The 55698-nt window shown below is 60.1% G+C and carries 51 protein-coding genes and 1 tRNA gene (2 of these 52 running past the window's edge); 25 read left to right on the forward strand and 27 right to left on the reverse strand.

The genetic code is table 11. From position 1 onward, the window contains the following. The 3 genes from LEPTO7104_RS34085 to LEPTO7104_RS34090 form a co-directional block, all read left to right on the forward strand. A protein-coding gene (locus LEPTO7104_RS34085; RefSeq protein ID WP_017299572.1) for an ATP-dependent DNA helicase crosses the window boundary here: on the forward strand, positions 1–1032 show its 3' portion. The gene continues 579 nt to the left of window position 1, outside the view; only the last 1032 of its 1611 coding nucleotides appear in the window; the start codon falls outside the window, past its left edge; its stop codon occupies positions 1030–1032. A gap of 83 nt (positions 1033–1115) precedes the next feature. After that, positions 1116–1331 (forward strand): DUF2839 domain-containing protein, encoded by a 216-nt coding sequence (locus LEPTO7104_RS0115905; protein ID WP_017299573.1) that lies wholly within the window; start codon positions 1116–1118, stop codon positions 1329–1331. Between the two features lie 139 nt (positions 1332–1470). After that, the gene (locus LEPTO7104_RS34090) at positions 1471–3726 is read left to right on the forward strand and encodes a hypothetical protein (protein ID WP_017299574.1); all 2256 of its coding nucleotides are present in this window, start codon (positions 1471–1473) and stop codon (positions 3724–3726) included. A gap of 100 nt (positions 3727–3826) precedes the next feature. On the opposite strand, the gene LEPTO7104_RS0115915 is transcribed toward LEPTO7104_RS34090, so the two are convergent. Next, complete coding sequence (locus tag LEPTO7104_RS0115915) at positions 3827–5128, reverse strand: TAXI family TRAP transporter solute-binding subunit (RefSeq protein ID WP_017299575.1); 1302 nt, start codon at positions 5126–5128, stop codon at positions 3827–3829. Positions 5129–5255: 127 nt separating this feature from the next. Between LEPTO7104_RS0115915 and mrdA the strand changes: the two genes are divergently transcribed. After that, on the forward strand, positions 5256–7052 hold the full coding sequence (mrdA, locus tag LEPTO7104_RS0115920) for a penicillin-binding protein 2 (RefSeq protein WP_017299576.1): 1797 nt from the start codon (positions 5256–5258) through the stop codon (positions 7050–7052). An 11-nt stretch (positions 7053–7063) separates the two neighbouring features. Here mrdA and LEPTO7104_RS0115925 read toward each other — a convergent pair whose 3' ends face one another. Next, positions 7064–7417, reverse strand: coding sequence for an ArsR/SmtB family transcription factor (locus LEPTO7104_RS0115925; RefSeq protein ID WP_017299577.1), 354 nt, complete (start codon positions 7415–7417; stop codon positions 7064–7066). 244 nt (positions 7418–7661) lie between these two features. Between LEPTO7104_RS0115925 and dxr the strand changes: the two genes are divergently transcribed. Together dxr and LEPTO7104_RS0115935 are read left to right on the forward strand one after the other, a co-directional pair. Then, positions 7662–8855: a 1-deoxy-D-xylulose-5-phosphate reductoisomerase gene (dxr, locus tag LEPTO7104_RS0115930; RefSeq protein ID WP_017299578.1), complete on the forward strand. Its 1194-nt coding sequence runs from the start codon at positions 7662–7664 to the stop codon at positions 8853–8855. A gap of 9 nt (positions 8856–8864) precedes the next feature. Then, positions 8865–9068 (forward strand): hypothetical protein, encoded by a 204-nt coding sequence (locus LEPTO7104_RS0115935; RefSeq protein ID WP_017299579.1) that lies wholly within the window; start codon positions 8865–8867, stop codon positions 9066–9068. 131 nt (positions 9069–9199) lie between these two features. Here the strand turns inward: LEPTO7104_RS0115935 and LEPTO7104_RS0115940 are convergent, their stop codons facing one another. Further along, a complete protein-coding gene (locus LEPTO7104_RS0115940; protein ID WP_017299580.1) occupies positions 9200–12397 on the reverse strand; it encodes an alpha-mannosidase in 3198 nt (1065 codons plus the stop codon). 45 nt (positions 12398–12442) lie between these two features. Here LEPTO7104_RS0115940 and LEPTO7104_RS0115945 point away from each other — a divergent pair, with 45 nt between their 5' ends. The 5 genes from LEPTO7104_RS0115945 to LEPTO7104_RS0115965 all read left to right on the forward strand — a co-directional run bounded on the left by LEPTO7104_RS0115945 (position 12443) and on the right by LEPTO7104_RS0115965 (position 17930). Continuing rightward, on the forward strand, positions 12443–13708 hold the full coding sequence (locus LEPTO7104_RS0115945) for a hypothetical protein (RefSeq protein WP_017299581.1): 1266 nt from the start codon (positions 12443–12445) through the stop codon (positions 13706–13708). 146 nt (positions 13709–13854) lie between these two features. After that, the gene (locus LEPTO7104_RS0115950) at positions 13855–13971 is read left to right on the forward strand and encodes a photosystem II reaction center protein I (protein WP_017299582.1); all 117 of its coding nucleotides are present in this window, start codon (positions 13855–13857) and stop codon (positions 13969–13971) included. Between the two features lie 259 nt (positions 13972–14230). Then, on the forward strand, positions 14231–16459 hold the full coding sequence (locus LEPTO7104_RS34095; protein WP_017299583.1) for a DUF3769 domain-containing protein: 2229 nt from the start codon (positions 14231–14233) through the stop codon (positions 16457–16459). Between the two features lie 134 nt (positions 16460–16593). Beyond that, positions 16594–17364 carry a hypothetical protein gene (locus LEPTO7104_RS37030; RefSeq protein WP_017299584.1) on the forward strand — a complete coding sequence of 257 codons (771 nt, stop codon included), beginning with the start codon at positions 16594–16596 and terminating at the stop codon, positions 17362–17364. A gap of 89 nt (positions 17365–17453) precedes the next feature. Further along, positions 17454–17930 (forward strand): hypothetical protein, encoded by a 477-nt coding sequence (locus tag LEPTO7104_RS0115965; RefSeq protein ID WP_017299585.1) that lies wholly within the window; start codon positions 17454–17456, stop codon positions 17928–17930. A gap of 383 nt (positions 17931–18313) precedes the next feature. Here LEPTO7104_RS0115965 and LEPTO7104_RS37035 read toward each other — a convergent pair whose 3' ends face one another. Next, positions 18314–19081 (reverse strand): lysozyme, encoded by a 768-nt coding sequence (locus LEPTO7104_RS37035; protein ID WP_017299587.1) that lies wholly within the window; start codon positions 19079–19081, stop codon positions 18314–18316. 298 nt (positions 19082–19379) lie between these two features. Beyond that, positions 19380–20705, reverse strand: a complete 1326-nt coding sequence (locus LEPTO7104_RS0115980) for a glutamate-5-semialdehyde dehydrogenase (RefSeq protein WP_017299588.1) — start codon at positions 20703–20705, stop codon at positions 19380–19382. A 167-nt stretch (positions 20706–20872) separates the two neighbouring features. On the opposite strand from LEPTO7104_RS0115980, the gene LEPTO7104_RS0115985 reads away from it, so the two are divergent. Further along, on the forward strand, positions 20873–21532 hold the full coding sequence (locus LEPTO7104_RS0115985) for a cofactor assembly of complex C subunit B (RefSeq protein WP_017299589.1): 660 nt from the start codon (positions 20873–20875) through the stop codon (positions 21530–21532). Here the strand turns inward: LEPTO7104_RS0115985 and LEPTO7104_RS0115990 are convergent. After that, the gene (locus LEPTO7104_RS0115990) at positions 21513–22637 is read right to left on the reverse strand and encodes a THUMP domain-containing class I SAM-dependent RNA methyltransferase (RefSeq protein WP_017299590.1); all 1125 of its coding nucleotides are present in this window, start codon (positions 22635–22637) and stop codon (positions 21513–21515) included. The two genes, LEPTO7104_RS0115985 and LEPTO7104_RS0115990, sit on opposite strands and share 20 nt — an antisense overlap. A 225-nt stretch (positions 22638–22862) precedes the next feature. Here LEPTO7104_RS0115990 and infC point away from each other — a divergent pair, with 225 nt between their 5' ends. Further along, positions 22863–23387, forward strand: coding sequence for a translation initiation factor IF-3 (infC, locus tag LEPTO7104_RS0115995; RefSeq protein ID WP_083887078.1), 525 nt, complete (start codon positions 22863–22865; stop codon positions 23385–23387). A 35-nt stretch (positions 23388–23422) separates the two neighbouring features. Here infC and LEPTO7104_RS0116000 read toward each other — a convergent pair whose 3' ends face one another. From LEPTO7104_RS0116000 to LEPTO7104_RS0116015, 4 genes are all read right to left on the reverse strand, one after another. Next, positions 23423–23812 carry a response regulator gene (locus LEPTO7104_RS0116000; RefSeq protein WP_017299592.1) on the reverse strand — a complete coding sequence of 130 codons (390 nt, stop codon included), beginning with the start codon at positions 23810–23812 and terminating at the stop codon, positions 23423–23425. Further along, on the reverse strand, positions 23809–26622 hold the full coding sequence (locus LEPTO7104_RS37040; protein ID WP_017299593.1) for an ATP-binding protein: 2814 nt from the start codon (positions 26620–26622) through the stop codon (positions 23809–23811). The genes LEPTO7104_RS0116000 and LEPTO7104_RS37040 overlap by 4 nt, the downstream gene beginning before the upstream one ends. Positions 26623–26700: 78 nt before the next feature. Beyond that, positions 26701–29169, reverse strand: a complete 2469-nt coding sequence (locus LEPTO7104_RS0116010) for a response regulator (RefSeq protein ID WP_017299594.1) — start codon at positions 29167–29169, stop codon at positions 26701–26703. A gap of 161 nt (positions 29170–29330) precedes the next feature. Then, positions 29331–30506, reverse strand: coding sequence for a site-specific integrase (locus tag LEPTO7104_RS0116015; protein WP_017299595.1), 1176 nt, complete (start codon positions 30504–30506; stop codon positions 29331–29333). 76 nt (positions 30507–30582) lie between these two features. Here LEPTO7104_RS0116015 and hemH point away from each other — a divergent pair, with 76 nt between their 5' ends. Further along, positions 30583–31746, forward strand: a complete 1164-nt coding sequence (gene hemH / locus LEPTO7104_RS0116020) for a ferrochelatase (RefSeq protein ID WP_017299596.1) — start codon at positions 30583–30585, stop codon at positions 31744–31746. Between the two features lie 132 nt (positions 31747–31878). Here the strand turns inward: hemH and LEPTO7104_RS0116025 are convergent, their stop codons facing one another. The 4 genes from LEPTO7104_RS0116025 to LEPTO7104_RS0116040 form a co-directional block, all read right to left on the reverse strand. Continuing rightward, positions 31879–32436, reverse strand: a complete 558-nt coding sequence (locus LEPTO7104_RS0116025; RefSeq protein ID WP_017299597.1) for a DUF4126 domain-containing protein — start codon at positions 32434–32436, stop codon at positions 31879–31881. Between the two features lie 38 nt (positions 32437–32474). After that, on the reverse strand, positions 32475–33569 hold the full coding sequence (gene hrcA / locus LEPTO7104_RS0116030) for a heat-inducible transcriptional repressor HrcA (RefSeq protein ID WP_017299598.1): 1095 nt from the start codon (positions 33567–33569) through the stop codon (positions 32475–32477). Between the two features lie 79 nt (positions 33570–33648). Then, positions 33649–34134, reverse strand: a complete 486-nt coding sequence (locus LEPTO7104_RS0116035; protein WP_017299599.1) for a 2Fe-2S iron-sulfur cluster-binding protein — start codon at positions 34132–34134, stop codon at positions 33649–33651. 90 nt (positions 34135–34224) lie between these two features. Beyond that, positions 34225–35022: a hypothetical protein gene (locus tag LEPTO7104_RS0116040; protein WP_017299600.1), complete on the reverse strand. Its 798-nt coding sequence runs from the start codon at positions 35020–35022 to the stop codon at positions 34225–34227. A gap of 213 nt (positions 35023–35235) precedes the next feature. Between LEPTO7104_RS0116040 and LEPTO7104_RS0116045 the strand changes: the two genes are divergently transcribed. Continuing rightward, a complete protein-coding gene (locus tag LEPTO7104_RS0116045; protein ID WP_017299601.1) occupies positions 35236–36243 on the forward strand; it encodes a LysR family transcriptional regulator in 1008 nt (335 codons plus the stop codon). Here the strand turns inward: LEPTO7104_RS0116045 and LEPTO7104_RS0116050 are convergent. The 3 genes from LEPTO7104_RS0116050 to LEPTO7104_RS0116065 form a co-directional block, all read right to left on the reverse strand. After that, a complete protein-coding gene (locus LEPTO7104_RS0116050; RefSeq protein WP_017299602.1) occupies positions 36240–36974 on the reverse strand; it encodes a Crp/Fnr family transcriptional regulator in 735 nt (244 codons plus the stop codon). The two genes, LEPTO7104_RS0116045 and LEPTO7104_RS0116050, sit on opposite strands and share 4 nt — an antisense overlap. Before the next feature lie 803 nt (positions 36975–37777). Beyond that, the gene (locus tag LEPTO7104_RS0116060; protein ID WP_017299604.1) at positions 37778–38674 is read right to left on the reverse strand and encodes an alpha/beta fold hydrolase; all 897 of its coding nucleotides are present in this window, start codon (positions 38672–38674) and stop codon (positions 37778–37780) included. 41 nt (positions 38675–38715) lie between these two features. Then, positions 38716–39432 carry an ACT domain-containing protein gene (locus LEPTO7104_RS0116065; RefSeq protein WP_017299605.1) on the reverse strand — a complete coding sequence of 239 codons (717 nt, stop codon included), beginning with the start codon at positions 39430–39432 and terminating at the stop codon, positions 38716–38718. Between the two features lie 384 nt (positions 39433–39816). Between LEPTO7104_RS0116065 and LEPTO7104_RS0116070 the strand changes: the two genes are divergently transcribed. Continuing rightward, complete coding sequence (locus LEPTO7104_RS0116070) at positions 39817–40338, forward strand: GNAT family N-acetyltransferase (protein ID WP_017299606.1); 522 nt, start codon at positions 39817–39819, stop codon at positions 40336–40338. 9 nt (positions 40339–40347) lie between these two features. Here the strand turns inward: LEPTO7104_RS0116070 and LEPTO7104_RS0116075 are convergent, their stop codons facing one another. Further along, positions 40348–40761, reverse strand: coding sequence for a DUF4332 domain-containing protein (locus LEPTO7104_RS0116075; protein WP_017299607.1), 414 nt, complete (start codon positions 40759–40761; stop codon positions 40348–40350). A 99-nt stretch (positions 40762–40860) separates the two neighbouring features. Between LEPTO7104_RS0116075 and LEPTO7104_RS0116080 the strand changes: the two genes are divergently transcribed. Both LEPTO7104_RS0116080 and LEPTO7104_RS0116085 read left to right on the forward strand, forming a co-directional pair. Continuing rightward, a tRNA-Pro gene (locus LEPTO7104_RS0116080) sits at positions 40861–40934 on the forward strand. Between the two features lie 157 nt (positions 40935–41091). Next, on the forward strand, positions 41092–41895 hold the full coding sequence (locus tag LEPTO7104_RS0116085; protein WP_017299608.1) for a Tic22 family protein: 804 nt from the start codon (positions 41092–41094) through the stop codon (positions 41893–41895). Positions 41896–41979: 84 nt separating this feature from the next. Here the strand turns inward: LEPTO7104_RS0116085 and LEPTO7104_RS0116090 are convergent, their stop codons facing one another. The 3 genes from LEPTO7104_RS0116090 to LEPTO7104_RS0116100 form a co-directional block, all read right to left on the reverse strand. Continuing rightward, positions 41980–44184, reverse strand: coding sequence for a phosphoketolase family protein (locus LEPTO7104_RS0116090; protein ID WP_017299609.1), 2205 nt, complete (start codon positions 44182–44184; stop codon positions 41980–41982). Positions 44185–44411: 227 nt separating this feature from the next. Next, a complete protein-coding gene (locus tag LEPTO7104_RS0116095) occupies positions 44412–44864 on the reverse strand; it encodes a hypothetical protein (protein WP_155523660.1) in 453 nt (150 codons plus the stop codon). A gap of 22 nt (positions 44865–44886) precedes the next feature. Further along, positions 44887–45291 (reverse strand): NIL domain-containing protein, encoded by a 405-nt coding sequence (locus tag LEPTO7104_RS0116100; RefSeq protein WP_017299611.1) that lies wholly within the window; start codon positions 45289–45291, stop codon positions 44887–44889. A 120-nt stretch (positions 45292–45411) separates the two neighbouring features. On the opposite strand from LEPTO7104_RS0116100, the gene LEPTO7104_RS0116105 reads away from it, so the two are divergent. Further along, positions 45412–45993, forward strand: a complete 582-nt coding sequence (locus LEPTO7104_RS0116105) for a thioredoxin family protein (RefSeq protein ID WP_017299612.1) — start codon at positions 45412–45414, stop codon at positions 45991–45993. 26 nt (positions 45994–46019) lie between these two features. Here LEPTO7104_RS0116105 and LEPTO7104_RS0116110 read toward each other — a convergent pair whose 3' ends face one another. From LEPTO7104_RS0116110 to LEPTO7104_RS0116135, 6 genes are all read right to left on the reverse strand, one after another. Then, positions 46020–46406, reverse strand: a complete 387-nt coding sequence (locus LEPTO7104_RS0116110; RefSeq protein ID WP_017299613.1) for a nuclear transport factor 2 family protein — start codon at positions 46404–46406, stop codon at positions 46020–46022. An 11-nt stretch (positions 46407–46417) separates the two neighbouring features. Continuing rightward, positions 46418–47530, reverse strand: a complete 1113-nt coding sequence (ald, locus tag LEPTO7104_RS0116115) for an alanine dehydrogenase (RefSeq protein WP_017299614.1) — start codon at positions 47528–47530, stop codon at positions 46418–46420. 76 nt (positions 47531–47606) lie between these two features. Beyond that, the gene (locus tag LEPTO7104_RS0116120; protein ID WP_017299615.1) at positions 47607–48833 is read right to left on the reverse strand and encodes an ATP-binding response regulator; all 1227 of its coding nucleotides are present in this window, start codon (positions 48831–48833) and stop codon (positions 47607–47609) included. Positions 48834–49018: 185 nt separating this feature from the next. After that, positions 49019–50284 (reverse strand): adenylate/guanylate cyclase domain-containing protein, encoded by a 1266-nt coding sequence (locus LEPTO7104_RS0116125; RefSeq protein WP_017299616.1) that lies wholly within the window; start codon positions 50282–50284, stop codon positions 49019–49021. Positions 50285–50477: 193 nt separating this feature from the next. Next, entirely contained in the window at positions 50478–50951 is a 474-nt protein-coding gene (locus LEPTO7104_RS0116130; protein ID WP_017299617.1) for a multicopper oxidase domain-containing protein, read from the reverse strand. A gap of 30 nt (positions 50952–50981) precedes the next feature. After that, the gene (locus LEPTO7104_RS0116135) at positions 50982–51536 is read right to left on the reverse strand and encodes a peptidoglycan-binding domain-containing protein (protein ID WP_026072766.1); all 555 of its coding nucleotides are present in this window, start codon (positions 51534–51536) and stop codon (positions 50982–50984) included. Positions 51537–52095: 559 nt separating this feature from the next. On the opposite strand from LEPTO7104_RS0116135, the gene LEPTO7104_RS0116140 reads away from it, so the two are divergent. The 6 genes from LEPTO7104_RS0116140 to LEPTO7104_RS38330 all read left to right on the forward strand — a co-directional run. Further along, positions 52096–52779: an RNA polymerase sigma factor gene (locus LEPTO7104_RS0116140; protein ID WP_017299619.1), complete on the forward strand. Its 684-nt coding sequence runs from the start codon at positions 52096–52098 to the stop codon at positions 52777–52779. A 70-nt stretch (positions 52780–52849) separates the two neighbouring features. Next, positions 52850–53569, forward strand: a complete 720-nt coding sequence (locus LEPTO7104_RS34115) for a DsbA family protein (protein ID WP_225886996.1) — start codon at positions 52850–52852, stop codon at positions 53567–53569. A 486-nt stretch (positions 53570–54055) separates the two neighbouring features. Continuing rightward, a complete protein-coding gene (locus tag LEPTO7104_RS0116150) occupies positions 54056–54544 on the forward strand; it encodes a hypothetical protein (RefSeq protein ID WP_026072767.1) in 489 nt (162 codons plus the stop codon). A gap of 183 nt (positions 54545–54727) precedes the next feature. Next, a complete protein-coding gene (locus LEPTO7104_RS34120; protein WP_017299622.1) occupies positions 54728–54955 on the forward strand; it encodes a DUF2283 domain-containing protein in 228 nt (75 codons plus the stop codon). Between the two features lie 270 nt (positions 54956–55225). Continuing rightward, entirely contained in the window at positions 55226–55534 is a 309-nt protein-coding gene (locus LEPTO7104_RS0116160) for a CU044_2847 family protein (RefSeq protein ID WP_017299623.1), read from the forward strand. A gap of 13 nt (positions 55535–55547) precedes the next feature. Further along, positions 55548–55698, forward strand: partial view of a S1 family peptidase gene (locus tag LEPTO7104_RS38330; protein WP_071527251.1) — the 5' portion only. Its footprint extends 1553 nt past the window's final position; 151 of the gene's 1704 nt are visible here — the first part of the coding sequence; the start codon lies at positions 55548–55550; the stop codon falls past the right edge of the window.

Raw genomic sequence — 55698 nt, forward strand, 5'->3', positions numbered from 1 at the left:
CCGATCAACCCCTACCACCGCTATCTGCTAGACGAAAACGACTGTCAGCGGCTCCAGCGACTGCACCAGGTGCTCACGGCCAGCCGCGCCCCCCAGTCCGAGGGGCCAATGCCGATCCAGTGGGCGCGATTTTGGCGGCAGTTCAACCCGCCCGACCACCTGCTGTGGTTTTCGGTCGATCGCGATCGCGGCCAGATGGGGCTGCACTGCGCCCCGGTTGATCTGGCCACCGCCCTGACTCCGGTGTGGCCCCGGCAGTCGGTGGTGCTGATTGGGGCAGCCCTCGATCCCGATCCAGGGGCCGACAACTTTCGCCAGCGGCTGGGGCTGAGCGACCTCACCTGCCTCCAGTTCACCCCCAATCGCCACCATGAGGCGATTCAGCTCTACCTGCCCACCCACCTGCCGTTGCCCAATACGCCGCAGTTTCAGGCGGCGCTGCACCAGGAAATTCGCCACTTGCTGAGCCAGGGGGCCAGGCCCAGCCAATTCGAAGATCGGCGCGAGGATCGTTCCCATCCTGGGCCAGATACCTACGCGGAGTCGGACCCCGATGGCTTTGTTCCCCCCGCTGGGCCGACGGTGATTTTGCTCGACGATCTGCCCCTCAAGGGGCAGCTGGGGGCGGCGCTGGCCGGGGAGTTTGGCTCGCGGGTGCAGGTCGAGCAGGCCAACCTCGGCAGCAACGGCATTCTGGTCAGCGGCTGGGAATTTTGGCAGCGGCAGCGAGCCTTCCTGCCGCCTCCAAATCTACTCATTGTCGCTACTCTGCCGCTGCCTTCCCTCGAAAATCCGCTGGTGGCGGGGCGGGTGGCCTTCCACAAGCGGCGGCGGCAGGACTGGTTTCGGCTCTATCTGTTTCCCACGGCGGTGACCGAGCTGCAGCGCGCCGTGGCCCCCTCCCGGCTGCACGCGGGCACCGTAGCCCTGCTCGATACCCGCGTGCACTATCGCAGCTACGGGGCGCAAATTTTGGAGGCCCTCAGCCCGGCGGCCTGCACGCGATCGCTGCCCAGCGACTGGCGACCCTAGCCAGGGCTTCAGCTGAGCCCCCTAATTCGCTATGGTTAAGGGTATACAGTAGTCACCCACTAGAACGTGGCGGCGTAGAAACTATGGGCGAATCAAAACGACGCAAAGAGCAACTGGGCGAAAAGTATGGTCAGGCGGAGCCCATTTTGCCTGGCCTGCCGATTACCAAAGAGCAGTCGCGGCAGTTTGTAAAGTGGACAACCCGAGGTACCTGGGGCGCCATCATCGTAGTGATTGCCTTCTGGATCACCCTGCGATTTGTGGGTCCTGGCCTCGGCTGGTGGAGCCTGGCCGACTAGGGCGGCAAATCTCAGGATTTGCAGACATAAACCTGGCTAAATTTCCTGCTCTCGCTAAGAAATCATAATTACTGCTTTCCGTCCACCGTAGATTCTAGGTAGAGTGGGGGAAGGTGGTTGCGCGGGAGTTTGCGGGAATATGCTGAGCCAACAACGGCACTCTGGTCCCCAGCGGGGAGAACCCCTAGCGGAAGGGGTCGCCAAGGACTTTAGTCTGATTGTCGACGGGTCGGAGCCTGCCCTGGCCCTGCCTGAGGTGCTGCCCCCCGTGGCCCAGGCCGGAGGGCAGTCGTGGCGGCTGCTGCTGATTTCCCTGCTGACCTGCGGGGCGGCGAGCGGGGCGGCCTTTGGGGCCTTTCTGTGGCTGATAAATCTACCGCCTACCGTCAATTGTGAGAATGCGGCCACGGCTACTACTGATCGCGCCCGGCTGTTTTGCGCTCAGACCGCCGCTGAATCGGGGGAATTGACCGATGTGCTAGCCGCCCTCGACTTGGTTAGCGGCTGGACGGCGGAGCACCCGCTCCACTACGAGGTGCAGCCGCTGGTGGAGCAGTGGTCCTGGGTGGTGCTAAAGGCGGCTGAGCGAGAGCTGCGCGGCAATGGCAGCATGGCCGAGGCCGAGGCCATGGTCAGCCATATTCCAGCCGACAGCCCTGTGTTTGCCAAGGCCCAGGAGACCATGCAAACCTGGCAGGCCGAGTGGGATCAGGGCGAGGCGATTATGGCTACGGCCCAGACGGCTCTCCAGAAGCAGGACTGGCCCACGGCCTCGAAGCAAATTCTGGCCCTGGCCGAGCTGAAAAATTCCCACTGGCGGGTGGAGCAGGTGCAGGCGCTGTCCCAGCAGATTCGCCAGGAACGCCGCGCCCAGGAGCTGCTGGCCCAAGCTGTTGCCACCGCCGCCCCCGGCGGCAGCGATCGCCTGGAGTCGGCCCTGCGCACCGCCAGCCACATTGACGAGAGCACCTACGCCCGCCAGCAGGCCCAGCCCTACCTCAACCGCTGGAGCGACCTGCTGCTCAAGCTGGGCCGCGACAAGTGGTATGCCTCCGATTTAAATACCGCGATCGCCCTGGGCCGCAGCGCCGCCCTCAACCCCAGCCGCGCCAAGGTCGCCCAGGAGCTGATTTGGATCAGTCAGGCCCGCCAGATGGCCCAGCAGAGCCTCACCACCTGGCGCACCTCCCCCGACCAGCTGGTGACGCTTTACAAGGCCATGCTGCTGGCCAATCGGCTGTCCGCCGACAGCCCCTACTATCCCCAGGCCCAGTCGAGCGTGGCCACCTGGCGCACCCACCTGGGCGATCTGGCCCAGCTCCAAACCGCCCAGGCGGTTGGCCAAGTGCGCGACATTGATGCCCTCAAGGTCGCCATCGACCAGGCCGCCAAGGTGCCCATGGGCCACCCCCGCCGGGTGCAGGCCCAAACCCTGGTGGCCCACTGGCGGCAAGAGATTGAGCGCCTAGAAGATCGCCCCCAGCTGGTTAAGGCCCACGAACTGGCCAGCGCTAAGACCTTTGAGGGCCTGCGGGAGGCCATTCAAACCGCCAATGCCATTCCCCTGCACCGCGCTCTTCGCAGCGAAGCCCAGGGCTGGGTCTATATTTGGACCAACGAATTGCAGGTGATGGAGGATCGGCCCGCCCTCGAACGGGCGCGATCGCTGGCCACCCAGGGCAATCTCTCCCAGGCCATTGCCGAAGCCAGCAGCATCAGGCCGGGCCGCGCCCTCTACGACGAGGCTAAGACTGCGATCGCGGGCTGGCGGTGGGAGATTGCCGCAGCCGAGCGCGATCGCCTGCGCGATCTCCAGCGGGCCGCCGTCCGTCAGGCTGAGCTGGCAGCACCCGCCGAGGCCGATCCGGCGATCGACTCCCCTGCCGAGGCTCCGCCGATCGATCCCCTGGCCCCGGCGGCAGAGGCACTGCCCGTGGCCCCAGCCCCGGTGCCCGCCGGTCTGCGCCTGCCGCGATCGCCCCTGCCTACCCACATCGATACTGTCCCCGGCGACAGTGCGGTACCCGCAGAGGCGGTGAACCCGGTGGCGCCACAAGGCGGACCGGCCCCAGGCTCCCCGCCTCCCGCCCTGGTGGCGCCCGCCCCCCTGCCCACGGCGCCCAACCCGGCCCCGGCGGCACCGGCCCCCCTGGCCCCCCAGCCTATGCACCTGGCGCCGCCGCCCATCACCGCTCCCCCGCCACCGGCTCCCCAGGGGGCCGTTCCTCGGGTGACAGACCCACAGCCCACAGACCCCCAGGCCTCGCAGTCTGCTGCCCCCAGGGTGTCTGCCCTACCCCAGCTTGACAGCCCTGTATCTCTGCCGCTGCGGTGGTCTGGGGCCAGCCGCCGGGAGCAGATTGCGCAGCTGCCAGAACCAGCCCAGAGCAGGTGACCGCGCCAATATCGCCCCAGACGGTGAACCGCTCTGAGATTCGGCTCACCAGCGCTCTGTAGGCCCGCCTCCCTTTTCTGCGGTGGCCCTACGGCCCCTGTCAGCGGTCCTTCCGGTCTGCATCGGCCCCTGGGCGGCCCCGCAGCAGCATTTCTCGGCGGTAAATGGCGTTGCTGGCAATCTCCCAGGGAAAGGTGAACGACTCGAAGGACTCGCTGGTAATGCGATCGACATCGAGATCGGTAACCACTCGCTTTAGAATGTCGAACAGCCTGGCCCTTAGCGCCTCTAGCTCCTCCAGCGATCGCGCCCGGTCAATTTCGTCCATCAGCGCCAAAATCGTCAGGTTGTAGCTGTCGGCCCGATTTTTTTGCTTGCCCAGCAGCCAGGCCCGCAGCTGCCACAAGCTGGATAGGCCCAGCACCGACACCGACAGCAGCAGGCCAATGGGTTCGGCATACTGGACAAAAAATTCGGGTTCACCCTGGCGATAGAACTTTTCGGCCCCCGGATGGAGGGGCAAGCCCAAATCCTGGGAGGTGTCGAGGCGAATCATGGCCGCCCGGGGGTAAAGCGCCACCAGCTCATTGCGGTTTTGGTGCAGGGTGCTGGTGAGGGCGTAGACCACCTTGGGGGGCAGCTTTTCCTGGGCCACCAGCAGGGCGTTGACCGCCACCACCGGCAGATCGGTGGGCGGAATGGGGGGGCTGCCACTGTAGGTGCCCTTGGGAATGACCTGAGCCTCCAGGTAGGGCAACGACAGCCGCAGGGCATCTACCTGGTCGATGGGAATCAGGCGGGCTTTGCCGGTTTGCAGCAGCTCCGCTACGGCGGGGTTGCCCAGGGTAATCACCCGAAACAGGGCGTCGACATCCCCTCGGGCCAGGGCCGCCTGGGCCTGCTCGGTGGGCATGGGCAGCGGGGTCATAGACTCTGGGGTCAGGCCGTAGTGGTGCACCAGCGGCCAAAACAGTGCGTAGGAGCCGCTGTCTTTGGGCATGAGAGCGACCCGCTTGCCCCGCAGATCGACCACGCTGTCGATGTCGGCGTCGGTGCGGGCCAGCAGGTGAAACATTTCGGGAAACAGCAGCGCCACCGCCCGCACGGGGGGCTGCACGGGGGTATCGCTCTGCACCAGCGCCAGCTGGGCCTGGTTGGTTCTGAGTAACTCCATATTTTCTACCGAGCCATCGGTTGCGCGCACCTCGATCGCAATGCTGGGGTGGTTGCGGGCCACCACCGCCGCGAAGGCCTGGCTAAAGGCGTAGTATTCGCCCGTTTTGCCGCCCGAAGCCAGCACCAGGCGGTAGGTGCGGGTGTGCTCGCGCACTAGAAAAAAAGCCGAGGCCAGTACCCCCACCAGACTCACCACCACCACCGGCAAGACAAGCTTTCCCTGCATAGATCTCCTGGGTCGATATAAAATGGTGACTGGCCAAATTCACTGCGGGGCTATACCCAGTCCAACTCGGGATTTGCAGCTTTCCCATCGACATCACTCTACCTCTGGACTTGGATCGGGTTGATCTATGGCGCTACTCCAAAAATTACCCCAGGTACCCGATACCCTACGCGGGCGGACTGTAGGGCGCAGTTTTCAGGCCGTGTTTTTGCTGGCGCTGATCTCGGTGCTGCTGCTGGGAGCCTTTGGGCTGCGACTGTTTCAGCTTCAGGTGGTGAATGGCGATCGCAACCGCCAGCTGGCCGACACCAACCGCATCCGCCTGGTGCCCAAGCGCCCGGCCCGAGGCACCATTTTCGATCGCAACGGCAAGATTTTAGCGGGCAGCCGCCTCTCCCACACCGTATCGATCTGGCCCATTGCCCTGCCCCGCGATCAGTGGCCGATGGTCATTAATCGCCTGTCTAAGGTGCTCAATGTGCCCCCCGCCGAGATTCAAAAGCGCCTGGAGCAGGTGGGCTATGAGTCGCTGGAGTCCATTACGATCGCGCGCGGGATTAGCCCCGCCCAGGCCACGGCCCTGGCCGAGTACAGCAATGAGCTGCCGGGGGTGCGGCTAGAGGCCGAGGCGGTGCGCAACTATCCCAGCGGCGATCTGGCCGCCCACGTGATTGGCTACACGGGCGAGCTGACCGACGAGCAGCTGGAGGCGCGCCGCGACAAAGGGTACCGTCTGGGCGATGTGGTTGGTCAGATGGGGGCCGAGTCGGCTTTCGAGAGCACCCTCCACGGCACCTGGGGCGGACAGCAGGTTGAGGTAGACAGCGCCGGGCGCATCATCAGCATCCTGGGCGATAAGCCCGCGATCGCCGGTCAGGATGTGCAGCTGACCCTAGATATAGATCTACAGCGAGCGGCCGAGGCGGCTCTTGGCACCCGAGAGGGCGCGATTATCGCGATGGACCCGCGCAATGGCGCGATTTTGGCCATGGCCAGCTGGCCCAGCTACGACCCCAACATTTTTACCACCCGCATTACCGAGGCCCAGTGGCAGCAGCTTCAGGGGGCCGACCACCCCTTCCTAAACCGGGCGCTCCAGGCGTTTCCCCCCGCCAGCACCTTCAAGATTGTCACCACGACGGCGGCCCTGGAGTCGGGCAAGTTTAATCCGGGTTCCGTGCTGTCTACCTATCCCTACATTCAGGTGGGAGGAATCAAGTTTGGCGACTGGAACCACGCCGGATTTGGCCCCCTGAACTTTCCCGGCGCCATGGCCTGGAGCAGCGACACCTTCTTTTACCAGGTGGCGATGCGGGTGGGCGGCCCCACCCTGATCGAAATGACTAGGCGCTTTGGCTTTGGCCGCAAGACGGGCTTTGAGCTGGGGGCTGAGGAAAGCGCTGGCCTGGTACCCGACGATGCCTGGAAGCGGGAAAACCTCGATACCCCCTGGGTGATTGGCGATTCCATCAACATGTCCATCGGCCAGGGGTTTATGCAGGCCACGCCGCTCCAGGTGGCGGGCATGTTTGCGATCGCCGCCAACAATGGCTACAGGGTCACCCCCCACCTGCTCAAGGACAACGAAGAACACCGCAACTGGAAAGAGTCGCTGGGGCTAAAGGACTCGACCGTCGATATCCTGCACCAGGGGCTGCGGCGGGTGATCACGAGCGGTACCGCCCACGGGCTTAACGTGCCTACTCTGCCTCCCTTTGCGGGCAAAACCGGCACCGCCGAAGCGCCGCCTGGGCTTTCTCACGCCTGGTTTGGGGCCTATGCCCCCTTCGACAATCCAGAGATAGTGGTGGTTGCCTTTGCCGAGCACTCGGGCGGCGGCGGTGGCTCGGTGGCCGGCCCCATGGCGCTACAGGTGCTTCAGGCCTACTTTGACCACAAGGCAAAGCAGCCCGCTACCCCCTAGGTGCGGGCACATTAGCCGCGACTGGATAGGCTAAAGTTGCGGAAATGCTGGGCCTGGGCCTCAATGCGGCAGGCGAGGCGATCGCAGACCATACCGCACAGGTCAAATATTAGCTCGTCGGTCACGCTGTAATAGGCTGAGGTGCCCTCGGTGCGGCGACTCAAAATGCCCGCCTGAAGCATCACCTTCAAATGCTTAGACACATTGGCCTGGCTGGTTTGGGTCGCTTCGACCAGCTCTTGCACGCATTTTTCACCCTCCCGCAGCAGGTTGAGAATTCGCAGCCGCATGGGCTCACTCAAAACGCTAAAATACTCGGCCACTTGCTGCACGACTTCAACTGAAACCGGTTCTACAGGATCCATCTGGGTTAGTAGGTAGGCTCGTGTGCGCGAACGATTCTCAGTAATCTTAACAACATTTTTATTTTTACAGCTATCAATAGCAATACAGTCATCAAATCTTGTCAATTGCTTGGGGCTGATCCCCAGGGGGTTTAAGGCGGGGCTAGTTCAGACAAATAGGAGAAACGGTTGGCGCTAAACTTTGGGGCAGGGGCCACACCGTGAGATTCTTAAAGATATCGACCACCCATCCTTGAGGACTGCCGTGAAAGCCATCACCCTGCTTGGTTCAACCGGGTCTATTGGCACCCAAACCCTGGATATTTTGGAGCACCATCCCGACCAGTTTCGCCTGGTGGGCATCGCCGCCGGCAACAATGTCGAGCTGCTGGCCCAGCAGGTGCGCCAGTTTAAGCCCGAGGTAGTGGCGATCTGCAACCCCGAGAAGCTGGATGAACTGCGCGACGCCCTGGCCGGGCTAGACCCCATGCCCCAACTCCTGGCCGGGGACGACGGGGTGGTCGAAGTCGCTCGCTACGGCGATGCCGAGGCGGTGGTGACGGGCATTGTGGGCTGTGCCGGGCTGCTGCCCACCCTGGCGGCGATCGAGGCGGGCAAAGACATTGCCCTGGCTAATAAAGAAACCCTGATCGCAGGCGGCCCCGCCGTGCTGCCCCTGGTCGAAAAGCACGGTGTGAAGCTGCTGCCCGCCGACTCCGAGCACTCCGCCATATTTCAGTGCTTGCAGGGGGTGCCCGAGGGCGGGCTGCGGCGCATTTTGCTGACTGCTTCCGGTGGGGCCTTCCGCGACTGGCCGACCGAAAAGCTGGCCCAGGTGACGGTAGCCGACGCCCTCAAGCACCCCAACTGGTCGATGGGACGCAAAATTACCGTCGACTCGGCCACCCTGATGAATAAGGGCCTGGAGGTGATCGAAGCCCACTACCTGTTTGGTATGGACTACGACCATATCGACATCGTCATCCATCCCCAGAGCATTATTCACTCTTTAATTGAGCTGCAAGATACCTCGGTGCTGGCCCAGCTGGGCTGGCCCGACATGCGCCTGCCGCTGCTCTACGCTCTCTCCTGGCCCGATCGCATCTACACCGACTGGGAGCCGCTGGATTTGGTCAAGGCAGGCGATCTCACCTTCCGCGAGCCCGACCACGCCAAGTATCCCTGCATGGATTTGGCCTACGCCGCCGGGCGGGCGGGCGGCACCATGACGGCGGTGCTCAACGCCGCCAACGAGCAGGCGGTGGCGCTGTTTTTAGACGAAAAGATTCACTTTTTAGAAATTCCCAAAGTAATTGAGGGGGTGTGCGATCGCCACCGTTCCCACAACATGGGCCAGCCCGTCCTGGCCGACATTCTCGCCGCCGATCAGTGGGCCAGAGCCGAGGCCACCAGCGTCAGCGAGTCCTTGGGCAAAACGACCGTTGTTTCCCTGGGCTAGGAGGTCGCCGTGGAACTGCTGATTGTCCTGGGGGCCATTGTTATTGCCATCGTGGTGTTTGGCTGGGTGTTTAAGCTGATCAAAAACACCATCCAAACGGTGCTGCTGGTGGCCTTTTTGCTGCTGGCCCTCTACTTTTTGTTTGGCATCGGCCCCGGCGCGATCTGGGATCAGCTGCAAATCTGGCTGAGCGGTTTGTTTGGGGGGCGGTGAGGCCAATTTTGGATTTTGGCTTGGCGATTTTGGCTTGGGGCCAGCACTGTTGGGCAGAGATCAAGCCACCGTTTTAGCCCCCCAACTCCCTAGCCCCCCTGCCCCCTTTCGCTCGGTGATAGTCAATAAACTTATGCCGTAGTCCACTCAGGACAGGGCGCTAGGCCAAGGCTGATCACCTGCCAGGGGGTGACGGTTTCTGGGGGCTGGGTCGCCTGAGGCTGTTCGAGCAGGTTGACCAGACCGCTGATTTGCACAGGCAGGGTTCCACCCGGGGTAAACGGGCTGCTGGCTCCGGTGCTTTCGTAGGCGCGCAGGATATAGCGATGCTCCTCGCCCTCTGCCCGTTTGAGAGCCGCCAGCACCAGGCTGGTGTCGCCCAGGTCTAGAAAGCTCGCTGCCGTTGCTCCCTGGGTGGGCGAGGCGGCTGAGCAATTCAGGCAGGGCTGAATGGGCAGGTTGAAGCGGCGGGCCGCCTGCACAGTCTGGGCCTGCTGCCAGCCGTGGGCGTGGGGGTAAATGGCGTAGCTAAAAGTCTGGAGGCCGCGATCGCAGCCCGGATCTGGCCAGATGGGCGCTTTTAGCAGGGTGAGGCGCAGCTGGCTGGGGGTGGCGTCGAAGCCGTGCTTGTAGTCGGTGAGAATGCTGACGCCCCGTTCCCCATCGCCCAGATCGGCCCAGCGCAGGGCGGGCACCTCCCACTTGGCGGCATCTTGGGGGGTGGCGGTGGTGGTGGCGCGGGCGATCGCGCCAAAGGGAATTTCGTAGGTGGCCTGGGGAGCCGATACCGTCAGCGGAAAGGCGGCCTTCAGCACCACCTGAGTCTCCTGCCAGTTGACCTGGGTATGCACTGCCAGCAGGGGCGACCCCACATCCAGCTCGTAGTCCTGGGTAAGGGTGGACTGGTTAAAGGTGTGGACAACGCGCAGAGTTTGGCGCACCGGGCCGTACTCGACCCACTCGATGCCCTTGAGCTGGAATTTTTCCAGAGGATGGTCCTGGTAGTCGGGGGCGATGTTCCAGGCATCCCAGTACTGACCCTCATCCTTAAACGCCTGGAGCTGGTTTCCACAGCCGTGGAAAGTTTCGGTGGTGGTGGCCCTGTGCAGCAGGCTGGCCACGGAGCCGGTAGATGCGTCAATCGCGGCTCGCAGGTGCTCGTTCTCAAGGATCCAGTCAGTCGGCATTGCGTCATGGCTCGCGGCTTTAGAGGGGATCAGCCAGATCAGCCGAAAGCCCACCGAGGGAATGCCTGGAACGTAAACCAGCAGCGATAAAGCATCGGGCTGCCCTGGCTGGGTCAGGAGCGCCTGACCACTGGCATCCTGCGCCTGCCAGTGGAGATGGGGGAGTTCGGCAGGTAGGGCGATCGCCACCACCTCACTGCGCTCCCAGTTCAGCGAATTAAACAGCACCACGGGCACCGCGTCCGGGTGCGGTGGCGCAGCTGTCGGGCAGCGCTGGGCCAGGGCGGTGAGGGCGGTTTGCAGAATGCGATCGCCCGCCTCCAGCGCCAGCTGCCATTCCCCATTGGCCTGCTCAAACACCTCCGGAATCGACGACCCCGGCAAAATGTCGTGGAACTGGTTAAACAGCACCCGTTTCCAGGCGGCCTCTAGCTCCGCCTGGGGGTAGGGCTGAAGGCCGTAGATGGCGGCGATCGCGGCAAACAGCTCGGCCTGAAACAGCCTGTCTTCGCAGCGGCGGTTATACTGCTTTTGGTCGCCGTGGGTGGTGTAGCAGCCCCGGTGGAGTTCGAGGTAGAGTTCGTCGCGCCAGGGGGGAAGTGGGAGTGGGGGAGTGGGGGAGTGGGGGAGTGGGGGGGTAAGAGAATTTTGAATTTTGAATTTTGAATTTTGAATTGAAGGCGACGGGGAGGTGAGTCGGTCGAAAAGGAGGGCGGCGTGGCCGAAGGTGAGGGTGGGGAAGAAGGGGGAACTGGCCCAGCGCCGGGCTTTGAGCAGCATGTCGCGGGTGGGGCCGCCGCCGTGGTCGCCGACGCCGGGGAGCCAGAGGGCGTCGGTGCAGCCCGTGTTGATCTCCCACTGGCAGGCGTACTGGGCCATGGCCACAGGGTCGATGTCGGTGCCGATGGGGGGCAGGGTAACGGCGGTAATCTCGCTGCCGTCTGGTCCCTGCCAGGTGAACAGGTCGTGGGGGAAGGGGTTGGTGTCGTTCCAGCGCAGCTTTTGGGTGGCGAAGTAGCGGATGCCGCCCTGGGTGAGGAGCTGGGGCAGCTGCCAGCAAAAGCCAAAAGTGTCGGGCAGCCAGGCGATTGCGCTTGTCCTCCCAAATTTCTCCAGGCAGTAGCGCTGGCCGTAGAGAATCTGCCGGGCGATCGCCTCGCCCCCCGGCAGGTTCAGGTCAGGTTCCACCCACAGCCCCGCATCGATCGCCCAGCGCCCTGCCTTCACCTGCTGCTGAATGGTCTGAAACAGCTCCGGGCGATGCTCCTCTAGCCAGGCAAATAGCGCTGGCGAAGAGTGGCTAAAGGTCAGCTCTGGAAAGTCCTGCTGGAGGGCCAAAACAGAGCGAAAAGTGGCTTCGGCTGCCTGCCAGGTCTCAGCCACCGGCCAGAGCCAGGCCAAATCCAGGTGGGCGTGGCCCAGGCATTGCAGGGTGCGCTGCTTCAGCCAGGGGGAGAATACGAGCAACGATTCTTGCAGGTTGAGTAGCGACTGGTGGAAGCGATCGCGTTGACCCACCGCCTCCCAGGCAATCTGCTCCAGGGCATTGGCCAACGTCTCCAGGCTGCTCGGATCAAACTGGGCCAGGTAGGTGGCCAGCACCTCCAGCTCATCGGCCACAAAGCCCGGTTCCGGGCAATTTTCCGCCGCTGTCTCAAACACCAGCTCGGCCTGCACCAGCGCCCCCTGATCGTGGCCGGGGCTGAGCAATTTTAGAGAGACATCCACCCATTCGCCGGGCACAACGGCCTCGGTCAGCACAATCCGCGTCCAGCAGTCGAAAATATCTCCGGTTTGAACATGCTCGCCATGGATAAAAATATCGGCCCGATTCGCCCACCAGCGCAGCGCCAGCCGGGCGGTCAGCCCTTCGAGGGGGTAGCCATTCAGGTCGGCGGGCCAGGGGAATCGCTGGTGCAGCCAGAGGGGTACATTGCCCTGGGGCCAGGTGATGTGGCCGCGATCGCTGAGGGGAGCCAGGGGCCAGGTTTGCCAGGTGTTCTCCGAGGGATTGATGGGGGGCGACGGGATTGGACCGCAGTGCCAGGTGGACCGCACATCTCTCTGGCTGAGGGAACGGAGGCGATCGCAGGTGTTCAAAATCTGCTGGGGCAGTGCGGGGCAAACGGTGGCAGGGGGCATAGCTCCGGTATGATCTAAGGCAGTCTTCCCAGTGTAGGCAGAGTTATGGCGAGTTCATCGCGCCCGTTTCAAAGCCAAACTGTGGCTCGTCTGCTGGCGGGCTACCGACAGGTGGCCCACGGCACCGGGCAATGGCTGCGCCGGGGCCGCACGGCGGTAGTTTGGGGCTTGCAGGTAGCGGTTTACCCGCTCTACGCCGCCGTACAGGGCATGAGAATGGCCCATCGCCAGCTGCGGGCCGCGCGCCCTTGGCAGCCCCTCTGGGCCAGGCTCAATGGTACGCGCCCCCCAGAACTCGTGGAGGCCGACACGCCCATTCGCGCCCTGCTGTCGATTATTCAACCGCCGCCAGTGCAGACTCCAGGGGAGCAATCCGGTGGGCTGCGGCGGGTCCGCGGCTATGGGCAATGGCTCCGGCAGTCCCGAGCCACCGCCGTGCTCACCCCTGGCCAGTGGCACCTGATTCCGTTGCAGGCGCCCATTCGCGGTCTGGCCTCCGACCTGGCAACCCAGCAACTGGTGCTCGTCACCGTCGACAACGGCATTTTTGCAGGCCTGAGCGCCGATCAGCAGCGGCGATTGCACCAGGCCATAGTGCTAATGCTGGCCGAATATGGCCGCCTGCGCCACCGTCACACCCTGAACCATACGCTTCAGCAGCCCTGGTTGCCCCTGCCCGAGCCTAACCCAACGGTACTACCTCCGCTGCGCTGGTTGCCTGCCGCCCTGCGCTGGCTGCAAACCAGCCCCCTGGCGGCAGCCACCAGTCTGTTTGGGGAAGCCAGACAGCAGCGGCAGGCTGAGGCGATCGCCCGGCGTCAGGTCAGCGGTGCCGATCTGGCGGTGCCAGAGGGGCGAGTTCCCCCCGGCAGCGCTGCTCCTGCGGCCAGCCAGGGCTACGGCTCACCCCCAATTTACGGTCGGCCTGATTTCAAAACCCTTCCGGCCACCACATCGGTGGCCGATGCCGTAGCGCTGATTGTGGCTACCCCCGGCGCGGTGGCCGTGGCAGAGCGGGCGCGATCGCCGCTAGAACTCCATGGGCCTACCGCTGGCCTCACCGTCGGGGAGCACACCGCCGTTGGTCCCGCGATTGCCCCGCGATCGGCGGAACCGTTGACCAGGTTGGCAGCCGATCCAATTTCCGAAGGGCACCAGCTTCCTCCACCAGCTGCTCTAGAGGTCCAGGTCACCCAGGTAAACTACATCGATGCTCCCCTTGTGGCGGTGCTGCGCGGCTTAGACTGGGTGCTGTACCAGATTGAAACCTGGCTGCGGGGGTTCTGGGCCTGGCTGCAAAAGCAGTGGTAATGTTCAGAGCATTTAGACAGGCGAACGTTTGGCGATATGATAGTGCAAGCTTAGTCCTGCGCCGGGGCCGTTTCCAACGATGGAATGTAGATGCTGTTTGGGGCAGGTCTTGGGCCTACTGTGCTAGCGGTTTGGAGACCTAACTCATGCTGACCCTCAAGATTGTGGTTTACCTCGTGGTCACCTTCTTTGTGGCCCTGTTTATATTTGGCTTTTTGAGCGGCGACCCCTCCCGCAACCCTGGACGGCAGGATATGGACTAGGGTCATCCGCAGTTTTGGACGGCTGGTGTCCGCCAACCCCAGCGAGGCTAACAGCCTAAGCTGAGCCACCGCCAGCGGTTCCTGCGGAACTTGTGACCTTTAAACAGGTCTTAAATCTGGCGGCGGCTTCAAACCCTGCCGCCAGAACTAGTCGCCAGAAATACTTTAGGCCCATGGTTCACGCTGTTATCAACCGGGTAGCCATGGTCTAGTTGAGCCCGCAAGTCGGGCTTTGTTTTTGCTTTGGTAACGCCAGCCCATGCCTCTGCCGCTGATTCTGCCCTCTGTGCCCCCGCCCTCGGAGCTGGCTGAAGTTGTGCTGGTGTCGGCTGCCGCCGAAGCGCCCCAGGGCATTCCTCAGTCAGCTCCGATCGAAACCCAGACTTCGGGAACTGTGACGCCAGTCTTGCTAGGCGATCCCAGCCTTCTGTACCTAACCGATGCGGAGCTGCTGCTCCCCCAGGCCCAGGTTTCGCCTCCCCTGGAGTCTCCCCGCACCCCGCCCTCGAATGGGTCGGAGCCGCTAGAGCCAGAGCCGTCGGACGCAGAACCCTCGGAAGCCTCCCCCGCCGCCGCTCCACCGGGCGCTGCTGCCCCTCCTGCCGCCGCCCCGGATGCGCCCCCTGAAACGCCATCCGAAACACCGCCGGAGGCGGCTAACTCCATTTTGCTGCGAGCCGACCAGCAGGTCTTTGAGCCGATCCGGCAGATCGTGACCGCCAGTGGAGATGTGCTGGTGCAGTTTGGCACCGGCCAGCTGGCCGCCGATCGCCTCTGGGCCAACCTAGCCAATCGCCATCTGCGGGCAGAGGGCAACGTCTTCTTTAATCGCAACAACCAGATTATTGAGGGCGAAACGGCAACCTATAACCTTTTGCAGGGGTCAGGCACCATTACCGAGAGCCGCGGTGAGCTAGAGCTATCGACCCTGGCCAATGACTTCTCAACCCTGCCGCCCAGCCGCCCGATCGCGGGAGTGCCCCTCGACTATCGCCTGCAAAACCAGCCGTCGATCTCCCAGGCCACTAGCGCGGGGGGCATCGCGCTGGCCACGGGGGATCCTCAGGCGCTGCTGGGGGGTGAGCAGCGCAGTATTGATCGGCTGCGGTACGAGGCCGACCAGATTTCCTTCGACGCCGACGGTTCCTATGCCGACAACATTCGCCTCACCAATGATCCCTTCTCGCCGCCCGATCTGGAGTTCAGGGCGAGCCACGCCACTCTCACCCCCCTAAATGAAACCCAGGAGGAACTTGTTTTTGACCATCCTCGGCTGGTTTTTAATCAGGGACTCAGCATTCCTCTGTTTAGGAATCGCTTTATTTTGACCCAGGGGCAGCTGCCGCCCGATGCCTTTAACCCCCTCCCGGCTGGCTTTGGAATTGACGGCCGCGATCGCGACGGTTTCTTTGTGGAGGCGCCCCTCCCCATCGGCAGGTCGGGGCCACTGAGCATTACCGTAGCCCCCCAGTTTCTCGTCTCTCGCTGGCTGGGTAGCTCCAACTACAACATTGCCGATCCGGCTAACTTTGGCCTGGCCGCCAGCGTCAGCGGTCCCTTGGGGCCGCGCACTACCGTCCTGGGCAATCTCAGCCTGTCTGGGTTCGACCTGTCCAACTTGAGCGATCGCCTGCGGGCCAGCCTGCGGGCGCGGCGCTCAGTCGGCACCCATCGCCTTAACTTTGAGTACAGCTACCGCGATCGCCTCTTCAACGGCTCCCTGGGGTTCCAAGATGTGCAGAACAGCCTGGGTCTGCTGCTAGAGTCCCCCAACATTGCCCTGGGCGGCAGCGGCATCAACCTTAACTACCAGGTCTCTGGGCAGTACGTCACCGCCAACACCGATCGCTCGAACCTGCTCAGCCCTGGGGTAGGCACCGGCCTCGCCAGCCTGTTTCGATTTCAGGGGTCTGCCGACCTCAGCCGGGGTTTTTTGCTCTGGCAAGGCCAACCGCTGCCCGCCACCCAAACCGAAGGACTACGCTATTCCCCCCGCCCGGTGGTGCCGAACCTGGCCCTGGGGTTGGGCATGCGCAGCGTCGTCACCTACTACACCAGCAGCGACCTCCAGCAGGCGATCCAAGGCCGAATTTCCCTCGCAGGCCAGCTTGGCCACCTCCAGCGCAACACCTTCGACTACACTCAGTTCAATATTGGCTTCAGCCACACCATCATTAGCGGCGACACGTCTCCTTTTCTTTTCGATCGCACCGTCGATCGCACCGTGCTGTCTGGGGGCATTACTCAGCAAATCTATGGCCCTTTTCTAGCCGGGTTTCAAACGGCTATCAATCTAGATACCGGGCGCACCATCGACACCAATCTCATCTTCGAGTACCGCCGCCGCGCCTACGGATTTTTGTTTACCTACAGCCCCAAACAAGAGACCGGCTTTTTAGGGTTTCGCATTAGCGGCTTCGACTGGGTCGGGCGCACCGCCCCCTTCGATGCCGACCCCAGCGCCCCCAGTGATGTCGTAGTGCAATAGCCGCGTTTAATCGCCGCCCCACCCAACGGTAATAAACCTTACGATGCTAGCCGTTGCTCTAGCTTATGATTAAGCTGAAAGAAGTGCCCTTTCAAACACCGTAGCCAATGTGGGTTAACGCGTAGGCAAATACCATGACTCACCCCAGCAATAGTTCAGATATCGAGGCTATTTATCAGCTGTTAACGACCTATAGCTTTGATGCTGAAGATTACCAAATCGAAGCCGTAATCACCGGATGGTTAACAGAATTTGGCTCCGTTTGGGTCAGTCATGCTATTACCGAGGCCCTTTATCAGGGGCGCTACAAACTCATTTCCATTGACCAAATTCTCAAGCTGTGGCAGCGGCGGGGGCAGCCCATCCGCCACTTCAACCGCGAGTTTGAGTCGATTATTCTAGGCCAAACCCTGCTCTACCCAACGGGCTACGGTGACGGCCCCGAGCCGTCACCCCCGCGCTCCGCGCCGCCCCCGGCCTCGGCGACCCCCACCCCCCAACCGCTGCTAGATCTCCCCGATTTAGAGCCAGCGCCCATGTGGGCAGAATTTGCTGAAGCCGATCGCTCCGGTGCCGATGCTGAGGGGCCAGAGGAGTCAGCCGCACAGAGTGTTTCCAATGCTGAGGCACCTGAGCCTGCTGCTGAGACGGAAGATGCGATCGCTGCCGAATCCACGCCCTACCAGGCGCGCGAAAATCCTTTCGAGTCACATACATCGGCTCAGAGAACGCCAGCGCCAGCCGCCGAAACCCCGCAGGCGATTCCCAACTTCCGCCCCCTGCCCGCCGAGCCGCCTGCCCCCTGTCAGCAGGTCGATGTGATTCAGCCCTTTGTGCCCCGGCGTGACGAATCCGATCTGCACGAGCGTCTGCGGGCCGTAGTGCAGGGGGGGATGCGCGAATAGCCTATCAGCCCTAGCGACTAGATAGCCAGCGCTTCGATCGGGTACCCAGGTAGCGTATACTGGTGAAATAGTACGCACGACCTATAAAAATGGTTCAATACACCCTGGCCCAAAGCCCAGACGTTGTTCTCACGGTGTCGGGTAAAGACTCTCGCAAAGCCCGCGAAAAGGCCTTGGACCAGCTCATGGCTATGCTGGATGAGGGAGAGCTTCCCACCGCTCTGGCCGACGGCTTTAGCGCCGAGCAGCTGGTAGAAGTACAAACCCCCACCACCTCCGCCGCCGTGCAGCAGCAAGAAGAATCCGTAGTAGACGCTATTCAGGTGCTCAACCAGTTGGCTACCCTCAAGGTCAAGGTGCAGGCCTCCCGCGATGAGGCCTTACAGGTGCGGCAACTCGTCGATCTGCTGTTTACCGATGACCCCATGACCGACGACCAGCTGACCGAGCTAAAGGATGGCTTTAAGGTATTAAAGGCCTTTGCCCAGAGCAATTTGCGCTTTAAGGAAGCTCGCGCCCAGGCCGAAACCGCCCGCCAGGTGCTCGACCAGGCCCTGGAAAATTGACCGAACAAAGCCAACCCCAGGGTGTGTCATCAATTAAGCCAAATGATAGAAGCGGCCATGTAAATTGCACTGAGGAACGTTGCGGCTAACTGCGTAGGGCGTAGCGGCGGTTTGGCATCTGGATTCAGAGCGCTAAAACACGTCTCTTCCCACCTTACCTAATTGATACCTAATTGATGGCACGCCCTAGAAGAATCGAAAAACGATTTTTTGCAGAAGGTCTTCGCGTGAAAGATAACTACAGCGACTACAGGCTAGGCGCGAGCGAAACCGAGTATTTGGCTTGCCTAGAGCGCAAAGGATTTACCTCCCAGATCAATCGCTGACGGCTCACTAGCTGCGTGCGCGGGGTAGGCACCGTGTGCTCACTCCGCACGGGTAGATTATTCCGGGAGAGATTCACGAGGGCGGTTCCAAAGCTCAATTTCCGCTTCCCGGCGAATGACTAAGCCCGGCAACTCGCCATCGCTGCCCTGGGTAAACTTCCTTAGCTCCTCCGGTACTTCGTGGTGTTTTCCGGCATTGAGCTTTTTGAGCAAGGTGCTTTTTGCAAAGGCGCTGAGCCCTACGTTGTAGGCAAACGATGTCAGCGCGTCAAGCTGACTTTGAGTTAGTTCAACGGTGACTAACTCCCTCACGTCTTGGCGCACGGGGTCTAAATCCTGTTTGAGCAGAGCCTTTGACTGCGCCTCGGTAAGGCCGCTTTTGTAGCGAACCGCTTCACCATTGATGGTAAGCGTGCCGGTCTGTTCTTCTTCGGGTTTAAGCAAATGCCCGTAGCCAATAAATTCATCGCCCTGGCCGTTGCCGTAGGGATAGAATTTTCCATCTCGAATCAGGCCACTTCCCTCCAGGTCGGCAACGAAGTCAACATGTATTGCGTCATTGGTAAGCTTGCGCTCAGTGGCTTCAGGGAGCGGGGGAGGTGCCTCGCTGGTGACGGTGTCTGCCGCCCCTTGGCTCAGGTTTTCGGTGTTGGCACTGGGCGGTTGGGTGGGGAATTCGATGGGCCGTTCAGCGTGGCTGGCCTGCGGCGTTCGATGCAGGCTGTAACCGACCAGGCCAATGGCAAGAGGCACCAGTATGCCAGCCGCTAAGCCGCTGAGACGTTGAATCTGTTGCCAGGTCGGAGATGATTTCTCGTCTTCCATGGCCGCAAAAAATTAGCTGGCGGAATTTTGAGATATACCAATAGTCACGTTGGTTAGGATATCCAAAAACCCTATGAACGTTCAAACGTTTGAGCGTTCATAGAAGACATATCTTAACCAGGCTAGCCACAGCTATAAATGAAATTTGGCGTGGGGAATGCTCCCCCCAGCAGCGGCGATGCCCCATGATTTCAACTGTACCGCCGGGTAGGGGATCAAAAACGGCTCGGTTGATACCAGGAAGCTACAAGTTCCTCGTGGGTGCGACAGAGCGTTGCCTGCCCTGAGTTGCTGTTGTTTAGAGGGGTAGATCCCGATGGGTAAAGGGCTGTGCTTCGCTGCCGCTGTAGGTGGTTGAAACGTGACCATGGCCCACCAGCTGGTATTTGTAGGTTACCAGCCCTTCTAGACCAACGGGGCCACGGGGAGGCATTTTTTGGGTGCTGATGCCCACTTCAGCGCCAAAACCGTAGCGAAACCCGTCGGCAAAGCGGGTTGAGCAATTGTGGTAGACCCCGGCGGCATCGACGCGATCCATAAAAAAGGCGGCGGTGGCCGGGTTGCGGGTAACGATCGCATCGGTATGGCGCGACCCGTAGGTGTTGATGTGGGCGATCGCGGCCTCCGCCGAATCTACAACCTTGACCGCCAAAACCAGGTCGCTGTACTCGGTGGACCAGTCCTCTTCGGTGGTCGGAACCAAGTAGGGGACGATCTCCCGCGCGCGCTCGTCTCCCCGCAGCTCCACCTGGGCCTCCCGCAGGGCGGTCATCAGCGGCGGCAGGCCCGCAGCGGCGATATCCTGGTGAATCAGCAGGGTCTCAATCGCGTTGCAGGCGGAGGGATAGGCGGTTTTGGCGTCGATCGCGATCGCGATCGCCTGCTCTAGATCGGCTTCTCTATCTATGTACAGATGGCAGATGCCGTCGGCATGGCCCAGCACCGGAATGCGCGTATTCTCCTGCACAAACCGCACAAAGGCGTTGGAGCCGCGCGGGATGATCAGATCGACGTGGCCATCTAAATCCAGCAGGGCGCGGGTTTCTTCGCGGGTGGTCAGCAGCTGCACCGCCGCCGGGTCTACCCCCGCCTGCGCTAGCCCCTGCTGAATCGCCTGCACCAGCGCAATGCACGACCCAATTGCCTCCTTGCCCCCCTTGAGAATGACCCCATTGCCGGATTTGATCGCTAGGGCCGAAATCTGCATCACAGCGTCGGGGCGCGACTCAAAAATTACCCCCAGCACCCCCAGGGGTACAGTCAGGCGCTTCAGCACCAGGCCCTGGTCTAGCTCGCGGTGCAGCTGCACGGTGCCGATGGGGTCGGGCAGGCGAGCCACATCGCGCACCCCCGCGATCGCCCCCGCCAGTTTCACCTCATCCAGCTTCAGCCGTCCGTAGAGGGGCTTGGCCAGGTTGTCGGCCACCGCCGCCTCACAGTCGGCCTGGTTGGCCGCCACAATACTGCTGGCATTGGCCTCTAGCGCGGCGGCGACAGCCTCTATGGCGCGATTTTTGTCCTCCGCTGCGAGGCTGGCGAGGGTTTGGGCCGCCTGGCGACTGGCGCGGGCGATCGCCAACAGGGGCTGGGCAGCGGTGTCTTGGGGCAGGGAAGGAGCAATCATGGCGATACAGAAAGACAGCCGGGCAATACTCTAGTTTACTGCGGGAGCGATTCTCCCTGGCCGCTGCTAAATCTGAGGCTGCGATTCTCCTGCCTTCGGCAAATCCCCCAACCCGCCTAAAATTGAGGAAGAGCTAAGCCTTTGAGTATTGCTGGGGTATTTCTAAAATGGCGCAAAATGACCCAAACCGCGTGCTGCGGCTGTTGCCGCTAGTCTCAGGAGGGCTGGGGGGAACCCTGCTCCTGCTCAACCGCGTGCTCACCCCGGCCCTGACCGAATCCCAGGCGCGATCGGACGTTATGGGCGTCATTTTGAGCGCCCTGCTCATTCTGGTGGGCCTGCTGTGGCAGCGGGTGCAGCCGATCACCCCAGAAGCTGTCATCCTGCTCGGGGACGAGGGTCTGGAGCTAGACGACACCCTGCCCGAGGCAATTCAAACCGAGCTGGCCTGGGCCTCGCACCTGCTGCTGACCAACACCGTCACCCGCTCAATCGTCGTTTACTACCAGGGCAAAACCCTGCTGCGGCGGGGAGTGTTGGCGCCCAGGGCCGATGTCACCCCCGGCCCCATTCTGACGCGAGTGCTGGAGACGGGCAAGGCCGTGTATTTAGTAAAACTCAGCATTTACCCAGGCCGGGTAGAGTTTGACTACCTGCCCGAAAATAGCCAGGGCGTGATCTGCCAGCCCATGGGCAAAGCGGGCGCGCTGATTTTGGCCGCCAACGCCCCCCGCAGCTACACCCGCCAGGACGAAGCCTGGGTCGAAGGCCTGGCCGACAAGCTGGGTCACAGCCTGGATGAAGCCTTTAATACAGCTCGTACTTGAGCCACTGGCAGGGCAGCGTGCCGTTGTACACGGCCACTCGCTGGGCCGATTTCAGGCCAATGTGGCGCGATAGTTCTTTGTTGCCGCTGAGCACGAAGGCCGTCCAGCCCTTGAAGCGCTGCTTGAGCACATCGCCCAGCAGCTTGTAGAAGGCTCCCAGGTCGGTGTCGGTGCCGAGGCGCTGGCCGTAGGGGGGGTTGCACAGCAGGTAGCCGCTGTCGGCGGGGGCTTCCAGGTTAGCCAAATCTTCGACCCAAAACTGAATCTGCTCGGCCAGGTCGCAGCGCTGGGCATTGATGCGGGCCTGGTGAATGGTGGCGGAGTCGCGATCGCACCCCCCCACCCAGGTCCCCAGATCCTGCTTACGTTCTGCCTCTGCCTCCTGGTACAGCTCATCCCACAGGTCGGCGTCAAAGTCGGGCCAGGTGTGAAAGCCAAACTCCTCGCGAAACAGGCCGGGAGCAATGTTCAACGCCACCAGGCTGGCCTCCAGGGGCAGCGTGCCCGACCCGCACAGGGGGTCCAGCAGGGGCACATTGCCGGGCCAGTCGGTGAGGGTCACCAGCGCCGCCGCCAGGGACTCCTTGAGCGGCGCGGCTCCCACCGCCGGGCGATAGCCGCGCCGATGCAGGCTGCTGCCCGAGCTGTCGAGGCTGACGGTGCAGGCGTCGGCCTCAAGGTGCACGTTAATGCGCACTTCGGGGTGCTGGGTGTCGATGGTGGAGCGATCGCCCCATTGCTCGCGCTGCTGGTCAACCACGGCATTTTTCACCTGCAAGGCGGTGAAATGGGTGTGGTTGAGGCTGCGGTTTTTGCCCGTGGCATCGACGGCGAAGGTGGTGTCAGGCGACAGGTAGGGCCGCCAGTCGATCGCCTGAATGCCCCGATAGAGATCGTCGGCATCGTAGCAGGGAAATTTGGCCAGCTTGAGCAGCACCCGAAAGGCCAGCCGCGACCACAGATTGACCCGGTACAGCAGGGCGCGATCGCCCTCAAAGGCCACCCCGCAGAATCCCGGCTCGACCTGCTGGGCACCCAAATTTTGGAGTTCATTGGCGGCTAAGGCCTCTAGCCCACGGGCCACGGTGGCGAAATAAATGGCCATAGGGCCTCCTGTGCAAATTTTTCTCTATGCCCCTCATGCCACAGCTGAAGTAGCCGCACCAAACCCAGGCTTCACAAGGCATCTACCGTTTTGTTAAGACCGGATATTTAGACACAGCTGTGGCCAAAAAGCTAAGCTATTCTATGGATATCTTGATGGATAATACCCCTGGTGGGTACATGGCTGCTGGGCCGAGCAGCCCCGGAGGCATCCCGGTGCCAGCCATTGCCTCGGCCAACTGTTGAATTTTGGGAGGAAAGACTTATTTCTAAGACGCAACTGGTAAACCGGCAAATTCGATCACCTCAGGTGTTCTTAATTGACCATGAGAACCAAAATCGGGGGCTCATGGATACCCGCGAAGCGCTCACGCTGGCCGAGGATGCAGGGCTTGACCTGGTGGTGGTTTCCAACGGCAAAGATGCCCCTGTGGCCAAAATTTTGGACTACGGCAAGCTTCAGTACCAGCAGAGTAAGCGGCAGAAGCAAAGCTCTAAGCCGTCTTTGAAAGAGGTCAAGCTGCGCCCCAACGTCGGTGAGTCTGACTACCAGCTTCGCATTCGGCGCTCCGTCGAGTGGCTGTCGAAGGGAGACTCGGTGAAGTTTCTGGTGCGCCTGCGCGGGCGCGAGCACCAGCACCGCGATCGGGCCGGAGAGCTGCTCGACAGAATCGTAAAAGACATTGGCGATGCGGGCAAAGTCCAGGCCCTCGACAAAAAAGCCCTGGTGCTGATGATTACCCCGGCCTAGGGTGCCGGGCCAGACGCTAACCTTAGCTGGATGGATTAGTGGTGTGGGTAGGTGGCCCAGCCTAAAATCTGGGCCACCTGCTGCCCTACGGTAACGGGGTCGAAGGGCTTGGTGATTACCCCCGCTACGCCCAGGTACGCAAACCGATCGCGATCGCTGAACAGCACCTTAGCCGTCAGCAAAATGACCGGGATAGCCCGAGCTTCAGGCTTAGTCTGAAGCTCGCCATACACCGCATAGCCGTCCATATCGGGCATCGACACATCCAGTAAAATGGCATCCCAGGGGCCAGCGACGGCCTTTTCCACCCCTTCCTGCCCCGAGCCAGCGCTATCGGTTTGCCAGCCCGTAAATTCCTCCAGCGACAGGCAAACCACCTCGCGAATGTCCAGCTCGTCGTCAATGACTAAAATGCGCTTGCTCATAACCTCTTCAGCGGCAGCGTGAAATAAAAGGTACTACCCTGGCCGAGCTGGCTTTCTGCCCAAATCTTCCCGCCGTGCTGCTCTACAATCTGCTTGCAGATCGCCAGCCCCAGCCCTGTGCCTCCCCGCTGGCGCGAGTCGGATACATCTACCTGCTGAAACCGCTCGAAAATCAGCTCTAGGCGGTCGGCTGGAATGCCACGCCCCTGATCTTGAACGGCAATTCGCAGCGCGGATGGCGGCCATTCCTCAGGCTGTTCCGGCTCGGCGGCGGCCACGGAAATGACCTCTGCGGTTAGCCAGATTTTACTACCCGGCGCAGAAAATTTAATGGCGTTGCCCAACAGGTTAACGAGCGTCTGCACGATGGCATCTGGAGCGGCCATCACCGTGGCGTTAGCGGGTACCGCGTATATGGCTACCCCAGCCTCAAGGGCGATCGCCTCTACTCCGCTGATGGCCAGAGCCATCAAATCTCCAATTTGGCAAGGCTCTAGCTTAAGGTCGATGCGGCCTGAGGTCAGCCGCTCAAGGTCGAGAATGTCGTTGACTAGCCGAATTAGACGCTCGGTGTTGTTGAGGGCCATGTGCAGCATGCGCTGGGCCTTTTGGGGACGGCTTTGCAATACCCCCGAGTCTAAAATGCCCAGCGCCCCGCGGATGGCTGTAAGGGGCGTCCGCAGCTCATGGCTCACGATCGAAATAAACTCATCCTTGAGGCGATCGACTTTGTAGCGATCGCTAATGTCCCGCACCACCACCAAAACCTCATCCGGGGTCACCGGAATAATTCGCGCCTCTTCGCAGTAGATCTGTCCCTGATGGGCAAACTCGTACTCCTGCCGCTGAATTGTATGTGTCAGTAAGGCCTGCTCCACGCAGCGCTGGCGTTCTCGGGCAATCGGCTCTGGCAAATTGTCATACATGGTCGCCTTATACGGCTTCGTGCGATCGCCCATCCAGTGCACCGCATCCATGTTGTATATTTCTCGCGGCAGGCCGTCGCGCCCCAGCCGCATCAGCAGGTCAGGAATGGCGTTGATCAACGCCTGTTTAGTGGTTTCGGTAGCGTACAGAGACGCGGTTTGCGCCGCCACCTGACGCTCCAGCTCGCGCTGGTAGTTGGCCCGCAGCTGCTCCGCCTGCCGCCGTTCAGTAATATCTTGGAACGTGTTGATGGAGTAGAGCACCTGCCCCTGGCCGTTAAACACTGGAATGGTGTGCACCTCCAGGGGAATCCGCCGCTCTCCGGTGTCGACCTCAATATCGTCTGCGTAGGCGGTTTCGCCGCGCAGGCCCCTCACCACCGGCAGTTCGGCAGTGGGGTATAGCTCTTCGCTACCGGCCCGGTAAATGCGGTAGGTTTCTGCCAGTTGCTCAACGGTGGCAAGAGCAATGCCGTCGACGAGCAGTTCCTTGCCCTTGGCATTGAGGAACAGCATTTGCCCCGTTTGGTCGTGGACGCTCAGCGCTACGGGCACCCCGTTGAGAAACGTCGCCAGGGTATTCTCGCGGTCTTTGAGGTTTTGAAACGACCCCACCAGCTGCCCCACCATGCGGTCAAAGCCCTGGCGCAGTCCCTCCACTTCTTGAATCCGGCTGGGCTGGGTGGGGGGCACCACCGCTATGCCGTTGGTAAACGCCTCGGTAGCCCGCTGCAGCGACAGAATGGGTTGGGCAATGTACTCTGCGGTCCACAGTCCCAGCCCAATCGCCCCAATCAGGGCTAGGGCACAGAGCATCGCCGTGCGGGCGACGTTGGCGTAGATGTTGACCATAAACTCAGAGTTGGGAATGGCGGTCACCAAAATCCAGTCCAGGTCCCCCGCCAGGGGGGTTGCCTTGACAAAATAAAGCTGCCTGTGCAGCCGCAGCTCTAAAAAAGTCGGCGCCTGAATCTGACCCAGGGCCTGGTGGCGGTCTACAAAGGCCTGGGCCACGGCGCGGGTTAAGGCATTGGGGCTTTGGCTAGCCGGCAGGCGGCGCGACGAGACTGCCACATTTTGGCCGGGGTCGTTCCGCGCTTCGAGGTCAAAGGGTACTTGGCCAGTGGATGTGGCCACCAAATTGCCGTTGGGCTCAACCAAAAACAGCTGCCCCTGCTGCTCAGACATCATGGTTTGCATAAACTGGTTGAGCTTTGTGAGCGCAATGCCGGTGCTCACTACCCCCTCTAGCTGCCCTGCCCGATCGCGAATCGGGGCAAATCGCACCATCACCAGCTGGGGCTGGTCGACCCCCTGGCTGAGGGACACCACCAGGCGCCACAGGCCGCCAGGGGAGCGCTGGGCCGCGGTGTACCAGGGATTCTCAGGCGGATCGCGTAGGGGATCAAAGTCATACCGGGGGGGATCGAGGGCAGCGAGGTTTTGCCCGTCGCGATCGATGCGGTATCGGTAGAGACCTCCGTCAGCCATGGTTATGTTGCGGCGGCGAAGGATAAAATCCCCGTCGTCTAGCTGGGTTACATTCAAAAAAGCTCCGGATTCATTGGCCATGGCCAGCCCACTCAGCTCCGGAAACAGCTTGAGCTGCTGGATGAAATGCCCTTCCAGAGCCGTTAAATCAGTGCTGCTAAACTGCCCCTGCTGGATCAGATGGGCGTTCATCGTGGTAATGGTTTGAGGGGTTTTCAGGTAGGCCGCCAGACTGGCTTCTACCTGCTGGCTAGTCTCGGTGATCAGCTGCTGGGCCAGGGCTTCCACCGCCCGTTGCCCGCTGCGATAGGAGAGATAGCCCACCACCCCTGTAATCCCGACAATCTGGAGCAAAAAAGGGACAATCAACAGGTTTCGCAGGGAAAACTTCATGTCGGGTAGGCCCAGGTTATTGGCGTGGCGTTAGGGACGGAGCGGCAGGGGCGAAGGCGGCCACAGGGCTGGTTTGACTCAGCACATAGGGTACAGACAGAAGGTGTTGCCCCCCCGCATTTTGGCGTCTTGCAGGGCCTGATCGGCGGTTTTAATCAAATGGTCACTCGACAGAGAGGTGGTGGGCGTGGTGCCGCCAATGCCCAGGCTCAGGGTAATGTGCTTGGCGGCGGCGCTAGGGCAGGCAATTTTGAGATCGACAACCGCCTGCTGCATGCGCGCCACCACTCGCAGCGCACCATCTAGGTTGGTGTTGGGCAGCACTACCCCAAATTCTTCGTCGCCGCAGCGGGCTACCAGGTCAATGTTGGGGTTAATGGTGTGGTGCAAAGTGCGGGCGATGCGCCTGAGGGCGGTATCTCCGGCCTGCTGACCGTAGACCTGGGAGTAGGTTTTCAGGTAGTCGGGGCTGCACAGAATAAGCGAAATGGGGGCCTGATCCTGCCGGTGGCGCTCCCACTGCTGCTGCAAAAAGGCGTCGAAGTGAAGGCCGTTGGCTACCTGGGTAAGGGGGTCTGTGGTGTTTTGCTGGTCCCAGTAGAGGGCCTGGCGGTGGCGCATTTGCTCAATTTGCTGGCGCAGGCGCGATCGCTCGATACGGCTCAGCACCCGCGTCACCAGCTCTGGCCCTACAATGGGCTTGCCAATCAGGTCGTCACCCCCCACTTCAAAGACTTGGCGCACGGTAACCGTGTCAGGATGGGCGGCTACCATTAGAATTGGCAGGTTGCCAAAGCGTGAGTCCTGACGCACCACCTGGCATAGATCGATACCGCTGAAGGTTGGCATTTCCAGGGCCAGCAGCAGCAGGTCGGGCTGCACCTGCCGCAGCACTTCCCAAAACTGGCTGGGGTCAGCCAGGGCTGTAACCTGCAACCCCCAGGGGGTGAGCAACGCGGTAATGGCGGTCAGGGTGACCGGATCGTTGTCAACCACCAGCACCCGTGCCTCAGGGGCCTCAGCCTCGGGCAGGAGCTGGTCGAGGCTGTCAAAAACCTGACGGGAGGTGGTCGGGGCCACCAAATAGCGATCGCCCTGTAGCCGCGCCACCTGAACCCGCTCTTCCAGGCTGTCGTGGCAGGTCAGCACCAGCACCGGCAGCTGGGGGTAGCGGTGCTTTATCTCCCGCAGGGGGGCCAGCTTCTCGGCCAGGGCCGCCCTGGAGTCAAGGGTAATGACCACGGCTTCGGTTCGGTTTTGGGTCAGCGCCTGCTGTAGCTCAGCCAGGCTAGCTGCTCGGTCGAGGCGCCAGCCCCGGTCTGCAGCGTCAGTCTGGAGCTGGCGAAATAGCTCTGGCTCTACCGAAAGTGCCAGGCCGCGATGGCGAGCCACCGGGGCCAGATCGGCCGCTGGCGGCGGCGATCGCTCCGGCAGCTTAGGGGGCAAAGCCATGGTCTGCTTCAGGGCCAGCAGCGATCGCGACAGCTGATCCACCTGGGCGGCGTGCAGGGGCTGATCGCTCAGCAGCCGCTCGATCTGACGGGCATGGTTTGACCCCTCCTCGTAGCCAAAGGTGCCCAGCCCGCCAGCGAGGCGGTGGGCTTCGTCCTTGGCCAGGGATTGCTGCTGGGGGGGCAAGTCTCCGGCCTGGAGCGATCGCACCGCCTCCTCCACGAGCGCTAGCCGCATTTGCAGGGACGATTGAAACCGGGCTGCGATCGACTCTAAGGTCTTGGGGACCGCAGCTCCTGCCGCCGCCACGCCGATCAGCTCTGGTACCGGCTCCAGGATCGATCGCTGGCCATCGCTCGATTCGCTCGCCCCCGACAGGAGCGCCAGCCTCTCTGCCCTTGGCTCAGCCAGCCTAGCTGGCAAATCGCGCAGGCGATAGCCCAGGCCATAGACGGTCTGAATCACGTTTTCAACCACACCGCTGCGCCTGAGTCGGTTCCGCAGGTCTTTCACCAGGTTGGTCACGGCCCCCTCCGTCGGGGAGTCATCGATGGTCCACAGGTGGTCGAGAATGGTGCTGCGGCTAAACACCCGCTGGGGATAGCGCAAGAATAGTTCCAGCAGGCTGTACTCCTTTGGGGTCAGGGGTACCACCTGGCCGTTGTAGGTTACCTGGGCAAGGGTGGGGTCGAGGCAGAGCTGCCCCCAGGCCAGCGGTGGAATTGTCGTTGACCGCGCGCCCCGCCGCAGCAGGGCGCGAATGCGGGCTAGCACCTGCGACACCTCAAAGGGCTTGGTCACATAGTCATCGGCTCCGGCATCCAGCCCGGTAATGACATCCTCGTCCTCGGCCTGGGCTGTCAGCATCAAGATTGGGGTAGATACCCCCTGGGCGCGCAGCTGGCGGCACAGGCTAATGCCGTCCAGCCGTGGAATATTCACGTCCAGCAGCATCAGATCGTAGTTCCACAGGGCGGCTAGGGCCTGGGCCGTCATACCGTCGGCGGCCTGCTCCACGGTGTAGCGTGCCGCTGTCAGATGAAACACCAGCAGGTCCCGAGTAACTGGGTCATCTTCAACAAGTAAGATTTTCATTGGTGAGGCACATCCCTATTGTATAGATGGCATCCCGGGCAAAGCATCCGTCTTGTTCTCTACGTCAGTTCCTTAGGCTCAGCTCCCTGCGACATTTCTTAGCATATCGTTAAGCTTCAATCTTCTCTACCCAGGGTGGGATGTGTCCCATCCTAAAACCACTACAGAGGAGCCTGCCAGGAGCGCTGCTGTAGGGCTGTGTGCACGGCCTGCCGCTGGTCGCGGTGGGTGATCCAGCGGTGGTAGGTGCGGTTGTGAATGGCCACCGAGTGGCCCATCATCCGGGCGGCCACGGTGTCGGGCAGGCCAAAGTGGATGGTGCGCACCGCCCAGGCATGGCGCAGATCGTAGGGCGAAAAGGGCACTCCATAGCGCTTGAACTGAATGGCCACCTGCTGGCCAACACGCTGGAGGGTGGTCACACTCAAGTCTGTGTTGATCGGGGGCAGATGGCCCTGGCGCAGGTCAAAGCGCTCGATCCATTCTGGATAAAAAGGCCAAACATCGTGGAGGCCGGTTTTGGTGGTTTCTAGCACGGTAATTCGGCCCTCGGGGTCGCCCTGGCGCAGTTCCCGGTAGTCACAGAAGAACACCTCGTGGTTGCGCAGGCCGTAGGTGGCCATTACCCCATACACGTAGCGCCAGGCCGGGTTTGGAATGCGATCGCGCCATTCGACAATCACTTCGTCAGAGGGCAGCAGCCGTCGCTGGGCCTTGCTGCTGCCGTACTGTCCCCCCAGTTTGTCCATGCCCTCGGGCAGGGTCAGCCCCTGAAAGTCGGCAAAGGCTTTGAAAGCGGTGCAGGCCACCTGGCGGCTGCGCGAGTGCAGCGGCAGGGCCTCTAGGGTGGCCAAAATTGCGGTTTCTAGAGACTGCTGGGGCTGCCGTTCCACCTGGGCCAAGAGCTTCTTCAGGTAGGGGGCGTAGGCTTTCTCCCAGGTGGTTTTGCGCGAGGCCAGGGCGGCAGCACCGGGGCCAGAGCGAGCCATCACGTCAGCCTCAAACTGGGCGATCCGCTCCGCCAGGGGCAAGCCTTCGGGGCGGGCTTCCTCGGGCTGGGGGAGATAGTCGGCCCAGCTAAAGCGCCGCTCGATCAGCTGGCCCGCAATAACTTTGGCCTCGCGCTCGATCTGCTTGAGACCCGCCTGGGTGGCGGGTAGCCCGAGGGGAATTCGCTGCTGGTGGGGGCGAGCCTTGGCGCTGCCGGGGCGCGGCGGCAGGGTGCCCCGCAGGCTGAGGCGATCGCCCCGCTGCTCCACCTGTAGACCCAGGCGAGCGGCTTTAAAGCGAGTGTTCAGCGCTGCGATCGCGCGGTCTAGAGAGGCAGGGGCAGCCATCAGGGTCGGAAACCGTTCATCCAGCTTGTAGAATAATGTCAGATATGAGTACCTACTTTAGAACTACTACAGTGCCATGGGTCGTGTCGGGGTCTTATTGCTAAATCTAGGGGGGCCCGAGCAGCTCGACGATGTTCGTCCCTTTTTGTTTAACCTGTTTGCCGATCCAGAAATCATTCGCCTGCCCTTCCCCTGGTTGCAGCGTCCCCTGGCCTGGTTAATTTCAAGCTCGCGCGCCAAGCAGTCCCAGGAAAACTACCGGCAGATTGGCGGTGGTTCACCCCTGCGCCGCATCACCGAAGAGCAGGCCGAAGCCCTAAAACGAGAGCTGGCCGACCAGGGCACCGAAGCCAACATCTACATCGGCATGCGCTACTGGTACCCCTTTACCGAAGAGGCTGTCGCCCAGATCAAGCGCGACGGTATCGAACGGCTGGTGGTGCTGCCCCTGTACCCGCAGTTTTCCATCAGCACCAGCGGCTCCAGCTTTCGCCTGCTGGAGCGCCTCTGGCTCGAAGATCCTGCCCTCCAGCGCATTGTCTACACCGCCGTCCCCTCCTGGTACGATCGCCCCGGCTACACCGCCGCCATGGCCGATCTGATTGCCCAAGAACTCAACAAGCTCGAAGATCCCGACCAGGCCCACATTTTCTTTAGCGCCCACGGCGTGCCGGTGAGCTATGTCGAAGAGGTAGGCGACCCCTACCAGCGCGAAATTGAGCACTGCACGGAGCTGATTATGCAGGCGCTCAACCGCCCCAACCCCTACACCCTGGCCTACCAGAGCCGGGTGGGGCCGGTCGAATGGTTGCAGCCCTATACCGAAGACGCGATCGAGCAGCTCGCCCACCAGGGGGTTAAAGATCTGGTGGTGGTGCCGATCAGCTTCGTTTCCGAGCACATCGAAACGCTGCAAGAAATCGACATGGAATACCGGGAGATTGCCCACGAAGCCGGTATTCCAGGATTCCACCGGGTCCCTGCCCTCAACACCCATCCCCGCTTCATTACCGACATGGCCGACATGGTCACCGAAGCCCTGGCTGCCCCCCGCCAGCTTTTCTCCGACGTGGTGCACCCCGACAAAAAGGTCAAGATCTACCCCCAGGAGCGATCGGCCTGGGGGCTTACCCCCGTTGCCGAAGTGTGGAACGGGCGGTTGGCGATGGTGGGCTTTTTAGCCCTGCTGCTAGAGCTGGTCAGCGGTCGCGGTCCGCTGCACTTTGTCGGCATTCTCTAGCTCTCTAGCGTGAGCAGAGCAGCGACTAGTACTCGAAGGCTGAAATATCTTCATCGTTTTGGCGCGCTTGGCTCCCTAGCTTTCTTGCTCCCTCGCGATTGGCAATAGTCGCCACCCTTTTGCCGCAGTCTACTAGGGTTTCCGGCGTCGGGGCCAGTGCTGCCAAAAGTACGAAGTACGGATGACTAGCCACAGCAGCAGCAGCGCAATAATGCCTCCCTGGTTGGGGGCGTCAAACGCCAGCACCGCCAGCACAATGCACAACCCATCTACCACGAAGAAAAGCCACAGCGGTGGCCGGCGGGGACGATAAAACCAGCCCACCTGCAACAGCTGAATCACCAGGGCCAGCAGGGCGCTAATCAGGCCAATCAGTGGACTGATCCAGCCTTCTAAGCCAAAGGTTCTGGCCACAGCCAGACCGGCCAAAGCCCCTACCCCAGGGCTGAGAACGAGCTCGAGAATCTGAAAGAGGCGCTGGCTATAGCGATCCTTTGACAGCATGAGCTCGGCCATCGACCAGATCGCCAGCACGGCCAGCACCAGCGCCGGGGGCAGCCGCGACAGCAGCGGCACGTTGGCCCACATCTGGGGGCCAGACATCAGGCCAATCAGCAGCAGGGGCAGCGCCAGCCGCAGCCCGGTCGCCGCTGCGATCGACAAAATCGCCAGTAGTTCAGTAATAATCACGGCGTTTCCTCCCCAACTGGGCCGCTTTGGGGATTCCCCTATTCGCTGAGGGCAGTGGATAGATAGTCTGCTGCTGCCTTAACCACCGCCACGGCGTTCTCGTAGACCATCCGGGTTGGACCCAGCACCCCCACGCTGCCCACAGAGGCGTCGCAGCGCGTGTAGTTAGACACCACCAGGGCACAGCCTTGCATCGGCTCTAGGGGGTTTTCGGCCCCAATCCAAACCTTAACATCTACGCCGTTGAGCGTTTGGCTAGCTGCGGGTGGGGTGTCAAAAAATAGAGGCCACAGCTGAGACTGGTCTTCTTCCAGCAGCCGCACAATGGACTGAATCCGCTGGGCATCAGAGAATTCAGGCTGACGCAGCACTTCTGACAGACCGCTGATGACTAGCTGAGGGGTCTCTGGAGCCTGCGATCGCTGCGCCAGATGGCCCAATGCCTGGCGCAGCAGCGTCCCATAGTGCTGAAACTCAGCGTCGAGATCACCCCAGTTTAGGGTGGCCACATCCGCCAGGGGGCGTCCCCTCAGGTGATGGCTCAAAAAATTGGACAGGATTTCCAAGTGACGGCGACCCAACTCCTCGGTTGCCGAGTCTGAGGCCCCAGGCACGGCTGGCAGTTGCACAACCACCGACTGAGTCGCCAGCGAGTCAAGCAGCACCACCATTAGCACCTGCCCCCCATCCACCGCTACCAGCTGAATATGACGAATAATCGCCGTGCTGGACTGGGGCACGGTAATCAGGGTCAAGTAGCCGCTGATCTGCGCCAAAATCTGGGTGGCCGATCGCAGCAGCGACTCTAGGCTGCGCCCCACCCAGTCCAGCTCCTCCGACAGGGCCGCATCCACTCGCCGCCTCACGCGAGTCGAGGGCGACATCAGGCGATCGACATAGAGGCGATAGCCAAAGTCTGAGGGCACTCGCCCCGCCGAGGTGTGCGGCTGGTAGAGCAGGCCATATTTCTCCAGCAGACCCATGGTGTTGCGCACCGTTGCCGGACTCACCTTCAGGTCATACTCCTGGGCCAGAGCCCGTGACCCCACCGGCTCTGCCGTAGCGATGTAGTGGCGAATGGTTGCCTGTAGCACCTGTTCGTGGCGAGCACTCAGGGGAAGAGCAGAGTCCATAGGGGGTTGGTATAAAACTCAACTACGGCATTGCCTTACCATAACAGATGTTTTCTGGGGTTCGGTAATAGACCCACGTTTACAGGTCTTTGCTTTGGCTAAAAAACTCGCCGACCTTGAAGCTGGCCGTCTTTTCAAGCTGGGCCATAACCGATCGCGTAATCAGCTTGCCCTGCTCCACCAGCACCTCTCCGGTAATGGGGTGCAGCAGATCCTGGTCAGCGCGGCGGCCAATCAGCGCCTCAATGTCCTGGAGCGAGTTGACGTACATGCCTGGGGGCAGTTCTACCACGACCCCATTAGCGATCACCCGAGCCTGGCAGGCCAAGCGCGAGTTTGGTTTGCAGGAGGTAATCACCTCCAGGGTGCGCTGTTCGCGGCGATTAATAGACGTCAATGCCTCCATACCCGACTGCACGTAGATGTGACAGGTAGCACACATGCCCCGGCCGCCACATTCCTTCAGCACGTCTAGATCTTTGTTGAGCAGAACCGAAAGCAGATTGCCATTTGTTTCAACAGAGGTTTCTTGGGCGATGGGCTCTAGGCGAACAGTTTTAGCCATGGGATGTAAGGGGGATAGGGGAATTGGGATAGATAGCCTGATCGCAGGCAGCTGTGGAATAGCCCTCGGAGCAACGGGTCTAGCTTAGCCCTAGCTGTCCTGGGAGGGCGGAGCATCCAGCAATAGATCCTGCTCCTGGGGAGTAAGCGTTTGCTCGCTGACCAGGGTTTGAAAATTGCGGATGGTTCTGCTGCCGCGCCCTAGAAAGGCTGTGACCCAGGCCTTAATCCACTGGCACTGTTCTGCGGTGAGAGGGGTTTGGCCATCGGTGCCAGTGGCGAATTGGCCATCTTTTTGCACCTCAAACTGCTCCAGCCAGGGGTGGGCAGGCCGCGATTGCTTCCAGGTGTTGATGACGATGATTTTGCCCAGATACTGGGTAGCGCCATCGCTGAGGTGATTGAGGGCCGCAACCACGTCCTGGAGGACTGGGGTTAGAGTACCCTGTTTGACCGCCTCTGGCTCAGGTTGAGAGGCGGTAACCGTGGAGAGATCGGTGGCGTTACTGCCTAGGGTGACGCAGCCTGCCAACAGCCGAAAGGTCGACACTGCGTTGTGGGGAGCCTCCATCAGGGTGGCCTTGAGCTGGCCAATGGCGGTGCGATAGTCGGTAAGGGGCATCTGATCGTTGGTCAGCACCAGTAAAATCAGCCCCTGCTCGAGCTTGTAGATATGGGTGAGCTGATTGGTAAAGCGAAAGGTAAATGTGTCGAAATGGGCCGGAGTAGTTTCGACGACCTGCTGAATGCCCTGGGCCAGGGCCTCTTGCTGATGGGAGTTGAGACTGATATCTGGCCCCACAAAGAAGGGGCGGTTACGGCCATCAATCAGCGCCATCCCAGAGATACCGGGCAGATTGAGGACATTCTGGATCACCTGACGTTTCATAAATCCTTAGGGGCTCGCTCTAAATTTTGTTGTCGAGTGTCCTGAACCAAGTAATCTAGGGATGGCAGACTTAATTCGACACTAGGCTTGAGGCCATGAGTCTATCTAGGGTTGTTGGGGCGACATCGGTTGCGACGACAGCCAGGGACTGGCCTGCATTACTATCACGGTTTGTTGGCATCCCAGGATTATCGTACGTTAGGGTTAATGCCCATGTCTGACCTTCCTTTTACCCTTGACCAGTTGCGGATTCTTAAAGCTATTGCAGCAGAGGGCAGTTTCAAACGAGCGGCAGACAGCCTGTATGTCTCTCAGCCAGCGGTCAGTCTACAGGTGCAAAACCTGGAGCGACAGCTGGATGTACCGCTATTTGACCGGGGCGGGCGGCGGGCGCAGCTCACCGAGGCGGGGCATTTACTGCTGAGCTATGGCGATCGCATCCTCAGCCTGTGTCAGGAGACCTGTCGCGCCATCGAGGACCTCCAAAATTTGCAGGGAGGAACCCTGATTATTGGCGCTAGTCAGACCACAGGCACCTATCTCCTCCCCCGCATGATTGGCCTCTTTCGGCAAAAGTACGCCGACGTAGCCGTACAGCTGCATGTGCACTCTACCCGCCGCACCGCCTGGAGTGTGGCCAATGGACAGGTTGACCTGGCAATTATTGGTGGCGAGCTTCCTCCCGAACTGCAGGACTCTTTAGAAAGAGTGCCCTACGCCGAAGATGAACTCGCACTGATTATGCCGATGTATCACCCCCTGGCCAGTCAAGCCGTCATCCAGCGGGAAGATCTCTACAAGCTGCATTTTATCGCCCTGGATTCACAGTCAACCATCCGTAAAGTGATCGATCAGGTCTTAACTCGCTGCGGTATTGAAACCCGCCGTCTGAAGATCGAGATGGAGCTAAACTCCATTGAGGCGATTAAAACCGCTGTGCAGTCTGGGCTAGGGGTGGCGTTTGTGTCTAACTCCGCGATCGAAAAAGAGCTGCAGATGGGCGTTCTGCACCGGGCCAAAATTGAGTCGGTGGTGGTTAACCGCACCCTGTCGGTAATTTTTAATCCCAACCGCTACCGCTCTAAGGCTGCCGCTGCCTTCACCAGCGAAATTTTGCCGCAGTTTACCAATCTGCCCCTCAACTTTAAGCCCGTCGGCGCAGAAAAAAATGGCGCGAAGCCTGCCCCTCCGGCTTCAGAGCCGCTTTACCCGACTCCCTAACCCAGCACTTCTCGGGAAATTTCCTGATCGCTCGGGATTGCAATGAGTCCGTCTTTATAGATGTGGATGAGCTTGCGCTGGCGCAGTTTGCCCATCAGGCGGGTAACGGTGACGCGGGTTGAGCCGATGGCGCTGCCAATTTGGGCGTGGGTAAGGGACCAGGGCAAGTAGTACCCTGACTCGCAGGGTTCGCCAAATTCTTCGATCAGCAGGGTGAGAAAGCCAAATAGGCGATCGATGGTGCGGCGCTGACCCAAGGTACTCAGCCACAGCAGCTTGCGCTGGTGCTGATAGCGAAAGGCATCCAGCACTTCACGCCGAAAGTGAGGCCAGTTGTCCAGGTCGCTCCAGTAGAGCCAGAGCACAGTGGTTTGATCGACGTGGGCAAAGCTCTGCAACAAAAAGGGGGACTGAGCCACAATTTCAAAGGGCTGCCCTGCCCCCACAAAGCCCAAAAACGCCTCTTCACTGAGGCCCAGGGCCATTGCGGTGGAATTCTCTTCGTCAGCGGCATCGTCGGGTTCTGAACTGCCTAAGTCTGGGGCCGCACCCTGGGCCGTCCCTACCAGGCGCACTGCGCCGCGTTCTACTAAGTACAGCAGCCCAGAGCGAGTGGGAATACGCTCGTCCTTGTTGAACGTTCTGGCCCGGTAATGGGAGTGAGCCCAGTCAGTGATGCGCTGCCAGGTTAAAAATGGTCGAGCATGATCGGGGCGTGGAGATGATTGCATAGCAATAGCTGGGTTAGACGGTACAGGCCATGACCATGGGTAAAAACTCAAGAAAGGTGCGATCGCTCAGGATCGCAGCATCATAAACCAAATCAGCCGTTTGCACTAGGTAGATGTACCATTCCCCTGGGCTAAAGGTCGAACTGTAGCCGCGAAGATTCGCTCTCTGCTGGCGTGCGTCCAGCCTCGAATCTAAACACCCTATCGACCAGAGAAAACTTTACTAGTGAGATTGCAGGAACTTTGACATTGTAAAAGTTACGTAAACTATCCAATAGTAATACAGAGATCTACAGAGATCCCGTATTTTCTCGTAGACCCCTTTACGGTGCTCTCCTGGGGTATTTAAGATGCCTAAGGATCCAACCCACGCACTATCACCGGGCACTGTAGCGAAGCGATCGGTCTTTGCTAAATCCGCTGGCCGTCAGTTTAGCCCTGCCCCCAGCCGAGGCCAATCTCCCATAAGAAATACTGTTCATTCAAACTGGGTTTAAGGGGTGACATTGCCTCAGGCTGGCCCTATAATTCAAATTGTGTGAGGAGCGAACCAGAAGAGATGCCGAGACGAAACACGGCCAGTCGTCGGCATCTCTTTTGTTTTGTACCTGTTCCCGGCCCAATGCGGTCTCTTCAATTTGGGTGGCCCACTTCACGTCACCTCCAGACTCGTTAGAGACAGGGCAAAGACGCTAAGGCGTGAGAAATTCAGTAACGCAGAAGAGATAGAGCGAAATTAAACTGGCGCTGCCTGTATAGCAGCGCCGTCGCCGCATGGGTTCTTCGCTCTAAGTTGAGCAGGGCTAGCTCTCAGGTTTTTGGGCCGTGATTAGAATGTCCTGCAAAATTTTGGCAACTACCTGGGGCTGTTCTACCATGGCCAGGTGTCCGCAGTTTTGGATTTCAATGACCGGCGACTGTCTGGCCTGTACGTGCTTCTGGTAGCCGGCCAGGTGGTTTACGTAGCGTGGATTCATGACCTGATCTTGGCAGCCAGCTACAAAATAGATCGGCTGCTCAAGGGCTGCGACAATTTGAGGCAGCAGGTGAACTTCGGCCTCAGTGGTAGATTCTAGCAAGGCGCCCAGAGCGGCTGCCCCATCGGCCTGGAGTAGATCAAGGCAGCGATCGCGGCCCCAGGCATAATCCAGCGGTCGATGCACCATCATGCGCGTCAGCAGCAGCGGCAGCAGCGTATGGCGCAGCCAGGGGCGTCGCCAGCCCACAATATATTGCCCCGCCTGGCGAAACCGCTGAAACTCCCGCTCCAAATAAATGCCCCCGCCAGCATTGAGGCAGACCACCCCCTGCACCTGCTGCGGGTAGCAATGGGCCATCCAGAGGGCGATACTGCCGCCTAACGAATGACCCACCAGCCATACAGGACCTAGAGCAAGCTGCTCCAGTAACGCGGCCAAATCGCGGGCATAGGCCCCCAACCCGTAGGGCGATACCGAGGCCCCCAGGGCCTCGGCAGCGGCGGGTACACCGGGCTGGAAGCGATCGAGTTCATAGCGCGACTCCCCAAACCCCCGCAGGTCATAAACCAGGCAAGTATGGGAGGGGGATAGCTGATCAATCACAGGCTGCCAATACCGATGACTTAGCAGCCAACCATGGACAAAAACCAGGGGAATCGATTCCCTAATGGCAGTCAGATGATAGTAGTGAGGTACGCCAAAAACTGGGATGGTGGCCATGGACCCATGGCCCTCTAGGCCTTTTCTTTGACCATCGTACCCTAGCTCATCAGACGGTAGCGCATACCCTCCGCAATTTTCTGGCCCAGATAATCTGGAATTAAGCTCTCATTGGGGCCTAGCAAATAGAGAATAAGGCGAGTACGTCCCCGCCATACCAGCAGATTGGCGTTGACCACCAGCAAATCTTCCTGCCAAATGGCATACATTACCTTATAGAAAAGGCCTGGCTGGTTGTCAGCTTCAATCAGTAGCGCTGGCAAATGAAAAACTGGATCCACATAAAATTCCGTTTCTACCCGCTCCAGGCCCGCATCCAGATTAAACTCCACAGTCAGCATTTCTTCTACTTCAAAATGCCCTGCCAGAGTCTCTTGAATGGCGCGACAAACATTCTCCGTGGTTTTAGGACTCAGCGCCTTCCCCCCTCGAGACACCACTAGCTTGATGAACACAAGCATTGGCGGATAAATCTGCCCGTAGAGGCTGAGATTGTGAATTGTCAGACCATAGGCGGCCAGCACGCCAAAAATGTCGCTCAGCAAAAACGATTGATTGCGATAGACAAAGTGAAGGGCGCTCTTGCTGCCCTCAGGTTTAATATCGAGAACTGCCTTGCGCTGTTTGTAGAGTTGATAGGCCAAGCGCAGATTCTGCAGCTGAATCTCGCTGCTGACAAACTGCTCATAGAATTGCGGAAAGGCACGGTTGAAGCGCTTCAAAAGCTCAACCGTTGAGGGGTTTAATCCAGCGGCCATGGTTGGAAGGATGGAACTCCATGGAGGTAACGTTAACATCTGCCGCATCAGGAAACCTTAGCCAAGCAACAACCTCCCCCCGCCCTGGCCTTGCATACAGCTGCTGACGTCCAAAAAAAACCTGGACTAAGCCGTATTTTGCGCTGTCCTAGGCAGCGGGTTGAGACCTCTAGCGGTAGGCCCTTGAGGAGAGGCCCTGTCTCCCTGAAGGAGCCGACATAAATCTCGATATCGCTAGAGGCATCGGGATTTTATAGGGATATACTATGAGAAAAGGTGCTCAGACCTCAGTTTAGCCTTAGCCGTAGCTCTTGTGTTGCGTGATTGTGAGGCTTAGACTTATGCCGTTGAGCTTGTGCCACTTCACTATCAGACAGGGCCTGCATGGGTTTTTGGAAAAGTCTTTTTGTCGGATCTGACGATCCTTCGTCTGGGGAGACAAAGTCGGCGACTACCGTCTTAGAGGCTCTGTCTGAGCAAGGAGAAGGGTCGACTATTGTCTTCAGCACCGATCGCGACCTCGATCTCTACGAGCTAGAAGAGTTGTGCAACGCTGTGGGTTGGGCGAGGCGGCCCATTCGCAAAGTTAAGAAAGCCATCCAGCACAGCTATCTGGTGGTCACTATGTGGGAGCAGCGGGGCGCTCGCCGCCGCTTGGTGGGCTTCTCGCGGGCCACCTCTGACCATGCCTTCAACGCCACCATTTGGGATGTAGTGGTGCATCCTGACTTTCAGGGACGCGGCCTGGGCAAAGAGCTGATGCGTCAGCTGATTAAAAAACTGCGCAGCGAAGACATCAGCAATGTGACGCTGTTTGCTGACCCCCAGGTTGTCGACTTTTACAAGGGACTGGGCTTTATGCCCGACCCTGAAGGGATTAAAGGGATGTTTTGGTATCCAGACTAGCTTTAACCGCTAAGGAGCTTTAGCAATTGCCTTAGCCTGCTGAATCCATAGGCTGACCTGATCAGCGGTGGGGCACAGGTCGTTGCGCTGGAGCGTAGCCACATGTAGCCGCCGTAGGCGGGTATACAATCCCTGGGCCGTGCAATCTGCCAACTGAGCCACCGACATGATGCCCGTATGCAGTAGCAGCCCGCTAAACTGACAACCCACCGCAGGAACCTGGGCCAAATCAGCTAAAATTACCCACTTGTTTACGTAGCGCAGCGGCACCTGCATCCTTTGGGCCAGGGTCTGGCGGCGGGCCATAGAGGCTCCGTAGCGACGGAGTTGGTCAGTGCTAGTTAGCCCCAGTTGAACCATAGTTTGGGCGTGGGCAGGGCTTAGCCCTGGCAATTGATCTAGGGGGTAGACTGGGGGGGCCATAGATGAACCATAACGGAAGGAAGTGGAGTCAGTTTGCGGCCGCAGCCAGCTGTGACAGTTGGGCGAAAAAGCAGGTTATACTGATTGAACGTTGAACTACGGGATGTAGCGCAGCTTGGTAGCGCGCCTGCTTTGGGAGCAGGATGTCGCAGGTTCAAATCCTGTCATCCCGATTTTGAGTATAGGGTTTTCGCCTGGGCGGCTAGCTCGACTGGCACAAGCATCTATACAAACCTGCCTTAGTCTGTAGTATCTATAGTCAATACTATCGGCGGTCATCGGATTGACTCTCGATTGCTCCCTCCTATCGTTAGCCCCAGCGAAAGCCCTATGCGCAAGCTATTTTCCTCTATTTTGCGGCCCCTCCCCTTGGTTACTGCCCTGGTTAGCGGCAGCCTGCTAGGGGGTAATTTGGTTCTGCCTCTGCCAGCCTTTGCCCTAGGTGAAGATGCCATCGTCAATAAGTTAGAACAGGTGCCAGTTTTCATTATTTTGAACTCTGATGGCCAGCCTCTGACCGCATCGGCTGAGGTCGACAACCAGGAGAGGAAAGTGCCCGTGGTGTTTATTGACGGGGAGGCTGCCCACGAATTTTTGGCGCGCGCCCAACAGGAAGACCCTAGCGCCGAGGTGGCATTAGTGGATCTGGGCACGCTCTACAAAGAAACGGTGCTCAGCCATGACGAACAGACTCCTCTGCTGTATCTGCCCATCGGCAATGAGCTAGAGACAGCGACCCAGCTTGAGTCTAATTTTCAGGGGGTGCCTTTGTTTATTGCTCGCCAGGGTGCCGACGGTCCCTATCTCACCATCAACCAAGATGGTAAAACTTCACTGCCCATGTTCTTTTCCCGCAACGACTTGCAGACGCTGCTCGATCGCTATGAGGAAAATAACGCCGATGCCGCCAACAATATAGTCATTCAGGTGCTATCGCTCGAATGGTTGCTGGCTACCATGACTAACAACAGCGACCCCGCCCTGGATGCTCAGCTGGAGCAAGTGCGGCTGTTCCCCGCTACCGAGGTATTGAACTATATTCGGAACCAGGAGTCTGGAGGCGCCCCTGCCGGAGGTGCTCCCGCTGCTGGCTCCCCCCCCGCCGAAGCCGCCCCACCGGCAGGGACACCCTAGGGAATCCTAGCGGCTTAGATAAACGATTTAGCTGCTGAAGCTGACGCAACGGGGAGGCATTGCCTCCCCGTTGCGTTGTTACCACTAGCCTAGGAGCGCTGTTGCCCTAGCCACAAAGTTGTCGGCGGTAAGCCCATTGAGGGCCATAATCTGCCCGGCACTGGCCGTGGTTTCGCCCCGCTTCCAGGCAAAGGTGTCGCGGGGCAGCGGTGTACGCAGCAGGATGGGTTCGAGGATAGCGCTAGAACCGCCCGTGACCCCGATCAGAGCATCGCCGTCAAAGAGATGGGCAAACCCGGCATCGTCTAAAAAGCCATCGTCGGGTTCAGAGCACATATCCCAGGCCACATCGCTAGGGCGGTAGAGCTGACGGGGGTTGATGACGGCTACAATTCGGCTGCCGATGCCGCTGGCGGCCAGCTGCTCGGCGGCTTCGAACACGGGCAGCAGCGTCATGTCGCCGACGACGGCAAACACGACGGTTTTTGGGCCGGGGCGTGTGGCCAGCGCGATCGCACCATCGCGCAGGGCCTGGCGGGTCTGCTCAAAGGTGGTGCGAATCGGCAGGGGGGACTTGCTGGCCGTAATGGTGACTCCCTTGTTGCGGGTGCCCAAGGCCCAGTCGTAGCACACCTGAATGCTGTTAGCGTCGGTGGGAAACAGAGGGTACACGTTGCCGTTGCGCATCATGCCGGCAAAATAATTCTCGATTTCGGGTCGCTGGTGGGTCCAGCCGTTGCGGCCCTGCTCTAGGGCTCCGGCGGTGAACAGGGTGATAGTGGAGGGGGTGGGGCGGCGCAGCTCGGCCATGGCCTGGGTGACGGTCTGCCAGATGGGTAGACCATTGATCGCAAACGATTCGTAGGAGCACCACAGCGATCGCGCCCCAAACAGGGCCTGGGCCGCCGCTAGGCCAGCGCAGGCATCTTCGCTCAGGGGTTCGTAGACCTGGCCCTGGGGCTGCTGGAAGTAGGTGGCATCGGCGGTAGGGTGAATGATTTTGAGCGCCTGGTTGATGTTGTTGATGCCAGAGGCGGCGTTGCCGTCTGCATTGGTGACCACAAACTGGGCGTCTTGCTGGCCGACATGGCCCACCAGCGACCCCATGGCGGTGGTGGCCACCTGCTTGTCGCCCCCGACCGGGAACTCATTGAGGGGCAAGGTGCCCAGGTCGGCCAGGGGCAAGATCGATTCTGTTACGGCTGTGCTAGCGCTGGGGCCACCCATAGACCGCTCGTAGTTTGTGCGCACTAGCGCCCAGGCCTCGGGGTGCAGGGCGCGGCTGGTGAGAGCGCTGACGATGTAGTCGCGCTGGAGAGAGTCGCCGGGGTAGAGGTTGTGGGACTGGGCACCGCGCTTGTGCACGCCAGCCCCTTTGAGCTGCTTGACGATGAGCACGGTGAGGGTGCCGCCCAGGGCCAGCTTGGCGGCTTTGTCAGTGGCTTCGAGCACGGCCTGGGTAAAGGCGAACCGCTGGGGGAAGGAGAAGGCGGTGCTGTCGACGTAGTCGCCGGGCTGGCTGGCGTCATCGTAATCTTTGGCGTCGACCAGCACCACTTCCTGGAAGCCGTTGCCGCGCCAGTAGTCGATCATGGCCTGGTTGGACTTGGTTGAGACCATGCTGTGATGCTCTTGGGAAAAACCGTTCCACACCAGGATGGGCAGGATATTGGTGACGCTGGGATAGGCGGTGTTGAAGTGGCCAAAGCTGCTCATGATGTAGGGTTCGCCCAGGCCGCCGTCGCCAATGGTGACGGGGAACAGCACCCCAGGGTGCAGCTTGGCCCCCGCCATGGCAAAGTGTTGCCCCTGGCCCAGGGGGCCAGCAGGGGCCAGCAGGCCGGGAATTTGCCCTGACAGGTGGCCCAGCAGGCCGTGGGTTTCGCGGAAGCGATCGCACAGCTGCTGCACGGTCTCAATGCCCATGGCTTCGAGGGAGCGATCTAAGAAGACATTGCTGTAGAAGCCGGGGGCGTGGTGACCGACTTCGGTGACGATGTTTTTGTGGCCCAGCATGACCAGAGCGGCGATCGCATCGGCAATGCTGGCAAAGCCGCCGGGGTGGCCCGACTCCTTGCTGGCGGTTACCTGGAGGGTGAGGTAGCGCAGGGCATCGGCGGCCAGCAGGGTTTGGTAAACGGCTACCGGGTCGCTGGGGGAGGCAATGGCGGTCTGTCCTTTTGCGATCGCCGCCGCCTGACCGTAGGCGGCAAACTCAGGGGGCAGCGCCCCGAAATGCTGAATACCCTCACAAAAGGCCGGAATCGATTGCGTGCTGGCAGCCGTCATGCGTAAACCCCCTAACGAGCGTGAATAAAGCGGTATTGGCCCTGGCCCAGTCTGCACCGGGGCGCTTTTGCCCGGCCCCTCGGCACTGGCCGAGCTGCATTGTATACAGCACAAAACCTCTTAACCATCCTACACAGGGACGGGGGCACAGCAACGGGGCGCACGATTGCGATTCTAGGGAGCGCTGCATAGGGGTAAGCCAATCCAGGCGCTGCGCCGACGGGGCTTTAGCCGGATGAGGCCAGCACCCTGGGCAACCAGCTCAGCGCTAGCCCCAGCAGGGCCAGCCCCGACAGCCAGAGAAAAGCAGCGGTATCTTGGATGCCTAAAATCAGGTTGTCGACGCGGGCTAGCAGGGATACCGCCACCAACATAGCGAAATAGGCAAACAGCTGAAACTGTGTGACGGCCACCACCGCCAGCGAGGCAAGGCTGAGCGCCATTACGAAGTAGCCGATGTCGGACTGAAAGCCGAGCAAAATGACGCGACGGATCTGCGGCCAGAACAGCGTGATGGCGCCTGCCCCGCCAATGGCTATCCCGATGCTCAAGAGCCAGGCCGTTGGACCAGCCGATCGCGCGTGCAGAAAGCCGCCGTAGGTGGCGTGGGCAATGACCATGAGCGTCCAGGAAAGCCAGTGAACCCTGATCAGGGTAAGGAGTGAGCGGTCTTGGGGCATGGCGATCGCACCTCAGCGGGGGCTACAGATTGGTGGAAATCGCCTGCACGGGGCAGGTGGGCACACACTGCTCGCAGACAATGCAGCGCGATCGCGAAAAGGTCAGCCGGTAGGTGTCACTGTCGAGGGTAAGAGCGCGGGTGGGGCAAACCCCCGTACAGAGGCCGCAGTGCACGCAGAGGTCTTCATCGACCACGATTTCGCCGCTGGCCCCCGAAACCTCAATGCCCTGGACCTCAAGCCAGTCGGTGGCATCGTTGAGGTGGTCAATGTCGCCGGATAGCTCAACCACCAGGGTACCCACCTGGTTGGGAGCCACCTGGGCGCGAATGATGTTGGCGGCAATGTTAAAGTCCTTGGCCAAACGGTAGGTAATCGGCATATGCACCGATCGCTTGGGGAAAATCAGCTTGACCCGTTTTTTCATAGCCGACCCATTCACCCCAATTCTTTTACACTTAACATCAGCGGGCTGCTCCTATCCTAACCGGAGAGTTGGCCTGCCTGTTATGTCCTAGCGCCTAACCCCCAGGGAAGTTTGTATGCCATGGCAGATAATCAGCCCCTCACGTCAGATATTGCCCCCAGCCGCGCCCGCAATCTGGTAGTGGCGGTAGCCGCCGTGGTGCTGGCCGCCGCCATGTTCTTGGGCATTCGCACCCAGTCGGCCACCCTCTCCCTCAGCGAACTAGCCGCCAGCGCGGTGCCCTACGAAGAGGCCCAAACCAACGGCAAGCCGACCCTGCTGGAGTTCTATGCCAACTGGTGCACCAGCTGTCAGGCGATGGCGGGCGATATGGCTGAGCTACGGGAGAGCTATGGCGATCGCGTCAACTTTGTCATGCTCAACATCGACAACAACAAGTGGCTGCCCGAAATGCTGGCCTACCGGGTCGAGGGCATTCCCCACTTTGTCTACATGGGCAGCGCGGGCGACCCGATTGCCACCGCCGTGGGTGAGCAGCCCCGCCAAATCCTCAGCGAAAATTTGGATGCGCTGATGGCTGAGGCGCCCCTGCCCCACCAGCAGACCTTTGGCCGCACCTCGGCGATCGAGGGCGATGTTGTATTCAGGCAGAGTGCGGTCAATAATGACCCTCGTGCCCACGGCAGCACGGTGGTGAACTGAGCCTACGTGCGGTCTCAAACTCCGAATCAGGTCATCGAGTCCCAAATGGTTTTGGTATCGGCAAACATGCGAAAGCGGCAGACCTTACCATCGCGCAGATCGTAGATATGGGCTGCCGCCGCACTTAGAGGTTTTCCGGAGACAGTGTTTTGCCCGGTATATCTGCCCAGCACGATGATTGAATCACCGGCATCCAAAAATTCTTCGATTTGGTAGGCAAAGCCTGCCCAGCTGTTGCTATTGGCTTGGAAGACGCCCTCAATTACCTCAGCGGCACCTCGGTACGTCGCTCCTCCTGGAAAGCCCTCGTTTTGAATCCACTCCAGATCCGGCGTGGTGATGCTGGGAAAGACGTCGTAGTCGCGATCGCGAAAGGCCCGATAGAGTTCGCGAATTACCTCAACGTTGTTCATACAGGTGACATCTAAAGGGCAGCCATTTCAGCAGGCCGAGCAGCCAAATCTGGGAAGACATCGCGCACAGCCGGGTGAATGAGTTTCCCTGACGACACGTTGAGCCCACCCTTCAAACCGCTATCGCTAGCAAGGGCCTGCAGCCCCTGGCGAGCCAGCTTAAGCACGTAGGGCAGAGTAGCGTTGTTGAGCGCCTGGGTGGCCGTCCAGGGCACCGCACCGGGCATGTTGGGTACGCCAAAGTGCACTACGCCCTCTTCCACGTAGGTGGGCTGACTGTGGGAGGTGGGGCGCAGGGTTTCGATACAGCCGCCCTGATCGACAGCAACGTCAATAATTACCGAGCCGGGGCGCATAGTGGCCACCAGATCCCTGGAGACCAGGGTGGGGGCTTTGCGGCCGGGCACCAGCACCGCTCCAATCAGCAGATCGGCCTGGGGCACAGAGGCGGCGATCTGGGCCGGGCTGCTGTAGAGCAGCTCGACGCGGGAGCCAAACAGCGTTTCGAGATAGGCGAGGCGATCGACGTTGAGATCGATGATTTGCACCCTGGCCCCCAGGCCCACGGCCATCTTGGCCGCTTCGGTGCCGACCACGCCGCCGCCCAAAATCACCACCGTACCGGAGGCAACGCCGGGAATGCCGCCCAGCAGCACGCCCCGCCCGCCCTGCTGACGCTCCAGGTAGCGGGCCCCAAACTGCACCGAGAGGCGCCCGGCGATAATGCTCATGGGGGTGAGCAGCGGCAGTCTGCCGTCGGGGGCGACCACGGTTTCGTAGGCGATCGCGTCGATACCGCTCTGTATCAGGGCCTCGGTCAGCGATCGCTCGGCGGCCAGGTGCAGGTAGGTGAACAGAACTAAGCCGGGGCGAAAGAAGGCATATTCGGAGGGCTGGGGTTCTTTGACCTTGATCACCAGCTCCTGGGCCCAGGCGGTGGCCGCATCGGTTACCAGGGTAGCCCCGGCGGTTTGGTAGTCGCTATCTGCAAAGCCCGAGCCGGCCCCGGCTCCGGCCTGCACCATGACCTGGTGACCCTGCTGGCACAGGCTCTGCACCGCTGCCGGGGTCAGGCCAACGCGAAACTCCTGATCTTTGATTTCCTTGGGCAGCCCAATGCGCATAGTGGTGTTCTGGATAGATGACGGGGTCTGCCTCCATCCTACTAAACCTGCCTGTTAAACCCGAGCCGGGTGAAACCTATGATCCGGCTGCCTGGGGCAGGTACAGGGTAAAACAACTGCCCTGGTCGACCTCGGAGGTGAGGGTAATGGTGCCGCCGTGGAGCTGAGCGATGCGCTGGGACAGGTGGAGGCCCAGCCCGTGCCCCGACCGGGCCTGATTGCCCTGGCGAAACCACTCAAACACGGCTTGTTGCTCGCTCTTGGGAATGCCAATACCCGTGTCAGCCACCCTTACCCAGACCCAGGGGGAGTCGCCGCTGTCAGGGATAGCTACGCCGTCGGGTCGTTGCAAAGTGGTGCCAATCGTCGCCGTCACGCTGCCAGCGTCGGTAAATTTAATGGCGTTGCCAATCAGGTTGGTAATTACCCGGCGCAGCTCTAGGTAGTCGCCCAAAACCGTAAACGCATCGTGGCCCTGGGTTTCGGTTTCTGCCTCAGCGGCCTCCACGGCTGCACCGCCAAAGCCTGGGGCAGCGGAGAACGGCACCGGCTTGGCCTGGTTGGACCAGCACAGCAGGCAGGTAAGACCCTTCTCCGCCGCCATGGGAGCCAGTTCCATAACCACGGTTTCGGTCAGCTTGAACAGGTCTACCGGCGATAGGGTCAGGGCTTTGTGTCCGGCCTCGTGGCGGTACACCTCCAGCAGGGTGTTGACCATGCTGAGCAGGTGGCGGTTGCTGTCGACAATGGTCGCGATCGCCTGTTTCCCGTCCTCGGGTATGGGGCCAAAGGCGTCGCCCTGGCACAGCTTTAGCATCCGGTTGGCGGCCACCAGGGGGGTGCGCAGATCGTGGGTGAGGCGAGCCACAAAGTCGTCGCGCTGGCGAATCATGGCTGTCTGGGCATCAATGCTGCGCTTGAGACGAAGCAGCGATCGCACCCTGGCCCGCAGCTCGTTGACATCCACCGGCTTGCGAATAAAATCGTCGGCCCCGGCATCTAAGCCCTGCACCAGGCTTGACTGGTCGTGGGCCGTAATCAACAAAATGGGAATGTAGGGCAGGTTGGGGTTGTCGCGGATGCGCTGGGTCACCGCGTAGCCGTCTAGCCCCGGCATCATGACGTCGAGCAAGATCACATCGGGCGGAGCCTGCTCCACTACCTCTAGAGCGGCCTGGCCGCTTTCTACACAGGTCATTCGATAGTCAGGGTCATCCAAAATAGATTCGATCAGAAACAAATTGTCTGAAGAATCGTCTACAGCCAGGATGGCAAAGGGTTCATGGGAAGGATCCGGAGGCATTATTGGGTTTAGAACTATCGGTGCAGTGCTCTTTAGGCCATGATAATTTCGGATCCCAAATACTGAGAATCCGAAATGCTGAAATAGATGAAGATATGTAAACTAAAGCGTGAAGGCCTAACCTTAGGGATGCCACAGGAATCCGCAAGCAGCCTCTATCCCAAGGTATAGGTTCATCGCTGGCGTCAGGCTGCGGTAAACAGCTCTAGCGTTTGAGCCCGGCCCCTCAGGGTGTGCTGCCCCACCGATCGCAGAACCACAGACGGCGCAGCCAGGGCATCTACCTGCCGGTAGGTTGTCTCGCTGACCAGCAGGGGGTGGCCCAGGATTTTGGTCAGCGCTTCCAGTCGGGCAGCGACATTGACCGTATCGCCAATCACCGTAAACTCCAGTCGCCCAGCGGTGCCCAAACAGCCTGCCACCACCGGACCAGAGTGCACCCCCACCCCCATGGCCAGGGGGGAGATCTGCTTCACCTCCTGCACCATGGCGATCGCGGCGGTGAGGGCGCTGTGGGCATGGTTTTCCAGCGGGTCTGGGGCACCGAATACCGCCAGCATGCCGTCGCCCATAAACTTATCAACCCAGCCGCCGTGGCGCTCGACGATGGTCGCCAGCACCCCCTGATATCGATTGAGAAAGTCGAGCACGGCCTGGGGTTCTAAGGTTTCGGCAAAATGGGTAAACTCGCGCAGGTCGGTGACCACCACGGTGACCTGGCATTTTTGCGGCTGCTGAAGCAGATCCAGGGGCGATTCAAAGGCTGCTTCGACCACGGTTTTGGGCAAAAACTGGGCCATCAACACCCGGCCCGACTCATTTTTGACGTGGCGGCGCACAATCACCGCCATCCGCATGCCCAAAAAGCCCGTGCCCAGCACCGTGATACCGGCGAACAGGGCCAGCGCCAGGGTAAGCCTGAACAGCATGGCCGCATACCCAAAGTTGACCAGCGCCAGCACTGAGGTCAGCAAGGCCGCCCGGCGACTCAGGCGCAGGCCCCCGGAGACGGCCACCAGGCTGCAAAAGGCCACCACATTGGTCAAAATCAATGGCTGGGCTGTGCCCAGCACCCGCCAAATGTTGGTGATAAAGGCCCACAGGAGCAGGTTGTCAAATATAGGAATAACGATCTGCCAGCGGTGCAGGGCTTCCATCGAGAGGCCCTGGCGCAAAATCACCACCAGCCCCAGGGCAAAGAGGTTGGCGCAAAGGCTAATAATCACCACCGTGGGGGGCACGTGGGCTTTGCCGAGCAGCGCCTGGGGAAACAGAAACACCGCTACGTCGAGCATGAGGGAAATAAATAGCACCCCCGATCGCACGTAGGACAGCTGTAGCTCATTGCGGTGGGCCTCCTGGGAGACCACCTGATCGAGCGCCGCCTGAATCGTGACTCGACGGGATGACGGGGTGAGCGCGGTTGCGCCTAGGGGGCTTTGAAAGGTCATCTCCAAGGCGATGTGAGGACTGACACAGTTGTGGATGTCCCTGATCAGGCAGCCGGTGATGGGGGGAAACCCTATCCGCTCCCAATGGCTCCAACGCCTAATTTTATTAAAGCACGGCCCCTCAGAAGCGTCCTGAATGCCCGCAACGCAAAGGATTCAGAACCCTGGCCTTGGGCCTGAGCGCAGGCGGGAATCAGGCGTCGCCCGCAGCGACAATCTCGAGCTGACCGACCATGCCAGCTTCGGCGTGGCCCGCGATCGCGCAGTGCAGTTCATACACACCGGGCCGCTGGGGCACAAACACCCACTCTGCGATCGCCCCCGGCTTGAGTTCTAGCTCGTGGATGGCGCCCTTGACTTCCACGCCAGCGGCCTGCACCTTCTGGGTCCAGAGGCCGTCGGCAAAGTCCTTGGCGGTAAAGTAGTGCTTCTCGGGGCTGGGGTTGTCGAGCACCAGACGGTAGCGCTGACCCGCCATAAACTTCACCTGGGCGGGTTCAAAGCGTAGGTCCCCGGCCGCAGTGCCCAGGTGCACGGTGAGGGAAACGTCCGGGGCGGCGATCGCCCTGCCGCCATTTGCCGTTATTCCCAGGACTATAGTCAGGCTAAAAACCAGCGATACCAGGAGCTGCCGCCAATTCCAGAACCCTGTAGCCAACCGACTCATACGCTTTTCCCTCTGCCAATATCTCAACGCCTACAGGTACCCCAACGGCCAATCGTCAGGGTACGCCGTCTTGAGGGATTCTATCGCGCGCTGGGTGCGAGGTCCCATAATGCCGTCGATCGCCCCGCTGTAGACCCCCACCCGCTTCAGGTAGGCCTGGAGCGCCTTCGTGCCGTGCTGCAAGTCATTCCAGAGGGTATCCACCCAGGTTTGACCAATCATGCGGCGCAGCTTGCCCTGCTGCTGCTTGAGCACCTCCTCGGGCAGCAGATTCAGCTGTCCGTCGACCCAGCCGTCGGCCTCATCGAGCCAAAAGCTCAGCAGGGGATCGTCAATCGCCTGGGTCAAAATGGTGTCCAGGCGCGCTTCGTCCTCGGCGGAGAGACTGGGCTGTAGGGCCAGGGTGCAGTAGTCAATAAGCGTCGGGGCGTGGCGCCGCAAACCCTGTCTCAGGCCGTCCAGGGGCAGCTCTCCCTTAGCCCTAAGCCAATTGGCGAACATCGAGTCGGGGGCACCGCCGCCCGCCACCACGGGCAGATCGTCTAGGGGGGGTGTTGAGGGCGCCGTGACATGTTCTGTATTCATTACTCCTCACTCCTCGCGTGCCGCTGTAGGGAAAACCTGTAAATCAGATGGAGTTGTTCAGGCGCATCGATTCGCCAGCTGGATTGCCTGGCTGGAAATGGACCCTGGGTATACTTGCGTTCGCCTCTGGGGTGGGTCTTTGACCATCGCCCTCTGGGGTAGGTCTCTGACCGCCACACGTATTCCCAGGGCTGCCCCAAGGGGCGCCCAGCCAGACCTAGATCCCCGAACTAATATCACGTATCGATCGCTCGACCAGGACTGGTCCAACGCACAGATCAACCGAGCGCCCAGCCGGTGTAACCCCGCTAGATGCTCGCAACTCAGGCCTACCGCCCCGGCTGAGACAGCAGAAAGCTGCCCTCGCAAACGGGCCGGGCGATCGCCGCGCTAGTGTATTAGTGACCTGGGGGTAGAGGTTGTGACAGGGGCGCGCAACTTTTCTTTAAAATCTTTTTTGGGCTTTTGGGGCGGTAGTTTCCGCAATTTTATTTGTCACATTGGAGCAACTTATATCACTTGTTTAGTGGAGTGATGCCTCACCTACGCCAAAGGGAATATGAGCCAATCCGACGACACCAGTGGTTTTAATGAGTTCCGCTTACCCGCCGATGCTCCAGCCCAAGACGTGTTTGATCAAGCGCTGAGTGAAATTCTTGGCAAAGACAGTCCCCAGGCCTTCTATATTTTAAGTGCGATTCAAAGAACCCTGAAGCAGTATCGCCTAGAGGCCCAGTACGAGGCCTACGAGATTCTCCATGAGGCCTACCTGCGCGGCAAAAAAAAGCTCCAGACGGGGGAGGTCATCCACAACCCCCACGCCTGGCTCAAGGCAACCGCATTCAACGTCGTCTACGAGCGCAAGCGCAAGCACCGGGCCAGCGCCACCGATCCCCACGTGCTAGAGGCGGCCCTGCCTGACCCCCGCCTCAACCTCATGCAGCAGCAGCTGATTACCGAAGAGCTTGACCTGCTTTACCAGGCGCTGCACCTGCTTTACCAGGAGGATTCTGAGGCGACCTGCCTGCTCTACCTGCGCACGGTAAAGGGCTGGCCGTGGAGCGAGATCAGCCAGTGGCTGACCGCCCTGGGGTACCCTGCGGCCAGCGAAGCCGCCCTGCGGCAGCGGGCCTCCCGAGCGAAGCGCCGCCTGCGGGATATTTTTTGGCAGCATATCGATCGGGGGGCGCCGGGTTCCCCGGCGTCGGCACCGCCACTGCCCGCGCCGCGCCAGCAGCGGTAGGCTAAACCTCTGGCAAGGTGCCCCCCAGGGCGGCATGATGGGGGTGGCATTCGCACAGAAAGGTGAGGCTATGGAAAAACTCTGGACCCGGCTGCGCGGCTCCAAGCCGCTGCTATGGGGCATCGTCGGCGCGCTGATCGTCGGCATACTGATTCCGGTGGTGCTGCTAGTGCCCCGGCGGCACCAGGCTGGCGCCCCCGACAGCCCCGAAGCCCACCAGGCGATCGTCACCAAGGTCATTACTTCCATGGATCGGGCCAGCCTGATCGGGGCTTCGCCCACCAAGGGGAATCCCAACGCTGCGATCGTGCTGTTTAAGTTTTCAGACTTTCAGTGCCCCTACTGCGCCCTGGCCGCCGCCAACATGAAAGGGTTTGTGGCAAACCACGACAGCGACATTCTCTATGTTTACAAGAACTTTCCGCTGACCCAGATTCACCCGGAGGCGCTGCCAGCGGCCAAGGCGGCCTGGGCAGCGGGGCAGCAGGGCCAGTTTTGGCTGTACCACGACGGCCTGTTTGCGAACCAAAATCGCCTGGGCGAAGATCTCTATGTTGAGCTGGCCGAGGCCATGGGGCTAGATATGGAGCAGTTCAACCGCGATCGCGCCAGTGCCGCCGCCGCCGCCGCCGTTCAGCAAGATCTGGCCCTGGCCCAGCGGCTCCAGCTTCAGGGCACGCCCTCCTTCATCATGAACGACCTGTTGATTCCGGGCGGTGCGCCCCCGCAGCTGTTTGAGGAAATTTTCACTCAAATTAATGACCTGATTAAGAACCAGAGCAAGCCCTGAGAGCAAGCCCTCCCTGGCAACGGGTTGACGGCCTCATCTACAGGGTCTCTCTCCGCCTGGATTAGGGCTGGGAGAGTTTTTTTTGCCTAGGGGTGGTTATGCCAGTTGAGTGTGCCAGTTGGGTGTCTGCCTGGTAAAACCCGGCTAACCGAGGGGTTTTAGCAGGGCTGCGATCGCCATTCCGGCCCCTTGCTAACACCGCAAACCCTTGCAGGACAAGGACTTTGGCAACCTGCGGAGTTTTCTGAGTTGGTGAGCCAGTATCACCCACTACACAAAGTGTCATGGACTGGCTAAGGGGTCTATAGGCCCCAGCGCTACAACAGTGTCATGGCGAAAGCGCCTGTCCCGACAAAAGCAAGGGCATCCGCTTCACCGCTATACCCATCCCGACCTAATGGCACTGACTCGCATCAAAGAGTTCGTTTTGGGTGGGTCCTTCAGCCGCACAGTCAACAACACACAGTTTGCATTTGGAGAATGACCATGAAAACCCGTTCTATCGCCGCGATCGCTCTGAGTCTCACCGCCGCTTCCCTGGCAGCCCTGCCCATGGCCGCTAACGCCCAAGACGCCCCCACAGACTACAACTACGTCGGCGCTGGGGTTGCTGTTGGCAACCTGGGTAACAGCGACGTTGGCCTATCGGTCAACGGCAAAGCTACCGTGGCCGACCACATCTCGGTGCGCCCCGGAGTCATGAGCGACCTCAACTTTAGCAACAACGGCGAAACCGTCTTTTTGCTGCCCGTGACCTATGACTTTAACCCCGTTACCCCCAACGGCCGCCTGATGCCCTACGTCGGCGGTGGCCTGTCAGTCTCTACCCAGGGTGCAGGCGCAGTTGGGCCTCTGGTGACCGGCGGTGTTGACTACCGCATCTCCGACCACGTTGTGGCCAATGGTGCCGTCAACTGGTCGATCTACGGCAACAGCCAGGTCAATGGCACCGTCGGTCTGGGCTACACCTTCTAGGCCCTAGACCTTCTGTTCTAAACCAGCAATAAGGGGTCGGCGGATATTCCGCCGACCCTTTTCTTTTGTAAAGCTCCTAGACGCGGGATTATTCAGATTGATAGAAGAGTGGCTACGGGTAGTCATGAACCCGAAGGTTACTCCGCAATGAGTTTTAACTGTCTTTTTCGATCGGAGGGTGAAATGAAACTAGTTGTCCATAAAGAAGACGATGCTTTATATCTGCGGCTAGACGATACGGCGATCGTCGAATCTGAAGAGGTCAGCGACGGTATCATTCTGGATTACAACGCTGAAGGTAAGGTGGTCGGCATCGAAATAAATGCTCTATGTCAGCCAGCGAAGCCCGAATTCTTGGCAGCAGATTCTGCTAGAAACCGTTCCTGGCTAGACCCTATCGGTGAATCGTAGCTGTACGAGGGCTAAAGAAAGAGTTGAATCTTGGCGCTACAGTGGGTTGTCAATATTGATTCATCAGTTACAATTACCGAATCTGCAAGATAGCCAAAAAGCAAGCATCCTAGTCGATTTAGCTGCTTCTACCCTTTACCTGCCTACTCAATGCGACGAGGAATTACAGGATTCACTTGCAAATGCAGCTTTTTCTTAGTTAAGAGTTTACTTTTCAAAAGGCATAGCTTCAGATAACTATCGGTTTTTTGCTATCCTAACGCACAAAAAATGTCAGAACTTTCATTCAATTCGGAAAAAATTTCGGTCAGCTTGCCGAATGGGTCTACAGTCAAGTTTGAAGCTTCGGGCTCGGGCAGAAAAGAAGTATCCTTTAAAAGCTTTTCTTTTCAAGAAATTGAAGATGCATTGCTAGGAATAACAGACGCCATAAAAGAGACGATTAGAAAAATTGAACCCCAAAAAGCGTCAGTCAAATTCGGGATAGAGATAGGAGTCGAGTCAGGTAACTTAACGGCTATTATCGTCAAGGGAGCAAGTAAAGCAAATTTAGAAATCACATTGGAATGGGAAAAGTAGCTCATCTTCAGACATGAATCATTCAACTATAGAGCAGCTTGTCGAAGTTTGCACTGTTAAAATAAACATACCAGGGTCAGAATATATTCATGGAACTGGCTTTTTCATAGCCCCTGGGATAATAGTTACTTGTGCTCATGTATTGAATTATCCTGCAACTCAGG

The sequence above is a fragment of the Nodosilinea nodulosa PCC 7104 genome, from assembly GCF_000309385.1.
GTDB lineage: Bacteria > Cyanobacteriota > Cyanobacteriia > Phormidesmidales > Phormidesmidaceae > Nodosilinea > Nodosilinea nodulosa.

What these genes read in the sequence shown, in the direction of transcription:
- LEPTO7104_RS0116135 (WP_026072766.1), bottom strand. Translation starts at nt 51,536, where the DNA reads ATGAATACAGAACATGTCACGGCGCCCTCAACACCCCCCCTAGACGAT.
- LEPTO7104_RS0116050 (WP_017299602.1), bottom strand. Translation starts at nt 36,974, where the DNA reads ATGCAATCATCTCCACGCCCCGATCATGCTCGACCATTTTTAACCTGG.
- LEPTO7104_RS0116100 (WP_017299611.1), bottom strand. Translation starts at nt 45,291, where the DNA reads ATGAAAAAACGGGTCAAGCTGATTTTCCCCAAGCGATCGGTGCATATG.
- LEPTO7104_RS0115940 (WP_017299580.1), bottom strand. Translation starts at nt 12,397, where the DNA reads ATGCCCCCTGCCACCGTTTGCCCCGCACTGCCCCAGCAGATTTTGAAC.
- LEPTO7104_RS0115945 (WP_017299581.1), top strand. Translation starts at nt 12,443, where the DNA reads ATGGCGAGTTCATCGCGCCCGTTTCAAAGCCAAACTGTGGCTCGTCTG.
- LEPTO7104_RS0116045 (WP_017299601.1), top strand. Translation starts at nt 35,236, where the DNA reads ATGTCTGACCTTCCTTTTACCCTTGACCAGTTGCGGATTCTTAAAGCT.
- LEPTO7104_RS0116105 (WP_017299612.1), top strand. Translation starts at nt 45,412, where the DNA reads ATGGCAGATAATCAGCCCCTCACGTCAGATATTGCCCCCAGCCGCGCC.
- LEPTO7104_RS0116010 (WP_017299594.1), bottom strand. Translation starts at nt 29,169, where the DNA reads ATGAAAATCTTACTTGTTGAAGATGACCCAGTTACTCGGGACCTGCTG.
- LEPTO7104_RS37040 (WP_017299593.1), bottom strand. Translation starts at nt 26,622, where the DNA reads ATGAAGTTTTCCCTGCGAAACCTGTTGATTGTCCCTTTTTTGCTCCAG.
- LEPTO7104_RS34090 (WP_017299574.1), top strand. Translation starts at nt 1,471, where the DNA reads ATGCTGAGCCAACAACGGCACTCTGGTCCCCAGCGGGGAGAACCCCTA.
- LEPTO7104_RS0116110 (WP_017299613.1), bottom strand. Translation starts at nt 46,406, where the DNA reads ATGAACAACGTTGAGGTAATTCGCGAACTCTATCGGGCCTTTCGCGAT.
- LEPTO7104_RS0116000 (WP_017299592.1), bottom strand. Translation starts at nt 23,812, where the DNA reads ATGAGCAAGCGCATTTTAGTCATTGACGACGAGCTGGACATTCGCGAG.
- LEPTO7104_RS34120 (WP_017299622.1), top strand. Translation starts at nt 54,728, where the DNA reads ATGAAACTAGTTGTCCATAAAGAAGACGATGCTTTATATCTGCGGCTA.
- LEPTO7104_RS0116085 (WP_017299608.1), top strand. Translation starts at nt 41,092, where the DNA reads ATGCGCAAGCTATTTTCCTCTATTTTGCGGCCCCTCCCCTTGGTTACT.
- mrdA (WP_017299576.1), top strand. Translation starts at nt 5,256, where the DNA reads ATGGCGCTACTCCAAAAATTACCCCAGGTACCCGATACCCTACGCGGG.
- ald (WP_017299614.1), bottom strand. Translation starts at nt 47,530, where the DNA reads ATGCGCATTGGGCTGCCCAAGGAAATCAAAGATCAGGAGTTTCGCGTT.
- LEPTO7104_RS0116075 (WP_017299607.1), bottom strand. Translation starts at nt 40,761, where the DNA reads ATGGCCCCCCCAGTCTACCCCCTAGATCAATTGCCAGGGCTAAGCCCT.
- LEPTO7104_RS0115980 (WP_017299588.1), bottom strand. Translation starts at nt 20,705, where the DNA reads ATGATTGCTCCTTCCCTGCCCCAAGACACCGCTGCCCAGCCCCTGTTG.
- LEPTO7104_RS0116065 (WP_017299605.1), bottom strand. Translation starts at nt 39,432, where the DNA reads ATGGCCGCTGGATTAAACCCCTCAACGGTTGAGCTTTTGAAGCGCTTC.
- LEPTO7104_RS0116040 (WP_017299600.1), bottom strand. Translation starts at nt 35,022, where the DNA reads ATGAAACGTCAGGTGATCCAGAATGTCCTCAATCTGCCCGGTATCTCT.
- LEPTO7104_RS0116125 (WP_017299616.1), bottom strand. Translation starts at nt 50,284, where the DNA reads ATGACCTTTCAAAGCCCCCTAGGCGCAACCGCGCTCACCCCGTCATCC.
- LEPTO7104_RS0116015 (WP_017299595.1), bottom strand. Translation starts at nt 30,506, where the DNA reads ATGGCTGCCCCTGCCTCTCTAGACCGCGCGATCGCAGCGCTGAACACT.
- LEPTO7104_RS0116095 (WP_155523660.1), bottom strand. Translation starts at nt 44,864, where the DNA reads ATGCCCCAAGACCGCTCACTCCTTACCCTGATCAGGGTTCACTGGCTT.
- LEPTO7104_RS37030 (WP_017299584.1), top strand. Translation starts at nt 16,594, where the DNA reads ATGACTCACCCCAGCAATAGTTCAGATATCGAGGCTATTTATCAGCTG.
- LEPTO7104_RS0115990 (WP_017299590.1), bottom strand. Translation starts at nt 22,637, where the DNA reads ATGGCCATTTATTTCGCCACCGTGGCCCGTGGGCTAGAGGCCTTAGCC.
- LEPTO7104_RS0115950 (WP_017299582.1), top strand. Translation starts at nt 13,855, where the DNA reads ATGCTGACCCTCAAGATTGTGGTTTACCTCGTGGTCACCTTCTTTGTG.
- LEPTO7104_RS0115915 (WP_017299575.1), bottom strand. Translation starts at nt 5,128, where the DNA reads ATGCAGGGAAAGCTTGTCTTGCCGGTGGTGGTGGTGAGTCTGGTGGGG.
- LEPTO7104_RS0115925 (WP_017299577.1), bottom strand. Translation starts at nt 7,417, where the DNA reads ATGGATCCTGTAGAACCGGTTTCAGTTGAAGTCGTGCAGCAAGTGGCC.
- LEPTO7104_RS0116060 (WP_017299604.1), bottom strand. Translation starts at nt 38,674, where the DNA reads ATGGCCACCATCCCAGTTTTTGGCGTACCTCACTACTATCATCTGACT.
- LEPTO7104_RS0116090 (WP_017299609.1), bottom strand. Translation starts at nt 44,184, where the DNA reads ATGACGGCTGCCAGCACGCAATCGATTCCGGCCTTTTGTGAGGGTATT.
- hrcA (WP_017299598.1), bottom strand. Translation starts at nt 33,569, where the DNA reads ATGGACTCTGCTCTTCCCCTGAGTGCTCGCCACGAACAGGTGCTACAG.
- hemH (WP_017299596.1), top strand. Translation starts at nt 30,583, where the DNA reads ATGGGTCGTGTCGGGGTCTTATTGCTAAATCTAGGGGGGCCCGAGCAG.
- LEPTO7104_RS34115 (WP_225886996.1), top strand. Translation starts at nt 52,850, where the DNA reads ATGGAAAAACTCTGGACCCGGCTGCGCGGCTCCAAGCCGCTGCTATGG.
- LEPTO7104_RS0116130 (WP_017299617.1), bottom strand. Translation starts at nt 50,951, where the DNA reads ATGAGTCGGTTGGCTACAGGGTTCTGGAATTGGCGGCAGCTCCTGGTA.
- LEPTO7104_RS0116070 (WP_017299606.1), top strand. Translation starts at nt 39,817, where the DNA reads ATGGGTTTTTGGAAAAGTCTTTTTGTCGGATCTGACGATCCTTCGTCT.
- LEPTO7104_RS37035 (WP_017299587.1), bottom strand. Translation starts at nt 19,081, where the DNA reads ATGGAAGACGAGAAATCATCTCCGACCTGGCAACAGATTCAACGTCTC.
- LEPTO7104_RS34095 (WP_017299583.1), top strand. Translation starts at nt 14,231, where the DNA reads ATGCCTCTGCCGCTGATTCTGCCCTCTGTGCCCCCGCCCTCGGAGCTG.
- LEPTO7104_RS0116120 (WP_017299615.1), bottom strand. Translation starts at nt 48,833, where the DNA reads ATGCCTCCGGATCCTTCCCATGAACCCTTTGCCATCCTGGCTGTAGAC.
- LEPTO7104_RS0115965 (WP_017299585.1), top strand. Translation starts at nt 17,454, where the DNA reads ATGGTTCAATACACCCTGGCCCAAAGCCCAGACGTTGTTCTCACGGTG.
- LEPTO7104_RS0116035 (WP_017299599.1), bottom strand. Translation starts at nt 34,134, where the DNA reads ATGGCTAAAACTGTTCGCCTAGAGCCCATCGCCCAAGAAACCTCTGTT.
- LEPTO7104_RS0115905 (WP_017299573.1), top strand. Translation starts at nt 1,116, where the DNA reads ATGGGCGAATCAAAACGACGCAAAGAGCAACTGGGCGAAAAGTATGGT.
- LEPTO7104_RS0116160 (WP_017299623.1), top strand. Translation starts at nt 55,226, where the DNA reads ATGTCAGAACTTTCATTCAATTCGGAAAAAATTTCGGTCAGCTTGCCG.
- LEPTO7104_RS0115985 (WP_017299589.1), top strand. Translation starts at nt 20,873, where the DNA reads ATGGCGCAAAATGACCCAAACCGCGTGCTGCGGCTGTTGCCGCTAGTC.
- LEPTO7104_RS0116150 (WP_026072767.1), top strand. Translation starts at nt 54,056, where the DNA reads ATGAAAACCCGTTCTATCGCCGCGATCGCTCTGAGTCTCACCGCCGCT.
- LEPTO7104_RS0116140 (WP_017299619.1), top strand. Translation starts at nt 52,096, where the DNA reads ATGAGCCAATCCGACGACACCAGTGGTTTTAATGAGTTCCGCTTACCC.